This window comes from Mycobacterium sp. ML4, from assembly GCF_054515735.1.
Genome location: NZ_JBTNSY010000006.1, coordinates 54,629 through 112,299 on the forward strand (window position 1 = coordinate 54,629; position 57,671 = coordinate 112,299).

General features: G+C 64.8%; 42 protein-coding genes and 1 pseudogene (1 of these 43 cut by a window edge). 19 read left to right on the forward strand and 24 right to left on the reverse strand.

The features are described 5' to 3' along the window. Positions 1-27: 27 nt before the first annotated feature. The 3 genes from ACX9NE_RS08090 to ACX9NE_RS08100 form a co-directional block, all read right to left on the reverse strand. Positions 28-444, reverse strand: coding sequence for a pyridoxamine 5'-phosphate oxidase family protein (locus tag ACX9NE_RS08090; RefSeq protein ID WP_459361169.1), 417 nt, complete (start codon positions 442-444; stop codon positions 28-30). A gap of 21 nt (positions 445-465) precedes the next feature. Continuing rightward, entirely contained in the window at positions 466-1,956 is a 1,491-nt protein-coding gene (locus tag ACX9NE_RS08095; protein WP_459361170.1) for a PPE family protein, read from the reverse strand. An 87-nt stretch (positions 1,957-2,043) separates the two neighbouring features. Then, positions 2,044-3,768, reverse strand: a complete 1,725-nt coding sequence (locus ACX9NE_RS08100; RefSeq protein WP_459361171.1) for an N-acyl-D-amino-acid deacylase family protein — start codon at positions 3,766-3,768, stop codon at positions 2,044-2,046. A gap of 96 nt (positions 3,769-3,864) precedes the next feature. On the opposite strand from ACX9NE_RS08100, the gene ACX9NE_RS08105 reads away from it, so the two are divergent. Beyond that, positions 3,865-4,383 (forward strand): mycothiol transferase, encoded by a 519-nt coding sequence (locus ACX9NE_RS08105; protein ID WP_459361172.1) that lies wholly within the window; start codon positions 3,865-3,867, stop codon positions 4,381-4,383. 11 nt (positions 4,384-4,394) lie between these two features. Next, a complete protein-coding gene (locus ACX9NE_RS08110) occupies positions 4,395-5,264 on the forward strand; it encodes a hypothetical protein (RefSeq protein WP_459361173.1) in 870 nt (289 codons plus the stop codon). On the opposite strand, the gene ACX9NE_RS08115 is transcribed toward ACX9NE_RS08110, so the two are convergent. The 5 genes from ACX9NE_RS08115 to ACX9NE_RS08135 all read right to left on the reverse strand — a co-directional run bounded on the left by ACX9NE_RS08115 (position 5,246) and on the right by ACX9NE_RS08135 (position 11,068). Beyond that, positions 5,246-5,950: an anti-sigma factor gene (locus tag ACX9NE_RS08115; RefSeq protein ID WP_459361174.1), complete on the reverse strand. Its 705-nt coding sequence runs from the start codon at positions 5,948-5,950 to the stop codon at positions 5,246-5,248. The genes ACX9NE_RS08110 and ACX9NE_RS08115 overlap by 19 nt on opposite strands. Beyond that, a complete protein-coding gene (locus ACX9NE_RS08120; RefSeq protein ID WP_459361175.1) occupies positions 5,947-6,510 on the reverse strand; it encodes a sigma-70 family RNA polymerase sigma factor in 564 nt (187 codons plus the stop codon). The genes ACX9NE_RS08115 and ACX9NE_RS08120 overlap by 4 nt, the downstream gene beginning before the upstream one ends. Positions 6,511-6,555: 45 nt before the next feature. After that, positions 6,556-7,350, reverse strand: coding sequence for a DUF1295 domain-containing protein (locus ACX9NE_RS08125; protein ID WP_459361176.1), 795 nt, complete (start codon positions 7,348-7,350; stop codon positions 6,556-6,558). A 383-nt stretch (positions 7,351-7,733) separates the two neighbouring features. After that, positions 7,734-10,649, reverse strand: a complete 2,916-nt coding sequence (locus tag ACX9NE_RS08130; RefSeq protein ID WP_459361177.1) for an MMPL/RND family transporter — start codon at positions 10,647-10,649, stop codon at positions 7,734-7,736. Then, a complete protein-coding gene (locus ACX9NE_RS08135) occupies positions 10,646-11,068 on the reverse strand; it encodes an MmpS family transport accessory protein (RefSeq protein WP_459361178.1) in 423 nt (140 codons plus the stop codon). Before ACX9NE_RS08135 ends, ACX9NE_RS08130 begins: the two co-directional genes overlap by 4 nt. 253 nt (positions 11,069-11,321) lie before the next feature. On the opposite strand from ACX9NE_RS08135, the gene ACX9NE_RS08140 reads away from it, so the two are divergent. From ACX9NE_RS08140 to ACX9NE_RS08150, 3 genes are all read left to right on the forward strand, one after another. After that, positions 11,322-12,008 carry a TetR family transcriptional regulator gene (locus tag ACX9NE_RS08140; RefSeq protein ID WP_459361179.1) on the forward strand — a complete coding sequence of 229 codons (687 nt, stop codon included), beginning with the start codon at positions 11,322-11,324 and terminating at the stop codon, positions 12,006-12,008. A gap of 140 nt (positions 12,009-12,148) precedes the next feature. Continuing rightward, positions 12,149-12,706: an MmpS family transport accessory protein gene (locus tag ACX9NE_RS08145; RefSeq protein WP_459361180.1), complete on the forward strand. Its 558-nt coding sequence runs from the start codon at positions 12,149-12,151 to the stop codon at positions 12,704-12,706. Further along, the gene (locus tag ACX9NE_RS08150) at positions 12,703-15,642 is read left to right on the forward strand and encodes an MMPL/RND family transporter (RefSeq protein WP_459361181.1); all 2,940 of its coding nucleotides are present in this window, start codon (positions 12,703-12,705) and stop codon (positions 15,640-15,642) included. Before ACX9NE_RS08145 ends, ACX9NE_RS08150 begins: the two co-directional genes overlap by 4 nt. A gap of 5 nt (positions 15,643-15,647) precedes the next feature. Here ACX9NE_RS08150 and ACX9NE_RS08155 read toward each other — a convergent pair whose 3' ends face one another. The 12 genes and pseudogenes from ACX9NE_RS08155 to ACX9NE_RS08210 form a co-directional block, all read right to left on the reverse strand. Further along, on the reverse strand, positions 15,648-15,971 hold the full coding sequence (locus tag ACX9NE_RS08155; protein ID WP_459361182.1) for a hypothetical protein: 324 nt from the start codon (positions 15,969-15,971) through the stop codon (positions 15,648-15,650). Between the two features lie 385 nt (positions 15,972-16,356). After that, positions 16,357-16,599, reverse strand: a complete 243-nt coding sequence (locus ACX9NE_RS08160; protein ID WP_459361183.1) for a hypothetical protein — start codon at positions 16,597-16,599, stop codon at positions 16,357-16,359. A gap of 41 nt (positions 16,600-16,640) precedes the next feature. Continuing rightward, positions 16,641-17,099, reverse strand: a complete 459-nt coding sequence (locus tag ACX9NE_RS08165; RefSeq protein ID WP_459361184.1) for a DUF5078 domain-containing protein — start codon at positions 17,097-17,099, stop codon at positions 16,641-16,643. Positions 17,100-17,164: 65 nt separating this feature from the next. Then, entirely contained in the window at positions 17,165-18,091 is a 927-nt protein-coding gene (locus ACX9NE_RS08170; protein WP_459361185.1) for a crotonase/enoyl-CoA hydratase family protein, read from the reverse strand. Between the two features lie 50 nt (positions 18,092-18,141). Then, positions 18,142-22,779, reverse strand: coding sequence for an AMP-binding protein (locus ACX9NE_RS08175; RefSeq protein WP_459361186.1), 4,638 nt, complete (start codon positions 22,777-22,779; stop codon positions 18,142-18,144). Next, positions 22,779-24,020 carry a glycosyltransferase gene (locus tag ACX9NE_RS08180; protein ID WP_459361187.1) on the reverse strand — a complete coding sequence of 414 codons (1,242 nt, stop codon included), beginning with the start codon at positions 24,018-24,020 and terminating at the stop codon, positions 22,779-22,781. The genes ACX9NE_RS08175 and ACX9NE_RS08180 overlap by 1 nt, the downstream gene beginning before the upstream one ends. Positions 24,021-24,087: 67 nt before the next feature. Next, positions 24,088-29,430 carry an amino acid adenylation domain-containing protein gene (locus ACX9NE_RS08185; RefSeq protein ID WP_459361188.1) on the reverse strand — a complete coding sequence of 1,781 codons (5,343 nt, stop codon included), beginning with the start codon at positions 29,428-29,430 and terminating at the stop codon, positions 24,088-24,090. Further along, the gene (locus ACX9NE_RS08190; protein ID WP_459377718.1) at positions 29,420-32,884 is read right to left on the reverse strand and encodes a KR domain-containing protein; all 3,465 of its coding nucleotides are present in this window, start codon (positions 32,882-32,884) and stop codon (positions 29,420-29,422) included. The genes ACX9NE_RS08185 and ACX9NE_RS08190 overlap by 11 nt, the downstream gene beginning before the upstream one ends. Further along, positions 32,863-36,157, reverse strand: a pseudogene (locus tag ACX9NE_RS08195) (type I polyketide synthase); the annotation flags it as partial. The gene ACX9NE_RS08190 and the pseudogene ACX9NE_RS08195, both read right to left, overlap by 22 nt. Then, positions 36,154-37,881, reverse strand: coding sequence for an AMP-binding protein (locus ACX9NE_RS08200; RefSeq protein ID WP_459361190.1), 1,728 nt, complete (start codon positions 37,879-37,881; stop codon positions 36,154-36,156). The gene ACX9NE_RS08200 and the pseudogene ACX9NE_RS08195, both read right to left, overlap by 4 nt. Before the next feature lie 791 nt (positions 37,882-38,672). Then, positions 38,673-39,335 (reverse strand): DedA family protein, encoded by a 663-nt coding sequence (locus tag ACX9NE_RS08205; protein ID WP_459361191.1) that lies wholly within the window; start codon positions 39,333-39,335, stop codon positions 38,673-38,675. A 22-nt stretch (positions 39,336-39,357) separates the two neighbouring features. Continuing rightward, positions 39,358-41,388, reverse strand: coding sequence for a prolyl oligopeptidase family serine peptidase (locus ACX9NE_RS08210; protein ID WP_459361192.1), 2,031 nt, complete (start codon positions 41,386-41,388; stop codon positions 39,358-39,360). Positions 41,389-41,444: 56 nt separating this feature from the next. Here ACX9NE_RS08210 and exaC point away from each other — a divergent pair, with 56 nt between their 5' ends. From exaC to ACX9NE_RS08240, 6 genes are all read left to right on the forward strand, one after another. Further along, a complete protein-coding gene (exaC, locus tag ACX9NE_RS08215) occupies positions 41,445-42,968 on the forward strand; it encodes an acetaldehyde dehydrogenase ExaC (RefSeq protein ID WP_459361193.1) in 1,524 nt (507 codons plus the stop codon). A 292-nt stretch (positions 42,969-43,260) separates the two neighbouring features. Next, positions 43,261-43,539: a putative holin gene (locus tag ACX9NE_RS08220; protein WP_459361194.1), complete on the forward strand. Its 279-nt coding sequence runs from the start codon at positions 43,261-43,263 to the stop codon at positions 43,537-43,539. 79 nt (positions 43,540-43,618) lie between these two features. Further along, entirely contained in the window at positions 43,619-44,158 is a 540-nt protein-coding gene (locus ACX9NE_RS08225; protein WP_459361353.1) for a hypothetical protein, read from the forward strand. Positions 44,159-44,180: 22 nt separating this feature from the next. Further along, on the forward strand, positions 44,181-45,584 hold the full coding sequence (gene lpdA / locus ACX9NE_RS08230; protein WP_459361195.1) for a dihydrolipoyl dehydrogenase: 1,404 nt from the start codon (positions 44,181-44,183) through the stop codon (positions 45,582-45,584). A gap of 227 nt (positions 45,585-45,811) precedes the next feature. Continuing rightward, positions 45,812-46,261 carry a hypothetical protein gene (locus tag ACX9NE_RS08235; protein ID WP_459361196.1) on the forward strand — a complete coding sequence of 150 codons (450 nt, stop codon included), beginning with the start codon at positions 45,812-45,814 and terminating at the stop codon, positions 46,259-46,261. 53 nt (positions 46,262-46,314) lie between these two features. Then, a complete protein-coding gene (locus tag ACX9NE_RS08240; RefSeq protein WP_459361354.1) occupies positions 46,315-46,608 on the forward strand; it encodes a hypothetical protein in 294 nt (97 codons plus the stop codon). A 2-nt stretch (positions 46,609-46,610) separates the two neighbouring features. Here ACX9NE_RS08240 and ACX9NE_RS08245 read toward each other — a convergent pair whose 3' ends face one another. Both ACX9NE_RS08245 and ramB read right to left on the reverse strand, forming a co-directional pair. After that, the gene (locus ACX9NE_RS08245) at positions 46,611-47,174 is read right to left on the reverse strand and encodes a carboxymuconolactone decarboxylase family protein (RefSeq protein WP_459361197.1); all 564 of its coding nucleotides are present in this window, start codon (positions 47,172-47,174) and stop codon (positions 46,611-46,613) included. After that, a complete protein-coding gene (gene ramB, locus ACX9NE_RS08250; protein WP_459361198.1) occupies positions 47,171-48,598 on the reverse strand; it encodes an acetate metabolism transcriptional regulator RamB in 1,428 nt (475 codons plus the stop codon). The genes ACX9NE_RS08245 and ramB overlap by 4 nt, the downstream gene beginning before the upstream one ends. Positions 48,599-48,751: 153 nt before the next feature. On the opposite strand from ramB, the gene ACX9NE_RS08255 reads away from it, so the two are divergent. The 3 genes from ACX9NE_RS08255 to ACX9NE_RS08265 all read left to right on the forward strand — a co-directional run bounded on the left by ACX9NE_RS08255 (position 48,752) and on the right by ACX9NE_RS08265 (position 52,081). Then, positions 48,752-49,546 (forward strand): acyl-ACP thioesterase domain-containing protein, encoded by a 795-nt coding sequence (locus ACX9NE_RS08255; RefSeq protein ID WP_459361199.1) that lies wholly within the window; start codon positions 48,752-48,754, stop codon positions 49,544-49,546. Positions 49,547-49,840: 294 nt separating this feature from the next. Continuing rightward, the gene (gene aceA, locus ACX9NE_RS08260; RefSeq protein WP_459361200.1) at positions 49,841-51,127 is read left to right on the forward strand and encodes an isocitrate lyase; all 1,287 of its coding nucleotides are present in this window, start codon (positions 49,841-49,843) and stop codon (positions 51,125-51,127) included. A gap of 99 nt (positions 51,128-51,226) precedes the next feature. Beyond that, a complete protein-coding gene (locus ACX9NE_RS08265) occupies positions 51,227-52,081 on the forward strand; it encodes a 3-hydroxybutyryl-CoA dehydrogenase (protein WP_459361201.1) in 855 nt (284 codons plus the stop codon). Between the two features lie 119 nt (positions 52,082-52,200). Here ACX9NE_RS08265 and pcaA read toward each other — a convergent pair whose 3' ends face one another. Continuing rightward, positions 52,201-53,064, reverse strand: a complete 864-nt coding sequence (gene pcaA, locus ACX9NE_RS08270; RefSeq protein ID WP_459361202.1) for a cyclopropane mycolic acid synthase PcaA — start codon at positions 53,062-53,064, stop codon at positions 52,201-52,203. A 162-nt stretch (positions 53,065-53,226) separates the two neighbouring features. Then, on the reverse strand, positions 53,227-53,940 hold the full coding sequence (locus ACX9NE_RS08275) for a TetR/AcrR family transcriptional regulator (protein ID WP_459361203.1): 714 nt from the start codon (positions 53,938-53,940) through the stop codon (positions 53,227-53,229). Between the two features lie 140 nt (positions 53,941-54,080). On the opposite strand from ACX9NE_RS08275, the gene ACX9NE_RS08280 reads away from it, so the two are divergent. The 5 genes from ACX9NE_RS08280 to ACX9NE_RS08300 all read left to right on the forward strand — a co-directional run. Continuing rightward, positions 54,081-55,439, forward strand: a complete 1,359-nt coding sequence (locus tag ACX9NE_RS08280) for a DUF445 domain-containing protein (RefSeq protein ID WP_459361204.1) — start codon at positions 54,081-54,083, stop codon at positions 55,437-55,439. An 89-nt stretch (positions 55,440-55,528) separates the two neighbouring features. Further along, entirely contained in the window at positions 55,529-55,945 is a 417-nt protein-coding gene (locus ACX9NE_RS08285) for a helix-turn-helix domain-containing protein (protein ID WP_459361205.1), read from the forward strand. A 258-nt stretch (positions 55,946-56,203) separates the two neighbouring features. Then, a complete protein-coding gene (locus ACX9NE_RS08290) occupies positions 56,204-56,878 on the forward strand; it encodes a heparin-binding hemagglutinin (RefSeq protein WP_459361206.1) in 675 nt (224 codons plus the stop codon). A 121-nt stretch (positions 56,879-56,999) separates the two neighbouring features. Beyond that, the gene (locus tag ACX9NE_RS08295; RefSeq protein WP_459361207.1) at positions 57,000-57,263 is read left to right on the forward strand and encodes a DUF2516 family protein; all 264 of its coding nucleotides are present in this window, start codon (positions 57,000-57,002) and stop codon (positions 57,261-57,263) included. A 3-nt stretch (positions 57,264-57,266) separates the two neighbouring features. Next, positions 57,267-57,671, forward strand: partial view of a DUF2599 domain-containing protein gene (locus ACX9NE_RS08300; RefSeq protein ID WP_459361208.1) — the 5' portion only. The gene runs 21 nt beyond the window's last position; only the first 405 of its 426 coding nucleotides appear in the window; the start codon lies at positions 57,267-57,269; its stop codon lies beyond the right edge, outside the window.

A 57,671-nucleotide genomic window follows, 5' to 3' on the forward strand; every position in this document is an offset into this window, starting at 1 on the left:
GCTGCGCCGTGGGTCGGCGCCTTGTAACTATGGCCCCCCGTCGCCCGGCAGTGAGAACACCACGCAGTCGTGCAGGCAGCCCTTGGCCGCCGAGGGGGCGTCGGCGTTGCGGTGCAGCAGCGCGCGAGTGGGAATCACCGCGCAGCGCACCGTGTCGGCTTCCGCGTCAGAGGTCTCGGCGCGGCCGTCGACGATCAGCGAGTAGCCTCCCGGCACGGTTGGCGGCCACACCACCGTGACGTTGCTGCGGCGTGCCAGGTTCGTGCGGGTGCCTCCGCCGATCAGCCCGACGTCGAGCACCGCCATGTCGCGCAGCACCGGCTCGACGGTTACCGTATGCGCGCGGTAGTCGTCGTCGACGGTGATCAGATAGCCGAACGGATAGCTCGGCAGGGCATCGGCCAGCCGCTGGAAGTCGACCGGTTTGCGCTTCTTCGCCGCCATGAGATCGACAATAGGCGTGCGTTACTCCGACCGGATCGGGAACTTGATGACCCGGCTCTGATCGCCGGTGTCCCGCTCGGCCGGGGGGTAGAAGCCGGACTTCGGGATGCCCGAGTTCGGCAGGGCCGGGTTGCCGATGCCCGACTCACGTCCCAGCGTGGTGCTCACTGCCGGGTCGCTGCCGCTGGGATTGACGAAGCCGGTCACGGGGGTACCGGCGGACGTCCTCAGGCCCGCGTTGGCCGCCGCGCTGCTCGTCGCGTTCGCAGAGACGGCGGCCGGGGTGCCGGCGTCGACCGCGGTGGCCGGGGCGGAGGACGGGGCGACGACAGGGGTGTTGCTCAGTCCTGAGTTCAACGCTCCCGCCAGGCCGGAGTGCAGGCCGCCGGTGTTGGCCAGCGCCGAGCTGAGCAGCCCGGAACTCAGCGCCGCCGTGCCGAGGCCGCTGGTGGCGTAGTGCGCGGAGTTGGCCAGGCCGGCGTCCAGACCGGCAGCGCCCGCGCCGGAAGACTCCAGCCCTGAGCCCAGGTATCCCATGGAGCTGCCGAAGCCGGTGGAGCCCGAATTGCCCAGTCCGGTGTTGAGCGAACCTGAATTGCCCATCCCCATGTTGCCGGTGCCGGAGTTGAACAAGCCGGAGTTCCCGGTGCCGGAGTTCCCGAAGCCGGCATTGCCGGTGCCGCTGTTGAACCCGCCGAAACCGAACTGGTGGTCACCGGTGAGGCCCATACCGAACGCATCGGTGCCGGTGTTGCCGACACCGAAGTTTTTGTTGCCGAGGTTGCCCAGGCCCAGGTTGTTGCTACCGGTGTTGCCGATGCCCATGTTGCCGCTACCGGTGTTGCCTGCGCCGACGTTACCGATGCCGCTGTTGCCGCTACCCAGGTTGTAGTTGCCTACGTTGTTGTTGCCGATGTTGCCGCTGCCGGTGTTGCCGAAGCCGAAGTTGATCTGACCGTTCGCATTGACGTCGATACCGAGGTTGCGCAGCACTTGTTGCCAGGGAGCCAGTTGAGCCGCCGCCGCCGACGCATCGAAGTGGTAGTTCGCCATCGCCGCGACGTCGATCGCCCACATTTGCTCGTAGGCGGATTCGGTGTCCATGATCGCGGGCCAGTTCATTCCGAAGAAGTTGGTGGACGCCAACATCTGCACCAGGCCGCGGTTAGCTGCGACCACGGCGGGCTGCACGGTGGCGGCCACTGCCGTCTCGAAGGCTGTCGCGGTGGCGGCGGCCTGAGCGGCCGCCAGATCGGCTTGAACCGCCGCGGCACTGAGCCAACTCATGTACTGCGTGGCGACAACCATCATGGCGGCGGCCGAGGCCCCCTGCCACGATCCGCTGGTCAATTCCTGAGTAACCGAACTGAATGACGACACCGCCGAAGCGAGATCCTCGGCCAAACTGCCCCATGCGGAGGCAGCAGCAAGTAGCGGTCCCGCACCGGGACCGGCCAACATCAATGCCGAGTTGATCTCTGGCGGCAACCACGCGAAATGCGGGCTTGTCACCACCCAAACTTACCCGGGACGCCCTACCACCGTGGGCATATCGGGGTAACCCGGTAACCCGAATTCCAGCCGCCGTACAGCAACCCGTCAGACGGGAACGGGGGCCGGCCGGCGGCCGCGGACGAGTTTGCCGGGGCGCGCGGACGTGGGCATGCCGTTCTCGGCAATCACCTCACCGGACACCACGGTGGCGACATACCCCTCGGCGGTCTGATCGAGTCGACGTCCGCCGGCGGGTAGATCGTGGGCGATGACCGGTTTGTGCAATCGCAACGCCGCGTGGTCGATGACGTTGAGATCGGCCTTGAACCCGACGGCGATGCGGCCGCGGTCGGCCAGCCCGGCGATGCGGGCCGGCACCGAGGTCAGTTCGCGGACGGCCTCGGCGACGCTGAACCGCCCCGTTGCGCGGTCGCGCGCCCAGTGCGTGAGGAAGTAGGTGGAGTAGCTGGCGTCGCAGATCATGCCGTAGTGTGCGCCGCCGTCGCCCAACCCGAGCACCACGTCGTCGCGGTGCAGGAGTTTGCCGACGGTGTCCAGCGAATTGCGTTCCAGGTTGCTGGTGGCGACCAACAGCATGGCTTTTCCGTCGTCGTCGAGGAGCCGGTCGTAAGCCTCCTCCATCGGGTTGACGCCGCGGGCCCGCGCCCGGGCGCCGATGCTGTCCGATGGGTTCGGCTCATAGTTCGGATTGTCGTCCAGCGGGAAAATCCAGTCCCACATCTGAGCGACAAACAGGATGGGGTGCCCCTGACCCGGCTTGTCTGCCAGGATGCGGGCGCGTACCTCCGGCTTGCGCATCTCGGCGACCCGCTCGGGCAGCGGAAGGTGGGCGATCTCGCGGTAGCTGGGATACAACACAAACGGATTGGCCGACAGTTGCAGGCCGATGATCAGACCGATCGGCCGCGGCAGCAGTTGCGCGGTGATATCGCCGCCCGCCGCGTTCGCCTTCTCCACCATCGTGATGGCGTCCGGCCAGGTGGGGTCGCCCGCGTTGCCCACGACGAGGGTGAATGTCACCGGCAGCCCGACGTCTTCGGCGACGTCGAACACCGTCTGCAGCACGGGCTGGTACCCACCGGCGGGGATGTCGGGCACGAACTGCAACAGCCCGCCGCCGCCGTCGACGACGCCGCGGGCGATTTCCTCGATCTCCTCGCGTGCCGCGTCGTAGCTCGGGATCGGCGCACCGCTCTCGGTCTTGTGAATGGTGAGACGCGAGGACGCGAAACCCAGCGCCCCGACCTGGATGGCCTCGGTGGCCAGCGCGCGCATCTTGGCGAGATCCTCGGCGGTGGCGGGTTCGCGGTCGGCGCCGCGCTGGCCCATCACGTACACCCGCAGCGGGGAGTGCGGCAGGTAGGCCGCCACATCGATGTCGCGTTTCCCCGATTCCAGAGCGTTCAGGTATTGGGGAAACGTTTCCCAGGTCCACGGCAGCCCATCGGTCATGACGACGCCGGGGATGTCTTCCACGCCGGCCATGACGTCGACAAGCACCTCGTGGTCCTCCTGGCGGCAGGGCGCGAAGCCCACCCCGCAGTTGCCCATCACCACGGTGGTCACACCATGCGCCGACGAAGGTGTCAGCCGTTCCGACCAGATCGCCTGGCCGTCGTAGTGGGTGTGTAGATCGACGAAGCCGGGGGTGACCAGCAACCCGGTCGCGTCGATCTCTTTCACCGCATCGCCGTCAACCTCCCCGACCGCTGCGATGACGCCGTCGGCGACCGCCACGTCGCCGACGTAGGGTTCACCTCCCAGTCCGTCGACGATGGTGCCGTTGCGGATCAGAAGGTCGTAGGCCATCTAAATAATCTACGACTGCGTCGGTGCGCCGTGCCAGCGATACGCTGGGCGACAACGTCGAAGCGGTGCGGCGCCGCGGCCCGTAGGGTCGAAACTATGGCAACCTCCGAAACCGCTGCCGTTCGAGAACTCCTGCGCGACGCCTTCACCCGGTTGATCGAGCACGTCGGCGAACTGTGCCACGGACTCACCGACGAGATCGCCGACTACCGGCCGACCGCGGACGCAAACAGCATCGCCTGGCTGCTGTGGCACAGCGCACGGGTCCAGGACCTACAGCTGGCCGACGTGGCCGGGGTGGAACAGGTGTGGACCCGAGACGACTGGGTGGGCCGGTTCAATCTGGACCTGCCGCGCAATGACACCGGCTACGGACATGGATCCGACGAGGTGGCCAAGGTGCGCGCGCCGGTCGACATGCTCCTCGGCTACTACCACGCGGTGCACCTGCTGACGCTGGAGTACGTCGACACCGTGACCGCCGATGAGCTCGCGCGCATCGTGGACACCAACTGGGATCCGCCGGTGACCGCAAGCGCGCGGCTGGTCAGCATCATCGACGACTGTGCCCAACATCTCGGGCAGGCCGCCTACGTGCGGGGGATCGCCAAGTAGGGTTCCAAGCCGTGCGGTTCCTCGCGACGGTGTTGTGCTGGCTGATCGCCACTGCCGGGTTGGCGTTGGCGGTTCCGGCGGTCTGGGCGCAGATGAACGTCGTCGACCAGGACGGCTACGCCGCGCTGGCCGATCAGGCCGCTCGCGATCCGGCGTTGCAGTCCGCGATGGCCTCCGAGCTGACCACCCGCGCGATGGCGTTGATCAACGAGAGCAGCGGACGCCGCAATCCCGTCGACAGTGCGACCGTGCACGATGTGGCTGCGGCATTCGCCGCGGGTCCGTCGTTCCCGCCGTTGTTCGTCCAGGTGAATCGAGCCGCGCACGCCTGGTTATTCAGCGCGCCACAATCGGGTGGCGGCGACCAGTGGGCTATCGACGTCGCTCCCATGCTCAAGGACACCGCGATCCAGCAGCAGCTGAACACCTACAACGTTCAGGTCCCCCAGACGCTGAAGGTGCCGCTCACGGTGTCGGTGGGCCAGTCGCTGCGGCAGGGCCAATTGCATCGCGCGGCTGTGTGGGGGCCGTCGGTCAGCGTCGGCGCGGGGGTGCTCACCAGCCTCTTCGCGCTGCTGCTGCTGGTTGTCGCGGGTAGCCGCGGGCGCGCGCTGACCGCCCTCGGCATTTCGGCGCTGCTTGTCGGTGCGGCCGGTTGGGCCGCCGTCGAGGTCGGTGGACGGTCGGTCAACGGTGCCCTCAACCGGACCACCGGGGATATCCGCCGGATGGCCGACGTGATGGTCGGCCATGCCGAGGACAGCCTGCACCGGTGGCTCAACCTGACACTGATCACCGGTGCGGGACTGGTGGCGCTCGGCGTGCTGGTAGCGGTGCTCGGTGGCCTGTTCAGCACAAAGTCTCAGCGCAGCGGCAGCTGAGCCAAGATCGCGCCCGTCGGCTGCGGAGAACCGGTTCCGGGCTCCACCGTGAACGCCAGTGCCGTCGAACCGTCCAGGTTGTCCAGCGTCGCTTTCGTCGACGGGGAAACGGCCGCCGTACTCATCGTCCCCGCCGACGTCGGCCCGTTGGCGCCCAGCAACCACATCTGGTACACGGTGCCGGGCGAGGGTGGCGGCACGTTGTTCATCACCAGCACACCCGCATTGCGGTCACGCGAGAACACCACGGTAGCGGTCCCGGCACCCAGCGGACCTGAAACGGTACGCACGTCGGGTGCGGTCAGCACCTCTTCGGCAACCGTCTGCGGCGGTGACGGCCGCAACGCCACCCCGAGGCCGAATGCTCCCAGGCCCACCGCGACGGTTGCTGCTGCCGCGAAAACAATGGTGCGCCAGCGTGATTGACGAGAACTCGGCATATTCGGCGGCGTCGTCACGGCGAGCACCGCAGGGCGCAAATGGTCCGGCGGTTCGGCGGTACTGACCGAGGCCAGAGCCGCCATCGTCTCGCGGACGGCGCGGACTTCGTCGTGAAAGGCGGTGGCTATGGACGAAGGCGCGGCCGCGACCCGCCGATCGATCTCGACGCGCTCCGCCTCGGAGACCGCATGCAGGGCGTACGGAGTCGCCAGTTCGAGTAGTTCGAAATCGGTAGGGCCGGTCATGGCACATCCAGGCAGTTGCGCAGGCCGCGCAGCGCATCGCGCATACGCGATTTGATGGTCGACAGGTTCGCGGCCAACCGTTGCGACACCTCGACATAGGTCAGTCCGCCATAGTAGGCCAATTCGATGCACTGGCGCTGTGTGTCGGTGAGCCCCTCGAGGCACCGCGCCACCCGGCGGCGCTCGTCGCCCGCTATTGCCGAATCCGCGACCACATCGGCCGCCGGTTCGACATTAGCTGTGCCATAACGTGATTCGCGCTGCGTGCCGGCTTGTTCGCTGCGCACCCGGTCGATCGCGCGCCGGTGTGTCATGGTCAGCAGCCAGGCCAGAGCGGACCCCTTGGTGGAGTCGAACTGCGAGGCCGTCCGCCACACCTCGAGATATATCTCCTGGGTGGTCTCCTCGCTGTACCCGTGATCACGCAGCACCCTGGTCACCAGCCCGTACACTCGGGTCTTCGTCTGGTCGTAGAACGCCGCGAAGGCAGCGTCGTCCCCACGCGCGACCCGGGCGAGCAAGGCGTCCAGGTCGTCGCTGGGCTGCAGCGGTGCGGTCATCGATCGGTAGCCTAGCGCCAGCAACCTCCCGGCCCGGTATGCCGGTCATGAGTGGCGCACCGATCCGGGCGGCCGCGGGAGGAAGTAGGCAGTCCGCATCTGGTAATCGGCGAAACCGGGGCGGCCCTTCATATACCTCTCGGTCAATCGTGCACCGCTCACGTCGACAAGGAGGTAGGTCATCACCAGCGGTGAGACTGCGGTGGCGAGCGGCACCCAGCCGTTGATCGTGATCAGCCAAATCCCCCACCACACGCAGGCGTCGCCGAAGTAGTTGGGGTGGCGCGTCCAGGACCACAGGCCGCGGTCCATGATGACCCCGCGGCTGGCCGGATCGGACTTGAATTTCCGCAATTGCACGTCACCCACCGCTTCGAAGACGAACCCGATAAGCCACGCCACCAGACCCAGCGTCGTGACGGCCAGCAACGGTGTGGGCGTGGGCCCGGTGACCGCCGACAGCTGCAGCGGGAACGAGATGAACAGCGTCAGGAACCCCTGCAACACAAACACCCTGAAAACCACCTGCCACACAGTCGCGCCCCGCAGCAGGTCAGCGTACCGACGGTCCTCACCCTGACCCGCGGTTTTGCGCTGGATGTGCCAGCTCAGCCGCAGCCCCCAGATCGACACCAGCGCCAGCAGCAGCCAGCGCCTGGCAGGATCCCCGTCACCCACCGCCGCCGCCACCGCCGCCACCACGACAAAGCCCAAGCCCCATGCGACGTCGACCACGCTGTAGCGGCCGATCTTGCGGCTGATCGCGAAGGTCGCCGAATGCACCACGGCGACCGCCAGCGCGCAGGCGCCGGTCACCGCCAGGATGTTTGTCTCGCTCATCGGGAACCCTTGCGATGGGAAACCCGCCGCGAAACATCCTGGGAGTCCGTCGGGGAAAGCTCTGACATTCCGTCGAACCCCTCGTCGAATCCTAAGCGCCCCAACTCATTACGACGTCGCAGCCGGAGCTTGCGCCCGCGCCCGATCCGCGACCTCGCGGCATCCTGCGGCCGCACCGGCATGCGCGACTCGGTGACATCGAGGATCGCCTCGCTGAGCGGCAAAGGTCCGCCAGGGCCAGCGAACGGCCCGACCCACCACGGCGGCCGGGTCGGCTGGCCGATGTCTATATACCGGCTGTGACTGCGGTATTCGAGCGAGTGCGCATGCACACCTGATATTCGGAGCCCCGCGACGCTCGGATGGCCCCTTCGAGCTCGGGGCTAACGTTCGGCACTCAGGGCCAGCGACCTGTCGGTGGGTCGCTCGTCGAGAGGAAGGGCGCGGCGGCGGGCCGGACGGGAACGCACTCTCAGCGGCCACCAGAACCAGCGGCCCAAGAGCGCAGCGATCGAGGGTGTCATGAACGCTCGCACGATCAGTGTGTCGAACAACAATCCCAAGCCGATGGTAGTCCCCACCTGGCCCACGATCCGCAAGTCGCTGACCACCATGGAAGCCATCGTGATTGCGAATATCAGGCCCGCGTTCGTCACGACCTTGCCCGTGCCGCCCATCGATCGGATGATCCCGGTATTCAGTCCCGCGTGGATCTCCTCCTTGAACCGCGACACCAACAGCAGGTTGTAGTCAGACCCCACCGCCAGCAACACGATCACCGACATCGCCAACACCATCCAGTGCAACCGGAAATCCAGGATGTGCTGCCAGACCAGTACGGAAAGACCGAATGAGGCGCCGAGCGAGAGTGCAACAGTACCCACGATCACCGCAGCCGCGACCAGCGCCCGGGTCATCAACAGCATGATGATGAAGATGAGGCACAGCGAGGAGACACCGGCGATCACCAGGTCCCATTTCGCGCCGTCAGAGATGTCCTTGAAGACGGCGCCGACACCGGCCAGATAAATCTTTGCGTTCTCGAGAGGAGTTCCCTTGAGGGATTCCTCAGCCGCGGTGCGTATCTTGTCCACGCTCGCGATTCCGTCAGCGCTGGCCGGGTCGCTTCGGTGCAGGATGATGAAGCGCGCCTCGTGGCCGTCCGCTGACAGGAAGTTCGACATCGCCCGCTTGAAGTCCGCGTTCTTGAACACCTCCGGAGGCAGATAGAACGAATCATCGTTCTTCGCGGCGTCGAAGGCGTGACCCATCGCGTTCGCATTGTCGCCCATCTCGTCCATCTGATCGAAGATCCCCGACATGGTGCTGTGCATGGCGAGCATCATGATTCGCATGCTCTCCATGCTGTCGATCATCGGCGGGAATGTGGCCAGCATCTGAGGCATCAGCTGATCGAGGTTCTTTATGTCTCCGACCAGCTTGCTCAGCTTCTCGTCAATCTCGTCCAGGCCGTCCAGCGCGTCGAAGATCGATCTGATCGACCAACAGATGGGAATGTCGTAGCAGTGTTTCTCCCAGTAGAAATAGCTGCGAATCGGGCGCCAGAAATCGTCGAAATCTGCGACGTGATCCCGCAATTCATCAGTGATCTGCTGCATCTCCACCGTGTCGTTGACCATCCGGTGGGTGTTGTCTGCGAGCTGTGCCATCAGGCCGTACATGCGCTTCATGACCACAATGGTTTTGGCCATCTCGTCGGCTTGCTTGAGCATGTCGTTCATCCGCGAGCGCTGATATTTCAGCATCTGGACCTGCCCGGCGTTCTGCATGCTGATTTGAAAGGGGATGGTGGTGTGGTCCATCGTGGTTCCGTCTGGCCGGGTGATCGCCTGCACCCGGGAAATGCCGGGGATGCGGAAGATGCCCTTCGCCAACTTGTCCAAGATCAGAAAGTCGGCGGGGTTCCTCATGTCGTGATCCGACTCGATCATCAGGATCTCCGGCTTCATCCGGGCCTGGGAGAAGTGTCGATCGGCTGCGGCGAATCCTTTATTGGCCGGGATGAACGCGGGCAGGTAGGCCCGGTCGTCGTAGCTGGGCTTGTATCCCGGCAGGGTGATGAGACCGATCAGGGCGATCACACAGGTGACTGCGAGGATCGGCAGCGGCCAGCGCACGACGGCGGTGCCAATCCGCCGCCAGCCGCGGACCTTCAGCAACCGCTTGGGATCGAACAAGCCGAAACGACTTCCGACCACGAGAACGGCCGGCCCGAGCGTGAGCGCGACCAGTACGGCGACGATCATGCCGACCGCGCAGGGAATGCCCAGTGTCTGGAAGTAGGGCATTCGCGCGAAACTCAGGCAGAACGTCGCTCCGGCGATTGTCATTCCAGACCCGAGAATGACGTGCGCCGTTCCCCGATACATGGTGTAGAACGCGGTTTCGCGATCCTCGCCGGCCTGCCTGGCTTCCTGATATCGGCCGATGATGAAAATCCCGTAGTCAGTCCCCGCCGCGATCGCCAGCGAGGTCAGCAGGCTGACCGCAAAAGTGGACAGCCCGATGAGCCGGGCATGCCCGAGAATTGCAACTGCCCCGCGCGCCGCCGCCATTTCGATGCCCACCGTGAGCAATAGCAGGATCACCGTGGTGGGGGACCGGTAGACGAACAGCAGCATCACCAGAATGACCACAACGGTGGTCACCGTGATCTTCACCATCGACCGGTCGCCACTGTGCTGGAGGTCCGCGCCCAGCGCAGCCACCCCCGCCACGTACACGTTCAGTCCGGCCGGCGGCGGCATACCGGCCACGATCTTGCGCACCGAGGCCACTGATTCATTGGCCAGCGGCTCTCCCTGGTTTCCGTTGAGATTGATCTGAGCGGTCACGGACTTGCCGTCGCTGCTCTGGGCTCCCGCCGCCGTCAGCGGATCACCCCAGAAGTCCTGGATACTCAGCACGTGCGCCTTGTCGGCACGGAGCTTCCGGATGAGGCCGTCGTAGTACCTGTGGGCTTCATCGCCGAGTGGCTGTCCACTCTCCAGCACGAGCATCGCCACGCTATCGGTGTTGCCTTCTTTGAAAGACTCGCCGATATGTTTCAGCGCCACATAGGAAGGTGCGTCCTTGGGACTCAGCGACACAGAACGCTCTTGTCCGACCACTTCCAGTGACGGCAGGAAGACGCTCATGACAACGACGACCGCCAACCAGAACAGGATGATCGGCACGGCCAGTGCGTGGATCGTGCGGGCGACCAGGGGCCGTTCGGGGTGGCCGGCACCGGTCGAGGTTCCGGTCGGAGGCCCCAGCGTGGTCAATCGAGTGCTCATGCCGACTTCACCAGGCAGTAGGTGAAGGCGTCGACTGAATTGGAGATCCGCTCGGCTTTGATCACGTCGTCGACCGTGATGCGACAGCCGATGCTGTTGCTATCTCCTTGCGCCGCAAGATTACCCAGCACGGTCGCCTTGTCGGTGGTGACCCGCAACGTCCACGGCAGGATCGCTCCGTCAATACGTTGCGGGTCGGCGTTGACGTCGAAATAGCTGATGTCCGCGACCGTTCCGGGAGGGCCGAACACCTCGTACACGATTCGTTTGGGGTTGAACGGTTTGGGGTTGTCGAGGTTACTGTCGGTGTAGGACGCGCGCTTTTCGGAACCGAAGTACCCGTGGACTCGGTACACGACGAATCCCGCGACCACCACCACCGCAAGGATCACTACCAAGATCCACGTCCGGGCCAGCACCTTGAAAATCTGAGGTCCCTTTCATCGTTCGCATGCGCCCCGGGCGGACGATACCCTCCCGGACAGGTACTTTCGAATTGACGCAATTTCACTGATGGCGCTGAGTAATCCGCGTCCGCGACGAACGTCAACCGTGTTGACCTAAGTAAATCACGGATGCGCCAAGGCGCCTCTGCTCCTTCCTTTAGATCAGTGCAGTTTAAGGCATGCCGCGTGCGTTACGTTTCCGATTGCCCCTCGCAAATCACGCTATGTGCGTTATCCTCTGCCCGTGGCGCAACTCAGTTTTCGGCGCGCCCGCACCGAAGAAAACAAGCGCCAGCGCGCGGCGGCACTTGTGGAGGCAGCGCGCTCACTCGCGTTGGAAAGCGGCGTCGCTTCGGTGACATTGACGGCGGTCGCCAGCCGTGCCGGCATCCATTACTCGGCTGTCCGCCGGTATTTCACCTCCCACAAGGAAGTGCTGCTGCACCTTTCCGCGGAAGGCTGGCAGCGGTGGTCGGACACCGTTTGCGCGCAACTCGGGGAGCCGGGCCTCATGTCACCGGCGCGGGTGGCCGAGACGATGGCCAACGCGTTGGCCGCCGATCCGCTGTTCTGCGACCTGCTCGCCAACCTGCACCTGCACCTCGAGCATGAGGTGGATGTCGACCGGGTCATCGAGATCAGGCGGACCATATCCGCGGCCGCCGTCGCCCTGGCCGGAGCGATCGAACGGGGTCTACCCGACCTCGGCCGCTCGGGCGCGTTCGACATGCTGATCGCCGCCTACTCTCTGGCCGCGGCATTCTGGCAGATCGCCAACCCTCCGGAGCGGATCTCGGATGTGTACCAGGAGGAGCCCGAAGTGCTACCGCCCGAATGGAACATCGATTTCCCGTCTGCGCTCACCCGGGTGCTCACCGCAACCTGTATCGGCTCGCTTGCTGGGTCCCGATGAACACGTTGGCGAACGTCTTGATGCACGGGGTCTTTGCGCACTACGCCGAGACTTCCTACTGTGTGTGCATTAGGTTAGAGAGACTAAGTTGACATATAGGCTAATTGGTTGGCGCTCTCGTCACTGGTTAGGAAGCGCCCATGACGACGACTGAGCCAAGGACCGAACCGTTGACGACCCCGGATTCTGCTGGCGGCGAAGGCAATACAACGACTCGCCAGCCAGCCAGGCGCAAAGGTCTGAGGAGCCTGGCCGCCCGGTTCTGGCTCATCCTCACCGTGCTGGCCGTCGTCGCGCTGTCAGGATTTGTCGTGCACCGACTGCACGGCGTCTTCGGCCTGCACAGCGATTCGTTCGGGGGTGGCTCATCCGGTGACGTCATCGACCAGTTCAACCCCAAGACGATCACTCTCGAGGTCTGGGGTTCGCCCGGCAGCACGGCGACGATCAGCTATCTCGATGAAAACTCCCATCCTCAGCAAGCTCTGAATGTGCCCCTACCGTGGAAGACGGAATTGAAGTCAACGAAGCCCGGTATCCCGGCCAACCTGATGGCGCAAGGAAACGGCAGCTGGATCGCCTGCCGGTTCCTCGTCAACAACAACGACGGACGCGGTGACGTCATCAAGGCTCCGAATCATTCGCCCCCGGACGAAACGGTAAACGCCTTCGTCTACTGCCTGGACAAGTCCGCATGAGTGAGACCACCGAGGCTAATTCTGCTGCGCCGCCAATCTCGCAGCCGCTGATCCCGCCGTTCCTGCCGCGGATGATCCATCGGCTGGCACTGCCCATCGTGCTGGTGTGGTTGGGCGTAGTCGTTGTGACCAATACCGTCGCGCCGCAACTCGAGGCCGTCGCCAAGGAGCATTCGGTGTCGATGAGCCCCACGGATGCGCCGTCGTTCCAGTCGATGATGCGGGTCGGAAAGACGTTCAAGGAGTTTGATTCCGACAGCTCGGCAATGATCGTGCTGGAGGGCGACAAGCCGCTGGGGGCCGAGGCGCACCGCTACTACGACGAGATTGTCAGGCGAATCGAGCAAGACAGAAAACACGTCCAGCACGTGCAGGATTTCTGGAGTGATCCACTGACCGCCGCGGGCTCCCAGAGCCACGACCAGAAGGCCGCGTACGTTCAGGTTTACCTCGCCGGCAACATGGGCGACGGCCTGTCGGCTGAGTCCGCCGACGCCGTCCGCAAGATCGTCAACTCGGTGCCCGCCCCGCCGGGGATCAAGGCGTACGTCACCGGCGCGGGTCCGTTGTTCGCCGACCAGTCCCACGCGGGTGAGAAAGGCGTCGCAATCGTCACCATGGTCACGATCCTGGTGATTTTCGTCATGCTGCTCGTCGTCTATCGCTCGCTCGTCACCGTCCTGGCCGTGTTGTTCATGGTCTTCGTCGAATTGTTGGCAGCCCGAGGCGTCGTTGCCCTGCTGGCCAACTACGAGATCATCGGACTCTCCACGTTCGCCAACAATTTGTTGGTGTTGCTGGCGATCGCCGCCGGAACGGACTACGCGATTTTCGTCGTCGGCCGCTACCACGAGGCCCGCGGTCTGGGGGAGACTCGCGAAGAGGCCTTCTACACGATGTTCCACAGCACCGCGCATGTCGTGCTCGGGTCGGGCCTGACTATCGCCGGCGCGATGTACTGCCTGAGCTTCTGCCGATTGCCGTATTTCGAGTCATTGGGCGCACCGTGCGCCGTCGGCATGTTGGTAGCGGTGATGGCGGCGCTGACTCTGGGCCCTGCGGTGCTGGTCGTGGCGTCATACTTCAAGCTCCTTGATCCGAAGCGAAAGCTGCAGACTCGTGGCTGGCGCCGGATCGGCACGGCGATCGTCCGTTGGCCCGCACCGGTTTTCGCGGTCACGATCGCGATTGCGCTGATCGGTCTGATCGCCCTGCCCGGCTATAAGACGGACTACGACACCCGTCACTTCCTACCCGCGGACACCCCCGCCAACATCGGTTACGCGGCCGCCGACCGGCACTTCAACCAGGCTCGGCTCAATCCTGAGCTGTTGATGATCGAAACCGATCACGACCTGCGTAACTCGGCCGACTTCCTGGTTCTGGACAAGGTCGCCAAGGCGGTCTTTCACATCCCCGGTATCGGTCGGGTGCAGACCATCACCCGGCCGTTGGGCACGCCGCTCGACCACAGCACCCTCGGTTTCCAGATGGGCGCCCAAGCCGCAGGGCGGATTCAGACTCAGCACTTTCAAGATGAGCAGGCCAATAATCTGCTGAACCAAGCGGACGAGTTGCGCAAGACGATGGCCACGCTGCGTGAGCAGATGCAGGTCACCCAGGACCTCAGCAACACGACGCACGAAACCACCATTCTCACCAAGGAAACCGTAAAGATCACCGAGGCGTTGCGCGACGACATCGCCACCTTCGACGACTTCTTCCGACCGATTCGTAGCGTTTTCTATTGGGATAAGCACTGTTACGACATCCCGATCTGCTGGGCGCTGCGGTCCATCTTCAATGCGCTGGACGGAATCGACCAGGTGGCGCAGAACATCCTGGCCCTCAGTCAGAACCTGGACAGGCTGGATGCGATTCAGCCCAAGCTCGTGGCATTGATACCACCGCAGATCGAGAGCCAGCAGCGCAATCTCGACACCATCATGTCGAACTATGCGACCACTATGGGTCTCAATGACCAGGCCAGAGCGCAGGCCGACAACGCCACCGCACAAGGGGACGCGTTCGACAGAGCGAAGAACGACGACACGTTCTACCTGCCGCCGGAAGCGTTCCAGAGCCCGGACTTCGCGCGGGGTCTCAAGCAGTTCATCTCGCCGGACGGCCACGCTGTCCGATTGATCATCTCGCATGAGGGCGACCCCGCCTCTCCCGAAGGCATCAACCTCATCGAACCGATCAAGCGGGCCGTGCACGAGGCGATCAAGGGCACGCCCTGGGAGGGAGCCAAGGTCTACCTCGGCGGTACCGCCGCGACGTACAAGGACATGCACGACGGCTCCAACATCGATCTGTTGATCGCCGGAATATCGGCTGCCACACTAATTTTCGTGATCATGCTGGTGATCACCCGAAGCGTCGTGGCGGCCTTCGTGATCGTCGGCACGGTGTTGCTGTCGCTGGGCGCCTCGTTCGGACTCTCCGTGCTCCTATGGCAGTACATCCTGGGCATCAAGTTGCACTGGATGGTGCTGGCGATGGCGATCATCCTGCTGCTGGCGGTCGGCTCGGATTACAACCTGTTGCTGATATCGCGGTTCAAGGAGGAAATCCGCGCCGGTCTCAAGACGGGGACGATCCGAGCGATGGCCGGTTCGGGCTCGGTGGTGACCGCCGCTGGCCTGGTGTTCGCCGCCACCATGGCCACGTTCGCGTTCAGCCCACTGCGCGTGATGGCACAGGTGGGTACGACGATCGCGCTGGGCCTGCTGTTCGACACCTTGATCGTGAGATCGTTCATGACGCCCTCGCTGGCCACCTTGCTCGGGCGCTGGTTCTGGTGGCCGCAGCACGTGCGCCCACGGCCGGCCAGCAGCATGCTGCGACCCTATGGACCCCGTCCGGCCGTGCGTGAATTGATCCGCAGCGACGTGGACGAACAACCGCCGGGCGCACTGGTGAAACGGCGCTGAGAGCGTTACAGCACCACGACGTCGCGCATGATGTCGCTCAGCTCGGACACCGGAGCTCCGCAGGTGAGGCAGTAGGCGCTCGAAGACGGCTTGAGCTGGTCGAGCTGCACCAGTATCTCGGCCTCGGCGCGCCAGAGGCAGGCGATGCAGACTATCTCGACCACGTTTCCGAACGGGTCGACGTGGTCGTGATTGCATTCATCCACCGCATGGCGGTGGACGATGTACGTCGCCCGGTTGGTACAGCCGGCGCCGAATTGGCAGGTGATGGTCTGCCAGTCCAGGGCCGCCAACGTGCCAGGGATGCCGTTGCCAGTTGTTTGGCTCATGCCATGTCCTCCAGCTTCCGGAACGCAGTCGCATCCATCGCTTTGAGATCTAGCGGATGTTTGGCTGGCCGGAGGTCCATTATGGGTTGGTTTGCCCTGCCGCGGCAAGGGGCCGAATGATGTATTTAAAGCGGTCGGGCGGTTGTCACACCTTCGCGAAACCGTACTTTGTAGTGGCAGCTATCACTATTCCCCTGGTCACCCGGTCTTATATGTCCACCAAACGGCCCCTGATGGGATGAATATCGTGTCCCCCAATCGGGGGAAAAAAACCGATGAATCTGCTATGTGTGCGAAACCCGAGAGGCGTACGGGCGGCCTCGAGCCGGCCGGTCCGACACCGTCATGCCGAAGGTGTCTGCGGGGATACAACCGGTGGACCCCGCTAGGGCCGATTCACGCAGAACGCCACGCACAATGCCGAGACGGGAATGGAGACCCATTGCAGTTGCCCGTTGGCCTGGCGTTCGCAATAGATCGGTCCGGGATTACCCCAGACCTTCGCGCCTTCCGGCGAGCACTCTTTTCCAAGGTCGCTATCGGCATGCGCGGGGCCACTTCCGAACAGTACCGTGATGAAAACGACCGCCGTCGCCAACGCCACGCCGACGAACCTCAGTGCGCCCATGTCCACACCTTCCTTGGGTGATGAACTATCCCGGAAGTGCCTTACGCCCAGCTCCAGACCGACATATCGCCTGCCGGGTACCCATTGCAGACCTCGGTGGCTTTGGCGACGACGCCTTTGTTGTTGAAGAAGATCTTCATGTGATTGACCCAGGCGAACGTCAGCGGGTCGCCGTTGTAGAAATTCTCGGAGTAGTCCCTGCGCTCCGCCGGGGAAAGCGAGAAGAACCAATGCGCCTTGTTGATCGTCGCGTCCTGAAGGTTGGCGTGGTTGTTGAAGTCGATCATGTACCGCTCGTAGTACACCGGACTCGTATCCCGCACAGCGGCCAGATATTGCTCGGCGTCGCACGTGGTCGCGATCATTCTGCGAGGAATCGGGAAATCCTCCGTCGAATCGGCTACTGCGGCCTTGGGGAAGAACCCCGCGAGGACCACGGCGGAGATCGCGAGAGCAACGAGGAAAGCGCCCCCACGCAGGGCGTTACGTAACCGAGACATATTAATTACCGTAGCACTTTCGACGTTGCGACGAACGGTTGGACGGTTTTCCCTAGCCGATCTTACTACCCGTCGCCATCAGGAACTATCACGTGTGACGGGTTCGGTCGCAGCTCCGGCGGAGCCTGGCTGTAATCGCCGAACGGGCCGTCGCGGCGTTCGACCGCGGCCCGCACCCCGTGGGCCTGTGCGGTCTGGATGAAGTTGAGCGCATCGGGGGTGTTGCGCATCAGACCGTCGAGGATCCCGCCCAGCAGCTGAGTGGACGCCAGGCCCATGTTCTCGTAAGCCTGATTGACGATGAGCTTCTGCGCGCGCAGCTGCGACAACGGGATCTGCGCCAGCTCGGCCGCGATTTCCCTGACCCGGGCCTCCAGTCGCGCGAACGGGACGGCCTCGTTGATCAGCTCGATCTCGGCGGCCTGCACACCGGTCAGCGGCCGACCGGTCAGCGAATGCCATTTGACCTTGGCCAGGCTCAAGCGGTAGAGCCACATGCCGGTCAGATACGCCCCCCACATCCTGCTGTAGGGGGTACCGATCACCGCGTCCTCGCTGGCGATCACGATGTCGGCGCACAGTGCATAGTCGCTGGCCCCGCCCACACACCAGCCGTGCACCTGAGCGATCACCGGTTTGGAGGCCCGCCAAATGGCCATGAACTTCTGTGTCGGCGCGGTCTCGCGCGCGCTGACCATCGCGAAATCCTTGCCCGGGTCCCACCGGCCGTCGGTCATCATCGCTTCACCCCAGTGCTGGAAGCCGCCGCCGAAGTCGAAACCCCCGGAGAAGGCGCGTCCGGCCCCGCGCAGCACGATCACCTTGATGTCCTGGTCGCGCTCGGCCAACCCGATGGCCGCCTCGATTTCGTCGGGCATGGGGGGGACGATCGTGTTCAGCTGTTCGGGGCGGTTCAGCGTGATCGTGGCCACCGGGCCGGCGGTGGCGTAGAGGACGGTTTCAAAGTTCGTGTCGCGCGCGGGATTCGGCATAAGGCGAAGCGAAGTCGCTGTCGGACTCAGGTGTCAAGTGCCGAACCGGATCACCCGTTGCGCTGCCCGTCTTCCTGCCCGTCGGTGGCGGTCAGGACTTGACGAAGTAATTCATCGACGTCGTCGTCGGAAACGTTCTCGACTTGGTCGAGCAGGTCCAACCAGCTTGAGCTGGAGCCGTCCTCGGCTTCCTTCAGCGCGCGGGGCGCAGCGGTGCCGGCCGCGGCGTCCATGGCGGCTGCGCCGTCCGGCCGGACACGATCGCGCTGCCACGGATACGTGGGCGCGGCCACGTAGCGGCCGATTTTCGGGTGCACCCGCTCCCAGGCAACCGGTTGCCCGTGTGCATAAAGAGTGCCCAGGGCGACCAGCATGGTGGCCCGTTCCGGGGCGTCGCGCCGCAGTGAAGGTAGGAGGGTGCAGTCCGCACCGCGACCTTCGGCGGCCTCGCGAACCGCATCCAGTAGTACGGAAGTCGGACTGATGTCGAGGAACGTGTCGAACCCGGCTTCCAACAGGCGCTGTATCGACTCAGACAAGCGCACCGGGGCGCGCAGATTGTCAACCCAGTAGTCGGCATCCAGCGCGCCTTCGGCCAGCCGGTCGCCACTGAGAGTCGAGTAGATGGGCACGGTGGCCGGGACGGACCGGATCCCGGAGAGTTCGCGGCCAAAGGCGTCCGCGTGCAGGTCGTGGGGAGCCATGTCCTTCTTGCCGGCCGCGCTGGCTCGCCGAGTCATGCTGGCGCGCCTGCACACCACCCGCGCGGCGTCGTCAAGGCTGAGGGCTCCCGCAACGTGCGCCGCTGCCACCTCACCGCTGCCGTGCCCGATTACGGCGTGAGGCGTGACACCCCAGGACCGCCACAGCGCGCAAAGCGCGACCTGGACTGCGAACAGCCCGACCTCAGCCATGACTACCTCGTCGAGCCCCGACTGGGACCCGGCGCCGCCGTCGAGGAGCTGCGTCAACGGGGATGCCGCCAAGTGCGGGCGGGCGGCGGCGTCGCATGTCGCCAGAGCCTCCCGGAATGCCGGCTCTTCGTCATATAACTGCCGGCCCATGCCGAACCACTGCGATGCCGGGCCCGAGAACATGAACACCAGGCGTGGTCGCTGATCGGCGAAACAATGTCCGGCGGACAATCCGTATTGAGGCACTCCCGCCCGGTACGCGGTCAACGACTCACACAGCTGCGCGCCGGAGTGGCCGGTCACGGCCAGTCTGTATTCGTAGTGTCCGCGGCGCACGCCGGCGGTGTAGCACAGGTCGTCCGCCGGTATCCCGGACTCGAGAGCGGTGCGGTAACGACCGGCCAACTCGGCCAGAGCCTCGGGCGAACGCGCCGACAGCGGAAGTAGCTCTGCGCGGCGTGGCTCGGTGTCATTGTCCGGCTCAGGGGTCCGAACCTGCGGAGCCTCCGTCAGCACGACATGCGCGTTGACGCCGTCGACGCCGAGCGAGCTGACGCCGGCGACTGCCCGTCCGGCGGGCCATGGGATCGACTCGTGTGCGATGCGCACCGGCAGACCGTCGAGCGAGAGGTGGTGCTCATCCTGCGCCGCGGGTGGGTTCGGCGGGATCACGCGGTGGCGCAGCGCCAACACGACTTTGACCAACCCTGCCGCGCCGGCAGCCGGCCCCAGATGCCCGATGTTGGCCGTGGCCGAACCGATCAGACACCGGCTGCGCGGCGCACGACCCTGCGCGAGGATCGTGCCGAGAACTGCCGCCCGGACGGGGTCTGCGAGCGCCGTCGCCGTATCGTCTGCCTCGACGTACTGCACCATCCCGGGCGACAGACCGGCGCGCCGGTAGGCCCCGGTCAAGATCGCTTCCGGTGACTCGCGACCGGGTGCTCTCAACCCGTTCGTACGTCCGCTGTGGTTGATGGCGCTGCCGCGGATCACCGCGTGTATGGGGTCACCGTCGGCCAGGGCTCGACTCAATGGCTTGAGGATGACGATGGCGGCGCCTTCACCGGCGACGCATCCGTCCGTGCGGGCCCCGGCGATCGGGGGGGAGGCGATGATGTTCACCCCGCCGGCCAGGGCCAGCGTGGACTCTTCGTCGTGCAGGCTGCGGCATGCCTGGTGAACGGCGACCAGGGCGGACGAGCCGCCCGCGTCGATCGCCATGCTTGGTCCGCGGAAGTCGAAGGTGCAGGACAGTCGGTCCGCGGCAGTGCGGTCCGTGCGGTTGTCGCAATTGCTCCCGGAGGTGCCGATGAAGACGCCCGTGCGACTCCCGGCGAGGCGGTCCGGCACTTGCCCCGCGTCTTCCAAAGCCTCCCACGCCACCTCCAGCAGCAGGCGTTGCTGCGGGCCCATGCGGGCCGCTTCCTGGGGTGAACAGCCGAAGAAGTCGGCGTCGAACAGGTCGACCTGCTGCAGGAAGCCGCCCCGAAGATCGGCGGCGGCATCCGCCGGTTCGGTACCGCGGCGGCCCGGCGGAATGTCGGTGACAGCGCCAACCCCGTCGCGCAGGAGTTCCCAGAACGCAAAGGGCCCGTCAGCACCGGGGAACCGGCAACCGATGCCGATAACGGCGACCGGCTCAACCGGGCCGGCGGTGCCGGCGACGATGGTCTCGACCTCCTCGGTGGCGGTCAGGTCGTCACCCCGGTGCTCGGCCAGATATCGGGATAGGAGCTCGATCGTCGGATGCTCCAAGGTGAGGGTTGGCGACAGTTCGCAGCCAAGCCAGACTCCCATCGCTGAGGTCAATCGGATGGCACGTATCGAGTCGAGGCCGAAGTGCGCGAATGGCAACGAGGGGTCGATCTGTGCCGCTGGTAGATCCAGCTCCTGAGCCAGATGCACGACGAGCCACGCTGCGATTTCGGCCGCGCTTCGCCCGGCGCTCTGAGCTGTCTGCTCGGCTGTAGAGGCGGTCTGAACAGGCATCGCGGCATGGTGTGGTGGGTGCTGCGCAGTGGGCGAGTGCCATTGGGCGAATACCTCGAACGCACCGTCGAGGAATCGCTGCCGGCACGCGTTCCGCCGGATTTTTCCGCTGGAGGTTGTCGGGATCCGCAGCGGCTCCACCAAGACGACGGCGTGCGCCGGTATCCGATGGTGCTCGGTGATGCCGGTTCTGATCGCCGTGATGACCTGCTGGGCGTCGGCACCGCGGATCCGCTCGCGGTCCACCTCCTGCACGACTACGAGGCGTTCGGTTTCAGCCGCTGGCGGCGTCACCGAGAACGCCGCTCCGCGGCCGCGTAGCAGAGCGGAATGACTGTCCTGCACCGTGGCCTCGATGTCTTCGGCGTAGTAGTTGAGGCCCCGGATGATGATGAGATCCTTGAGCCGACCCGTGACGAACAGCTCGCCGTCAAGGAGGAACCCCAGGTCTCCGGTGCGCAGAAACGGGCCACGCCCCGAGTCGGCGAGGTGCGCCGAAAACGTTTGTTCCGTTGTGCTCGGCTCGCCCCAATATCCTTGGGCGACAGCGCCTCCGGCGAGCCAGATTTCGCCAACCTCGTCGTCCCCGCAGGGCCGCAAGGTCTCCGGATCGACGATGGCCACTTCCACGCCGTACAGTGCGGGACCGCAGCCCACGAGCGTGAACGCGGACGGATGCGCCGGCTCCACGCCTACCACGCGGTGCTCGCGTAGCGCTTCAGGATTCAGGTGTCGCACCAGCGGCACGATCCAGTCGCCTTGACCGGACGCGAGCAGGGTCGCCTCTGCCAGTCCGTACGCCGGTTTGAACGCCTCGGGCTGAAATCCGCTGGGGCCGAAGGCTTCAGCGAACCGGTTCAAGGTAGCCGCACGTATGGGTTCGGCGGCACACACTGCCAACAGCCACTTGGACAGGTCGAGCGCGGCACGTTCTTGCGCGCTGCTGCGTTCGACACACAGGTCGTAGGCGAAGTTCGGTGCCGCGGTGATCGTGCCGCCGTAGCGGGAAAGCGCTTCCAGCCACCGCATCGGGCGTTCGATGAAGGCTTCGGGCGGCATCAAGAAGCAACTGCCGCCGAAGCTGATCGTACCGAGAATCATGCTGATGAGGCCCATGTCGTGATGGGGCGGCAGCCAGGACACGGCGACGTACGAGTCGACCCAACCCGTGGCCCTACGAATGGTTTCCAAGTTGCACAGCAGGTTGCGGTGGGTGACCATCACGCCCTTCGGCGTGTTGGTCGAACCCGAGGTGTACTGCAGGAAGGCCGTCGCGCTCGCGTCGACGTCCGGCGCTGTCCAATCAATGGCGGCCTCCGGGTTTACCGCGTCCACCGCATACCACTGCAGAGAACTCCCTTCCGCCAACCCGTCCACCACACTTTTGACCTTCGCCTGCACTTCCGTGGTGGTAAGCACGAAGCGCGCACGCACATTCGCGATAATCGACGACACGCGCCCGATTACCCGGTCGCGCACCGGGGGGTGCACCGGCACGGCGACGGCTCCGGCGTAGAGGCACCCGAAAAAGCCGACGAGGAAATCCAGACCGGCGGGACAGAGGACCAGCACCCGTTCGCCCACCGCTCCCTGCTCTTGCAGGACCGCTGCGGTCGCGCGAGCTTTGACGTCGAGTTCGCGGTAGGAGATCTGGCTGTGTTCCTCCCCGCCCGGTGCATACCGGCAGTAGTCGAAGGCAATCTTGTCGGCGTAACGCTCGGCGTTCCGGAGCACGACATGCAACAGACTCGGTGGCTCCGCGAACGGGGTCTGTGCGCTCATCATGAACTCCTTTGCAGAACCGCGTTTTCCACGATGTCGGCGGTAGCGGTGATGCTGTCGACAGGTTTGCTCATCGCGGTGGCGACCTCGCGGGCGCGGGCGGTGTGTTCGGGGGTGAGGATCGCGCTCAGGTCGGCGACCAGCGATCTCTGCGTTGTGCTGGAAAAGCTGTGACCAGAGCCAACTTTCAGTCGTTTGACGGCACCGGCGAAGATGGGCTGGTCGGAAGTGAACCAGAGGATCAGTGTGGGCACTCCGGCTCGTAGGCTCGCGGCCGTGGTGCCCGCCCCGCCGTGGTGCACGACGGCACGGCAGGCCGGGAAGACGGCTGCATGGTTCACCGAGCGCACGACCTTGACGTGGTCGGAACGCGGGGTTCGGGGAAAGTCATTCTCGGCGGTGCAGATCAGCGCCCGCTCGCCGAGCTGTGCGCAGGCTGTGCTGATCATGGCGATGACGTCCGCGGGCGACGTAACCGGTCTGCTGCCGAATCCGAAGTAGATCGGTGGTTTACCGGCGGCGATCCATGAAGTCACCTCGTCGTCCGCATCCGTCGGCAACTCCATGGTCAACGCACCCACGAAGGGCCACTTGCCGGCCCACTCGGCGGCCAGCCCCGGAAACAGCAAATCGTCGTAGGCCTGTATCTCCAGCGACCCCCGATCGCCGTGCCGCTTGGGCCGCGACGGCGGCGATACCGGCAAACCCAGCTCGAGGCGTTGTGCTTCCTCGGCCCGTTCCGTCATACGCCAATACATCCACCATGCCGCCGAAACGGCACTGCGGCTCACCGCAGCCGGGAGTCTCGGGAGAAGACGGCTGTTGACCTGTAGGGGAACGAAGTTGAGCACCGCCACCGGGATCTGGTGGTAATCACCGACATTGGCGGCAATCCCGGGATACATCCAACTCGACAATATGAGGTCGGTACCGCGTGCCAGAGATGTCAACGTCGAACTCATCTCGGCCCAACCCTTGGTGATGAAGTCAGCGCCCCTGCGCAGGAACGTATTCGGTGTCCGGAGCATTCGCCAGAAGTCTCTGGCGAACTCGTCGCTCTGTTGCTTACGCGAGTCCGGACCGTAGGGAACCGCCGAAATCCCGGCCGACTCGACGAATGACAGCAAGTTGGGTGGCGCCGCGAATCGGACTTCGTGCCCCCGCCTCAGCAGCTCCAGCGCGACTGCGGCGCAGGGCTCGACATCGCCTCGAGTCCCGTAGCAAACAATGGCAAACTTCATTGCGGATCGCAGCCTTTCGCCAGATAGCTGAGAATGTGGCCGGGCGGGTCCCAGACCGCAGCGTTCATCATCCGAATCGGTAAGTGGCGCAACCGACCTCGATGCCGGAACCAACACTCACGATCAATCCGATGTCGCCCGGGTTCACCTGCCCATGGCGCCGCGCGTACTCCAGTCCATATGGCAAGGACGAGGAGAACGGGTCGAACCCTGCCGCGTGGTCTACGAATCGTGAAAGCGGAATATCAAGGCGTGCAGCCAGTTCGGCGCGCTCCGGGGGAGACAGATGGGGAGGGAACACCGCAGCGATCTGCGAGCGCTCAAGCTCGTCGAGCTTCAGAAGTTCCTCGACGGCCGCTGGGATGCAATCCAGGTAGTAGGCTGTCAGGTTCGGATCACGGTCGATCTGCAACCAGCTCACACCATTTGCCTGCTGCAGGTACGTTTCCAGTGTGGCCCCGTACTCGGCGTGATGGTGGAAGACAAACCGGCCGAAACCAGAATTATCCTCGGAATTGGTCAAAATGACCGCCGATCCTGTCTCGCCGATGCCGTACAACGGCCGCTCACGGTGGACCCGGTTGTTTTCGATTTCGGCGGCGACGACCATTGCATGCTCGGCTTTTCCGGCGCCGAGCATCTGCACGCCTACCTGGCATGCGTTGAGGAAACCGACGGGGCCGTTGAGCACATCGAACGCAAAAGTCTTGGGGCCGTGGGGATTGTCAATGTCTTCGTTGGCACCCAGCTCTCGCGCGACCAGGGCGGCGATGGCCGGTTCGGCCAAGAAGTCTTCCCGGTAGACCCCGGCGTAGATGACCAGTCCGAGCTCTGCCGGGTCGAGTCCGCTGGAGCTCAGACATGACCTGGCTGCCCGCCCGGCGAGGTCGATAGCACTCCGAGGTTCGGCCTGCTCACCGGGGGTGATCGCAACGGATTGGATCTTCACCCGAGAGGTTGCCGGTGGCTGCGGGCGTCGTCGGCGGGCCGACAGGCTGCGGTCCGTTCGGCCGTTGAGCGTCCTGCGCATTCGCGCCGGCAGATCGTCGAAAGTGTAGAGAGCCGCACCGATGGTCTGTCCGGTGCCGCTGATGCCGAAGACCACCTTGTCTCCGGGTTTGATCCGGTCAGCCCGGATTTGGTCGCTCAGGGCGACGAAATGCGTTGTGCTTGCCGTATTTCCTCGTTCCGCCAGGTTGTTCACGACGTTGTGCGGATTGGCGGCAGCCGGCCCGAACACTTGGTTCATCGCAACCATCGCGTCGTTGAGCGACGTCTTTGACGTTTGGTGTATGACGAAGTGCTCGCAGTGCTCGGCGTGCCACCCGTGACGGGACATCACGGCGGCGGCGTATGGCACCAATCGCTTGACCACCGTTGCGGTCAGGTTGACCGAATCGACGGTCATGATGGCACCGCCGTGAGCGCCGCTGGTTGCCTTGGCCATGCACAGTGTGCTGTACCGGCTGAGGGTGGCCATATCGATGTCGTGGAAGCCGGCGCGGTCGTTGGGACCGCGCTCGAGGATCACCGCCGCGCCGGCATCACCGACCGTCAGGCAAGCGAGTCGGGGGTCCATGGGCCCCTCGATTTCCCGTTGAGCGGTCTGCGTGACGTGGCTGGTGTACTCGCCGCTGACGACCATTGCGGACTCTACGAGTCCGGCCTGCAGGAATGCGTCGGCGATGGCAACGCCGGTGAACATGCCGGCGCAGGCGTTGGACACATCAAAGGCGGTCGCATTGGCGAGATCGCATTGGTCACGCAACCGCGCCGCGGTGCTCGGCTCGAACATGATCTTGTGCCCGGGTCCGTCATAGCGGGAGATGTTGCAGCAGATGACCAGATCGATCTGACCGGGCGCATAGCTCGACCGGGCCAAACAATCCTGCACCGCTTTGCGGGCCAGATCGATCGAGAATTCGCCGGGCTCGACGACCCTTCTGCTCTTGATGCCGGTCAGGCGTTCCAACGGAATGCCGATCTCGTTGACGCACCCTGCCAGGACCTCGTCGGTCGAGAGCACTTTCCCCGGTAAGTACACGCCGATGCTTTCGATCACGGTGTTTCGTCGTGGCGTGCCGGTCGCGCGGACCGGCGCCGCATCGGCCGATTGGGCAGTGCGGCCCGGGTCGTTTACCGGGCCGGCGTTCCCGTGTGCCGCAGGCTCTGCGACGCCCGGCAGGTCCTGCGTCGCGGAGCCGTACTCGGCGGCCAGCTCGGCGATGGTGCCGAACGCGAACACCGATTCCGGTTGCAGCGGTAGGTTCGCTGCGTTCGCCTTCGCCGTCACCTCCAGGCTGTGGCTCGAGGAGCCGCCCAGAGCGAAGAAGTCGTCGTGCACGCCAACCGTTTCCAGATCGAGCACCTCACGCCAGATTTGCGCGAGAATCTTTTCGGCGGGTGTCCGCGGTGCGGCGAACTCCGGCCCGGTCACCGGTGCCGCCTCGCCCGCCGCCTTCAGCGCCCGGCGATCGATTTTTCCGCTCGATGTATGCGGCAGCGACTCGACGACCGAAAACACGGCCGGCACCATGGCCGCGGGAAGCTCCTCGAGGAGAAACCGGCGCAGCTCGGCCACACCCGCCGCCGCATCCTGCTCCATCACGATATGGGCGACCAACCGCTTGGTGCCGTGCGGGTCTTCGTTGGCCACGACCGCGTTCTCCCGGACCGCGGGATGCTTCTGGATTGCGGCCTCAACCTCCGCCGGCTCGATCCGCACACCGCGGATTTTCACCTGATCATCAAGGCGCCCCAAGTACTCGATATTGCCGTCGGGCAAGTACCGCGCCATGTCACCCGTCCGGTACATGAGCTGGTCGGCATCCCCGGCGAACGGGTCGGGCAGGAAGCTGGCCGCCGTTGCCGCCGGCTGATTCAGATAACCGCGCGCCACCCCGACCCCGCCGATGCACAACTCGCCGGGCACGCCGACCGGCACCGGTTGCCCATGAGTGTCGAGGATGTAAATGCCGATGTTGGCAATCGGTCGCCCGATCGGCACCGGTGAGCGAGACTCGCCGCGCTCGCAGTGAAAGTGCGTGACGTCGATCGCTGCCTCAGTCGGACCGTACAGGTTGTACAGCTCGGCGCTCAGCGTTGCCAGGAATTGCTCCTGCAGGTCATAGGGCAGGACTTCGCCGCTGCAGAAGACGCGGCGCAGCCGGGCACAGTCGGTGACACCGGGCCCGCCGAGGAAGGAGCGCAACATCGAGGGTACGAAATGCACAGTGGTGACTTCTTGATCAACGATGGTGCGGATCAGTCCGACGGCATCCTTGTGAATTTCCGGTTCGGCAATGACGAGCCGGGCGCCGACGATGAGGGGCCAGAAGATCTCCCATATCGAGGGGTCGAAACTCGCCGGAGTCTTGTGCAGCACCCGGTCATCCGGCGTGAGTTGGTACTGCGCCTGCATCCACAACAGCCGGTTGCGAATACCCCCGTGCGTGTTGAGCACACCTTTGGGCGTGCCGGTAGAGCCGGAGGTATGCACCACATAGGCAAGGTGGGTCGAGGTGGTACCCGCGTCGACGGTCACGGTGTCTGCTGTCGGCGGCATGGACAACGAGTCGACGGCGAGGCGTTGACCGGTGAAGCACTCCACGGTGTCCAGGTATCGCAGGTGTATCAGGCAGACGGGCGCTTCGCGCACGTTTGCCAACATTGCTGCGACGCGGTTGGTGGGATGCGCCGGATCCAGTGGCATGAAGGCGCCGCCGGCCTTCAGCACGCCCAACAGGGCCACGACCAATTCTGCCGAGCGGTCCATGAGCACCGGCACGATAGTGTCGGGACCCACCCCCAGGCCCTGCAGCTGATGCGCGAGCGCATTCGCCCGGCGGTCGAGCTCCGCGTACGTCGTTTCGTGGTCACCGAACGATACGGCGACCTGATGCGGAGTGCGCCGCGCGATTTCGGCCACCATGTCGTGCAAGCAGTCCGGGGCGTCGTAGCTCACCCGGGTGTCGTTCCAGGCGGCCTGCTGGCGGCACTCCGTCTCGGTGCGGAGCGGCAGCTGCGACAAGCGGCTGGCGGGATCGCTGATGATCCCGTCCACCAGCGTCCTGAAATGCCCCACCATTCGCTCGATCGTCGCGTCGTCGAACAGGTCGGCGTTGTAATACAGGTCGCACGTGAACTCCCCGTCGGCGTCAGCTACCTGGATCATCAAGTCGAAGGCAGCACCGCCCTGCCCGACGTGAACGGTCTCCAGTGCAAGCCCTTTCCGGCGTGGGTCGCCGTCGGCGTGCTCCTGGAACCGACGGGGCTGTTCCCACGCGAACGAGACCTGGACGATCGGTGTGTAGTTGAGCTCGCGCGACGGGCGGAGCCGCTCGACGAGCAAAGCGAACGGATAGTCCTGGTGCGCGAGCGCGCCGAGGACTGTCTGCTTGACGCGTCCCACCAGAGACAAGAAGGCCGGGTCACAGGTCAAGTCGGCGCGCAGCACCACCGGGTTTGCGACATAGCCGACCAGGCCCTCCATTTCCACCCCTTCGCGGCACGCGAAAGGTGATGCGATGAGGAGGTCGTCCTGGCCGGTGTAACGGTGCAGCAACGCGGCGTAGGCGGCGAAAAATGTCATGTAGGGTGTCGCACCGGCGCTGCGTGCCACGTCCCGCAGACCGGACGCCCGGTGACCGTCGATGCCGAACCGCGCCAAGCCGCTGCGGTGCGTGGGAGTCGCAGGTCGCGGCCGGTCGGTGTACAGGCCGAGTTTGGGCAGCTCACCGTCCAGCTGACTGCGCCAGTAACTCCAGAGGCGATCGCCCTCTGAGCCCGCCAACAGTCGCTGCTGCCGCTGCGCGTAATTGACGTATTGCTCGGGGCAAAGCGGAGGCGCGGCCGCGCCGTGCTCTGCGCCGTACAGTTTGCACAGCTCGTCCAGGATCAGGTCGATCGACCAGAAGTCGGCGGCGATGTGGTGCACGGCCAAGACGAGGATGTGCTCTTCGGGAGACACGCGAAGCAGCGTCAGCCGGATGACAGGCCCGGTCTGCAGGTCGAACGTACGACAGGATTCCTGCCGTATCCACTGGTCAACCTGCTCTGGATCCACGTCCTGGCGCGCGATGCGCACCGGCCACTGCGGGTGGACGAGTTGAACGGGCTGGCCGTCGCGCATGGCGAAGGTGGTCCGCAGGATGGCATTCCGTTCGACCAGCGCTTGCGCGGCGCGTTCCAGGGCTGCGATATCGAGGTCGCCGCGGATCCGGCCGGCGTAGGAAATGGTGTAGGCCGGGTTGTCAGGCGCAAGCTGATGGATGAACCACAGCGCCTGCTGCCCGTATGACAAGGGATGCGCGGACGCCGAAGCCGCCGCCTTCTCCATGAGCAGGCGCGACAACAGCGCGCGCTTCTCCTCGGCTGACAGACCTGTGATGTCAATGGCTCTATCCCTCATCTGTGGCTCCCTTGGCGGCTATGACCTGGCGAAGTAGTTCGTCGACGTCGTCGTCTGAGACCTCCGGCACCTGGTTCAGCAAGTCGATCCACGGCGAACCGGCGCCATCGTTGGGCTCCGGCGCAACGCCGGGGTCCGTACCGCCGGTGTCTGCCGCCGAGTCGGGCTGCGGGGGGCCAGGGTGGGAAAGCTGTTCGGCGAGCCAATCGGCGAGGCCGGCGATGCTTCCTCCATCCAGCAGCCGGACGGCCGGAACAACGACGCCCAGGTCGTGCTGAATCCGGTTGCGCACTGCCATCGCCGTGAGGGAGTCGAGCCCGAGGCGGTCGAGGGTGGACTGGGGGTCCAGGCGGGACGGGATGAGTCCAAGTTGGCCGGCGGCTTGGTCGCACAGATACGACTCGAGCAGCCGCCGGCGCTCTGGCCGATCCGCGCCGCGGATGGCGTCGGCCAGGTCGGCTTCCCGAGCGCTCACCTCGGCCAGTCCGGCGAACAGCGAAGACTCCGCCGCGGCGGGGAAGGAATGAAACCATTGACGCGCGTCGAAACCGAATATGCCGGTGTTGCCTCGGTCGGTGGCCAGCAGTAACTCCATGGCGGCCAATCCGAGACGCGGGGTGATCATCGAAAACCCGCGATCGGCGAAGAACTGTGCCTGCCCCACGTCGGCCCACGGCCCCCAGTTGATCCCGACAGCGGGCAGACCGAGAGCGCGCCGGAACGCCACGAGGCCGTCAACCCACGAGTTGGCCGCCGCGTACGCGGCCTGCCCGGGTGAGCCCAAGAGCGACGCAGCCGAGGAAAAGCTGAGCCACCAGTCCAGATCGAGATGCTCGGTGGCTTTGTGCAGCCACCAGTGCCCGGCCACCTTCGGAGCGAACACGAGTGCGGCCGCCGAGGCCGAGATGTTCGATACGAGCTCGTCGGCCAGCGCCATGGCGGCGTGCACCACGCCGGCCGGCCGCAGCCCCGCGTTCTCCACGCAGGCCACCAACCGCACCGCGGTGTCAGGTTCGGCGATGTCACCCGTCACGACGCGGATGCGGCCGGCATCGGCGTTCATCTCTGCGATTGCGGCTGAAACCTCGGAGTCGGGTGCCGAACGCCCGTTGAGCACAACCAGACCGGCGCCCTGCGCCACCAGCCAGCGCGCCACCAGGAACCCCAGGCCACCCATGCCGCCCACCACGATGTAGCCACCGTCGGCGCGGACGAGCGGACGGGCCGGCGGCGCGGCCAGTGCCGGCGCAGTGCCGGCGGCCGGCACGGAGATGACGATCTTGCCGATGTGGGTGTCCGATGCCATCGTCTCGAAGGCATCGACGGCGCGGTCGAGACCGAACTCGGTAATGGGGAACATCTGCAGCTCGCCGAGCTCCAGCCGTTGCAGAATCTCCCGCAGCAGCGCACGATAGCGGCGCGCGTGCAGGCGCAGCTGCAGATCCAGGTCAACTACCGCGAAAGACACGCCCTTGGCCAGCGCTCCGAGGCTCAGTTGTGCACCGGCGTAGACGCCGCGTCCACCCAGCTCCACAAAGCGCCCACCGGGTGCCAACATCTCGATGCCACCGTCAATCGATTCGGCACCCAGCGAATTGAGGATGACATCCACACCCTGACGCTCGGTGCCGGCACGAATCTTCGCGGCGAGCTCCGCATCGCACGGATCCCCGACGAACTCGAGTCCTAACTGCGCCAACATCTCTCGCTGTGCCCTCGAGCGGGCCGTCGCAGAGATGCGCGCGCCGATCGCCTTGGCGATCGACACCGCCGCCAGACCGACATCGCTCGCGCCGGAATGAATCAACACCCGTTCGTCGGGGGCAAGCCGCCCCACATCACTCAATGCGTGCCAGGCCGTCATGAAGGCGATCCCTACCGCCGCCGCTTCCCGGTCGGTGAACGCGTCGGGCACCGGCACCACCACGTCGGCGGACGTGGTGATGTGCGACGCCAGCGAACCGGGCCCGAAGGCGATGACTCGCTGCCCGATGTGTACCGAATCCACTCCGGGTCCGAGCTCGGTCACATAACCGGCGCACTCGTGACCGAGCGTCGGTGCATCGTCCTCCCGCGCTGAGCACCAACCCATGGCCGTGTTGACGTCGCCGGAATCAAGCCCTGCGGCCGCCACTCGAACCTCGACCTGACCCGCTGCCGGCCGCACACGCCTGACCGCATGGACCGCCAACGTGTCCAATTGCCCGGGCTCAGCGATCTGCAACCGCACCGCCCCACCACGATCGAGATCCACCGTGACCCGGCGCGGCTCAGCAGCCAAACCGCCCTTGCTCGAAACGGGTGCGCGCACAAGCCGATTCACATACCTGCGGCCACAGCGCAGGGCCACCTCATCGTGGCTGCGGTTCGCGCACAACTCGCTGATCAAAGCCTCAGCTGACCCGGTGCCCTCCCCGTCGATGTCGACGATGGTGGTCTTGAGCTCCGGGTGCTCGAACATGAGCACCCGGGCGATACCGCGAAGAGTGGTCTGTGCCAAGGTCACCGACTCGCCGTCAGCCACCCGTTGAGCACCACGGCTGACAATCCACAGCCGCGGACTGCCGGTATCACCGCGCGCGGACAACCGCTTGACAACCTCGGCGACGAACAGTGGCCGCGACTGCGCCAACTCCAGCTGCTCGCGGTCGGACAACGCCTCGTCGCACGAACGCGATGGGTGCACCACAACCACCGTGTCCCACGAAACAGCCTTATCTGACAACGCATCGACGATTTCCGGCTCACTATTCGCCAACACCAGCCGGCACCGCGATGCCCGGCGCGAGAGCCCGTCGTATATTGCGTGAAGCAACTCGTCGGCAGCAGCGTACTCACCAATGATCAAGACTGGACCGGTATCGCTGGCCTGCCCGTCCGAACCCTGCACGGCCAAACTCAGTGGCTCCCACTGCAACGCGAATGCATGACTGGCCACCTCGGCGTCGGCCGTTGTCCGAACAACGGCCATGTCGATCTCGTCGATGGACAGCAATACCTGCCCCTGGTCGCCGGTGAGCTCCACCCGGCCCGTGAAACGATCCGGACTCGAGGTCGGTTTCAACACACTGAGCGCCGAAACTCCCTCAGTCACGTCTCCGTAGACGTGCACGCCGGACAAACGCACCGGAAGCACCATCGCAGGTGCGCCGGCCTCACTCGAGAGGTCGGTCGCGATTATGGTCGCGCCAAGAGTTTGGAGAGCAACGTCGACCATCACCGGGTGTGCGATGAATCGTTGCGCGTTCTGTTCAGCGGCCACCGGAACCCGCACATCCGCCCGAGCCGCGCCGCAACCAAAAACCCGGAGCCCGAGAACGCCGCGAAATGCATCGCCGTGTTGCTGGCCGGCCGTGCGCAATCGCTGATAGAGACCGTCGACATCCACCTCCGTCACCGACGACTCATCGACCTCGATGGGTTCATAGACCGGTCGCTTGGCCCGCTCGAGCACCGCGCCGGCGTGCACCGTCCAACCTGAATCTGCGCTACCGGAACGGACTTCCACGCGTGGCCGCGATGTCGTGCCGCTCAGTGTCGTGACGACGGCCGTGCCTTCACCTATCGGCATCATCTGGTGCAGGCGCAATTCGGCGACGCCCCAGGGCATGTCTGCATCGGTGCCGAGCGCCTCGGTCACCGCCGCCAGAGCCATCTCCAGATAGGCCGCCCCGGGCAGTACACACACACCGTCGACAAGGTGGTCGCTCAGCCACAGGGAATCACGGCTCAGCCTCCGCTCCCATACTCGAATCCCGTTGGTGGGATCGGTGACTCCGGGGCCCAACAACGGATGGCCGACCGCTGGGGTGACAACCGAAGACGACGACACAGGGGAAAACCAGTGCCGATGATGCTGCCAAGGGGTGGTGGGCAAACGCGGATGCGGCTCGGGCGGGTGCGGAAGATGTGGTGGGCGAGTGGTGCGGGCGGCGTTGAGGTTGGTATGGAAGCTGACTGTGTCGTCACCGTCACGCGTCAGTGTCCCGATGCTGTGATGGTGGATGGCGGGTCCCAGGGTTTCGGTGATGGCGTGCGTCAGGATCGGGTGTGGGCTGACTTCGATGAAGATGGCGTGGTTCTGTGCGGCGGTGCCGATGGCTTGGCTCAGCCGCACCGGGTTGCGGACATTGGCCACCCAGTAGTCGGCGTCCAACGGCGGTGCGTCAGTGCCGCTGACGGTGGAGATCATCCGAACGGCGGGCGTCATCGGCCTCAAATCCGAAAGGGCCGAATGTAACTCGGGCAAGATGGGATCCATCAGCGCGGTGTGCGAGGCCACCTGCATGTTGACCCGCCAGGCAAACCGATTCCGCTCCCGCACCGCGTTCATCGCCGCAGCCACCGCGGTGGGTGGTCCCGCGATCACCGTCTGCCGCGGCGAGTAGAAACCCGCCACACTGACGTCCGGATAGCCACCGAGCAATCTGGCCGTGGCCTCGGCGTCGAGCTCTACCAGAGCTACCGCACCCTGGCCGGCCAGCCGAGCCATCATCCGCGACCGGATCGCAATTACCCGAAGACCTTGAGCAGGGGTCAACGCCCCCGCGACCACCGCGGCAGACACTTCCCCCATCGATTGACCGATCACCGCATCCGGATTCACTCCGTAGGAACGCCACAGTTGCGTCAACGCCAGCTGCAGACCCATGATCACCGGCTGTGTTGTCGCGTCACCGGTCACCGGCTCCGCCCCAGCGAGCACCCGGTGCAGCGAAAATCCAACCTGCTCAACGAATACCGGCTCCAACTCGGCTACCGCTGCCGCGAACGCCGGCTCATCGGCAAGCAGCCGGCGGCCCATCCCCAACCACTGCGAGCCTTGGCCCGAGTACACGAACACGGTGCCCGCCCCGCACGTACCCTGATGCGGGCCAGTGGTGCCCGGTGCCGGCCTGCCGTCCGCCAATGCCCGTAGCCCGGCCAGCGCCTGCGCGTGGTCGCGCGCACACACCGTGGCAAAGTGCTGGTGACGCGCCCGGTGATGGGCAAGTGTGTGGGCCACCTCCGGCAGTCTCACCGCCGCCCCCGGACCGGCCATCCACTCCGCCAGAACCTTTGCCGTCGAAGCTATCCGCTCTGTGGTTCTGCCAGAGATCACCAGCGTCGACACCGACGGATCAGGCTCGCGCGCGGCAGCAATCCGATCGGGCGCTTGCTCCAACACCACGTGCGCATTCGTTCCACCGAATCCGAACGATGACACTCCTGCGCGTCGTTTACGCCCGAGTTGTGGCCACTCCCTTTGATCCTGAACAACTTTCAACCGCAGCTTGTCAAAGGCGATGTGCGGATTGGGCTTCTCGAAGTGCAGTGTCGCCGGAATTTGACCCCGGTGCAAAGCGAGCACCGTCTTGATGAAACCCGCGATCCCCGCCGCCGCCTCCAAATGGCCCAGGTTTGTTTTGACCGCCCCGATCAGCAACGGCGAGTCCGCCTCACGTCCGCGGCCCAACACCTGGCCGAGCGCACGAGCCTCGATAGGATCGCCCAACAGCGTGCCGGTGCCGTGCGCCTCCACGTAGTCCACTTCGTGTGGGTGCACATCGGCGTTCGCATAGGCCGACCGCAGAACCGCCATCTGCGCCGCGGGATTCGGTGCCATGAGTCCGTTGGAACGGCCATCTTGATTGACCGCCGAACCGCGCACCACCGCCAGCACCCTGTCTCCGGCCCGCAGTGCATCACTGAGCCGTTTGAGCACCACCACCCCGCAGCCTTCGCCGCGCACGAACCCGTCCGCGGCCGCGTCGAACGCATGGCAGAGCCCGGTTGGCGACAAGACGCCGGCTTCATCGAATCCGTGGAATACCGCGGGGGACAGCAACAGGTTGACTCCGGCGGCGATGGCCAGGTCCGAGTCGCCCATCCGCAGGCTCTGACAGGCTAGATGAATCGCCACCAGCGAGGACGAGCAGGCCGTATCCACCGCCACCGAGGGGCCACGCAAATCGAGGAAGTAGGAGAGTCGGTTGGCGATGATGCTCAGCGCGCCGCCAGTGTTGCTCCAGGCATCGACCGCGAGTAGATCGGCCGACGCCAGGTGCCCATAGTCGCTCACGCAGGCCCCCGCGAACACTCCCGTCTGCGAGCGGCGCAAAGAAAACGCGGGAATCCCCGCGTCTTCCAAGGCTTCCCAGGCCACTTCCAGCAGCATCCGCTGCTGGGGGTCAATCTTGGCGGCTTCGCGCGCCGAGATCTCGAAGAATTCGGCGTCGAATTCGTCGATCTCGCCCAGGAAAGAGCCCCAGGGAGTTGTCCGAGCCAGAGTTTGCGCCACTGCCGGCGAACCGTCGTCGTACGGCCGCCACCGGTCGGCGGGAACTTCCCCGACCGCGCAGCGACCCTCCAAGAGGAATCGCCACAATGCGTCGGGTCCTGATATACCGCCGGGGAACCGGCAGCCCAGACCCACTACCGCGATCGGTTCATCGACCGAACGCCCGGCCGAATGCGTACCGCCTGCATCAGATTCCGGTTGCGTCGCGCTGAGAAATTCCGCGAGGGCGTTGATGGTCGGATGCTGCCAGCAGTCCACCGGCGAGACCGGCCGGTCCAGCAGCTTGGCCAGTTCGCCTGACATGGCGATGGCATCCCGGGAGCCCAGCCCGAGGTCTTTCAGCGACCGGTCGGGATCGATCTCGTCGGGGTCGCAGCCGATGTTGGTAACGAGGTAGTCATTCAACCATGTGCGCAGGTAAGCAATGTCAGGCGTGTTCGCCGTCACTGCATGACCTCGACACGTTCGAATTCGCCCCGCCGATACCGATCGGCGCAGGCGGACCGTCGAACCTTGCCGCTGGTCGTGGTCGGAAGAGAGCCGAGTTCCACGAAGACAAGATCCGCGATGCGTAGCCCGTGCACTGTCGAGATCGCAGACGTGACTTCATATTTCATGGAACGGAGCACGTCCCCCTGGTCGCCGGACCTGCTGGTGGTCTTGACCTCGGCGATGGCGACGAGCTGCTCCGTTCCGGACGCGGGAACGGATACCGCCGCGGCCCGGCCCCTGGTTATCTGCTGAATGGTTGCCTCGATGTCGTCCGGATAATGGTTGGACCCATCCACGATCAGCAGGTCCTTGATGCGGCCGATGATGAACAGCTCGCCCTCAGACATGACCCCGAGATCGCCGGTTCTCAGCCACGGGCCCACTGGTGTGCCGTTCGATGGATGGACCAGGCATGCTCGAAAGGTGTGCTCGGTCAGCTCTGAGTTTCGCCAGTAACCCATGGCCACGTTCTCGCCCCGCACCCATATCTCCCCGGTCTTGCCCGCGGGGCACTCGCTGCGGGTGTCCGGGTCGACTATCCGCACCATCGGTGTTTCCCGAGCCCCGTAACTGACCAGAGCGGTACCGCCGTCGGCACACCGCTTCGCAGCGCCGGCGGACAATTCCGAGGAGTCGAAATGGACTATCTCCGGCGTCTGAGGCGGAGTGCGGGTCGACACATACACCACGGTCTCGGCGAGCCCGTATGTCGGCCGGATCACCCGAGCGGGGAGATTGAACGGTGCGAACCGCCGCATGAAGCGGTCGAGGGTTGCCGGCTGTACTCGTTCGCCGCCGCTGCAGAAGACCACGACGTCGCCAAGATCGAGTCCCGCCATGTCCTCTTCGGTGACTTTGCGCGCCGCTAATTCGAAAGCGAAGTTCGGCCCCGATGTGAAGGCGTGCTTATGGGTCGCCAGCTGCTGGATCCACCGAGCGGGCCGTTGCACGAACGACACCGGACTCATCAGCACAGCGCTCACCCCTGCCAGCACCGGTTGGCAGATGCCCATCATCAAACCCAGGTCGTGGTAGAACGGCAGCCACGACACCATCGTCATTTCGGTCTGACCAGGAACCAAGTCGCGTGACCACTGTTGAAAATTGGCAACGACGTTCCGGTGCGAGATCATGACCCCGGTGGGCTGACGGGTCGATCCGGATGTGTACTGGAGATACGCGGGCTGGGAAGGTGCGCACGGTGCCGGTTCCACGTGGCATGGAGCCTCGAGATCCAGCGCGTCTACTTCGATGACCGCGACGGGGGAACCATCGTTGCAGCCCTCCGCGTACCCGGCGGCTTCGGCGGCGGCTGACGTTGTGGTGAGGATCGCGCAGGCGGCGCAATCGCGCAGCGCCGAGTAAACCCGCTCCTCGTGAACACCGATCTGCGGGAGCGGGAGCGGAACTGCGATGAAACCGGCATGCAGAGCCCCCAGAAAAGCCACGATGTACTCAAGTCCTTGTGGCGCGAGAATGGCTGCACGATCGCCACTGGCGCCGCACATCAGTAGCTCTTGCGCAACGACCTGTGCGCGCTGATAAACCTGTCCCCAGGTGAGGCTCTCGGAAATGCCGGTGGGGTCGGCTTCGTAGTCGATGAATGTGTAGGCGAGTCGGTCGGGATGCCGGTCGGCAAGCTGCTTGAGCAGGCCTGTCAGGGAGACGTCATCGGGCATCGAGTAACCGTCACTTTCGTCTGCCCCCAATTGGAAACGTCGCCACCCCGGGCTTAAGGTATCGTGTCGCGACGAAGTACGCGAGGGAAACTTCTTTTAACTTCTGCTGAACGCGAAGATAGGTTGCGTCGTGGTTGAGTGTGAGCGTCGGCGCTCCGACCTTTAGCGTGGTGCAGAGTCAGTAGGCAGCTGGGGGAAACCGAGGGCGGGCGTGTCTATGGTTTCGTCATCCCAATTTGCCCAGCCCGTTCAGGATGCGGATATTCCCTATTCGCGGTCAATGGCTGGGGCCGCTGCTCCTGCTGACGCCGACGTGTGCCCCGCGTGGCGCTAGACGCGCGACCGGGTTTCCGTGATTCTGATGGGCCGTTGGACAACTCGATGCGATCAGGACGGCGAATGCGCGATCGCCCGAGAAATGCCCGCCGGGGTAGCCCGGACACTTCGCACATCATCCAGGGCAAGGATTACGGTGGGAATAATTGTGTTTGTCGGCGAGCGGCAGATGGCGCGGTGTGGGGCCTGACAATGCGGTGGGAGATATTCTTCGCACCTTGTGGAACCATTCCGGACTGGTTCACGGGCCCGGCCACATTTTGAAGTTCTTGTGACGATTGAGAAATGCCTGATGGTTGCTTCGCGCGACCGGATGTGAGTGGTCGCACAGCGTGTCACTGACAATGTAGCGGTTCTCGCGAGACCTTGTACTGGAATGGGCAAGAATGAGCGTCAATGGGGACGTCGCGGGCGGTCGGCACGCAACCGAAAAGGATCGCGAAAGGGTTCGGCGCTCAGCATTCGGTGGCGGCTTGCTGGCGGCGTCGCATCACCAACCCGGCCAGTACCGCGAACCCGACCGCAGCGCAGGTCGCCAATACATACCCCCCGTAGTGTTTAAGACCGATGTAGACAGCCGCCATGTGATCGCCGGCTAGATATCCCGTGAAAACCCAGATCACCACCCACGCCGTGGAGCCCAGCGCGTTGTAGGCCAGATAGCGGCGCCAACTCATCCGGGCCAGGCCCGCGGTGATCCCGCTGGCCTGGCGCAGTCCATCGACGAAGCGCCCGACGGAGACGACGATCTGGCCGCGTCTGGCGAAGAAGCTTTCGGTTTTGCCCAACCGATCCGAGGTGAGGAATACATACCGTCCGAATCGCAGCACCAGCTCACGGCCGCCGTAACGACCGATGGCGTAACCCGCATTGTCGCCGCCCACGGCCGCGAGCACCCCCGCGGCCAACACCAATAGCAGGTTCACATGCCCGGCGTTCGCGTAGATTCCACCCGCGATCAACACGACCTGACCGGGCAGGGGTATGCCGATGCCCTCCAGTCCCACCAGGGCCACGATCGCCGCGTACCCGAACCGGTCCAGGGCAGGGGCGAACGACTGGAAGATTCCGGGCAATTGCGCGGACATGTCTTCCAGGGTGCCCGAGGCGGCTTGCACCCAGACGTTGTAAGCGTCACAGCTACGTGTCGGTTCCCAGCGTTCGCCACAGGAACGAATAGCTCAACGCGCTCTTGAATGCCAACTGTTCGTTGTCGGCCGCGCCACCGTGGCCGCCCTCGATGTTCTCGTAGTACCAGACGCGGTGGCCGGCTGCCTCGAGGGCGGCGGTCATCTTGCGGGCGTGGCCGGGATGCACCCGGTCGTCGCGGGTGGAAGTGGTCATCAGGATCGGCGGATATTTCCGGTCCGCCGAAATATTCTGGTAAGGCGAGTATTCAGAGATGAACGCCCAATCGTCCGGGTCGTCCGGGTCGCCGTATTCGGCCACCCAGGAGGCGCCGGCCAGCAACAGGTGGTATCGCTTCATGTCCAGTAGTGGCACGCTGCAGACCAGCGCGCCGAACCTCTCCGGGTATTTGGTCAACATGATGCCCATCAGCAGGCCGCCGTTGCTGCCGCCCTGGGCGCCGAGTTGCCCGACCGTGGTGATGCCGCGTCGCACCAGGTCGTCGGCGACGGCCACAAAGTCTTCGGCCACCTTGTGGCGTCCCTCGCGCATCGCCTGGGTATGCCAACCCGGTCCGTACTCGCCGCCACCACGGATGTTCGCCAGCACGTAGGTGCCGCCGCGGGCCAGCCACAACCGGCCGAGCACGCCGCTGTAACCCGGCGTGTTGGACGTCTCGAACCCCCCGTAGCCGTAGAGCAGGGTGGGGGCGGGTCCGGCACTGCCCGCCGGTCGGACCACGAAGTAGGGGATCGACGTTCCGTCTTCAGAGGCAACGAAATGTTGTGACACCGAGATGTTTTCGGCATCGAAGAACGACGGCGCGGACTTGATCGGCTCCAGTTCGCCAGAGCCGGTGCCGCGCAGCAGCCTGGAGGGCGCGGTGAATCCGCTGGAGTCCAGGAAGAACTCGTCGCCGGTGTCGTCTGCGGCCACGACCACCGTGTTCGCCGACTCCGGCACGCCCGGCACCGGTTCGCGCTGCCAGCTGCCCGGTGTGACGATCTCCACCCGGCTGGCGACGTCGGCCAGCGAGACGATCAGCAACCGGTCTTTCGTCCACGCGTAGTGATAGAGGCAGGTGTGTTCGTCCGGCTCGAACACCGCCGTCAATTCCCTTGTACCGCTGAGGAAGTCGTCGTAATCGGCGGCGAGCAACGAACCTGCGCGGTACGTCGTCTCGCCGATCGTCCAGTCGCTGCGCAGTTCGATCAGCAGCCATTCGCGGTGCACCGACATGCTGCTGGCGTCGGTGGGCACCTCGATGGGGACCAGATTTGTGCCACGCAGTTCATAGCGTTGCCGGTTCCAGAAGTCCAGCGAACGCCCGATGAACGTGCGTTCGTAGCCGGGGGTGCGGTCCTTCGAACCGCCGGCGCTGACGTCGGTGGGCTCGCCTTCGAAGACCGTCTCGGCCCGGTCCAGCGGCGTGCCGCGTCGCCAACGCTTGACGATTCGCGGATATCCCGATTCGGTCATCGAGTCGGGGCCGAAGTCGGTACCCACCAAAACGGTGTCCGGGTCGTCCCAGCCGATCTGTGACTTCGCCTCCGGTAACTCGAACCCCTCGGCAACGAATTGCCTGGTCTGCAAGTCGAATTCACGCACGACCACCGCGTCCGAGCCGCCCGGAGACAGACTGATCAGCGCACGGGTGAGCTCGGGTTCGATGACGTCGGCGCCGGCCCACACCCAGTTCGTGCCGTCGGCGCGACCCAATGCATCGACGTCGATCAGCACATCCCATTCGGGCGTATCGGTGCGGTAGCTCTCCAGCGTGGTGCGCCGCCACAGGCCGCGCGGGTTGGCGGCGTCCCGCCAGAAGTCGTAGAGATGTTCGCCGCGCCTGCGCACGTACGGTATCCGGGCGTCGGTGTCGAGAATCTCCAGCGCCTCGGCGCGCATCGTCTCGAACTGCGCGTCGCAGAACTCGGCCCTGGTCGGCTCGTTGCGGGCGCGCACCCAGTCCAGCGCCTCGTCGCCGGTGACGTCTTCCAGCCAGAGGTAGGGGTCTTCGGCAGCCTCGGATGACATGGAAGCCATTCTGGTCGCAGCGGTAGTGTGACCTGTATTACATGAACTAACGAGGAGCCGAGCAGATGCCTGTCTTTGCACGTCCCGGTACTTCCGGGGCGCTGATGTCGTATGAATCGCGATACGGAAACTTCATCGGCGGGGAGTGGGTGGCGCCCGTCGGGGGACGCTACTTCGAGGACCCGTCGCCGGTCACCGGCCAACCGTTCTGCGAGATCCCGCGATCGGACGGATCCGACATCGAAAAGGCCCTGGACGCCGCACATTCCGCGGCACCCGCGTGGGGCAAGACGTCCCCGGCCGAGCGGGCCGCGATCCTGAACAAGATTGCCGACCGAATCGACGAGAACACCGCCGCGCTGGCGGTGGCCGAAGTCTGGGACAACGGCAAACCGATCCGCGAAGCGATCGCCGCCGACATCCCGCTGGCCGCGGATCATTTCCGGTATTTCGCGGCCGCGATCCGGTCTCAGGAAGGTGCGTTGTCCCAGATCGACGACGACACCGTCGCCTACCACTTCCACGAACCGCTCGGCGTGGTCGGGCAGATCATCCCGTGGAACTTCCCGATCCTGATGGGCGCGTGGAAACTGGCCCCGGCCCTGGCGGCCGGCAATGCGGTGGTGCTCAAGCCGGCCGAGCAGACCCCGGCCTCGATCCTGTACCTGATGTCGCTCATCGGTGACCTGCTGCCGCCCGGAGTCGTCAACATCGTCAACGGCTTCGGCGCCGAAGCAGGCAAGCCGCTGGCCTCCAGCAACCGGATCGCCAAGGTCGCATTCACCGGCGAGACCACCACCGGGCGACTGATCATGCAATACGCCTCGCAGAATCTGATTCCGGTCACCCTCGAGCTCGGCGGCAAGAGTCCTAACATCTTCTTCTCCGACGTGATGGCCGCCGGCGACGACTTCCAGGACAAGGCGCTGGAAGGCTTCACCATGTTCGCTCTCAACCAGGGCGAGGTCTGCACCTGCCCGTCGCGCAGTCTGGTTCAGTCCGACATCCACGACGAATTCCTGGAACTGGCCGCGATCCGGACCAAGGCCGTCCGGCAGGGCGACCCGCTGGACTCCGAGACCATGCTGGGCTCGCAAGCCTCCAACGACCAGCTGGAGAAGATCCTGTCCTACATCGAGATCGGCAAAGGGGAAGGCGCCAAGGTCATCACCGGCGGCGAGCGCGCCGACCTGGGCGGCGACCTGTCCGGCGGCTTCTACGTGCAGCCGACGATCTTCAGCGGCAACAACAAGATGCGGATCTTCCAGGAGGAGATCTTCGGGCCGGTGGTGGCGGTGACGCCGTTCGACGACTACGACGACGCGATCAGCATCGCCAACGACACCCTGTACGGCCTGGGCGCCGGGGTGTGGAGCCGCAATGGCAACACCGCCTACCGTGCGGGCCGCGACATCAAGGCCGGACGGGTGTGGGTCAACTGCTACCACGTCTACCCGCCGCATTCCGCCTTCGGCGGCTACAAGCAGTCCGGCTTCGGACGGGAGGGCCACAAGATGGCGCTGGAGCATTACCAGCAGACCAAAAACCTGCTGGTGTCCTACTCCGAGAAGGCGCAGGGCTTCTTCTGACGATCCCGGGGGCGCTCTTCTCCGCCTCCGCCACCGACCTGCGGGACGGGTCGTCGCCGATGGGTTACCCACCCGGCCACTTCCTTGTCGGTGACCGGGGCGGGCATGCGGTTTCTCAGCCGGGGCCAGGTCTTCACCGATGCCGAAAGTGAACTGCGACAAGCCGAACCCGCGATCACCGAAGCGGCGTACGAGCGTGGCCGAGGGCCGCCGATACGAGGCCATGTTGTGACCGAAAACTCGCCGGGAACATACCCGATCCCGCCTCGGTGATTCAGTAAGGTCGTCTACCGTGATTCCCCTTCCGCGTGCCTGGCTGCTGGCGGCCGCCATGCTCGTCGGCAGCGCGGTGGGGCAGTTGTTGGCGGTGGCGTCCAGCCTGCTCATCCATGCCCGGGTTCGGCCGGACATCGCCGTCGCACTGGTCGTCGGGATACCCGCCGTCCTGGGCTTGGCGGTGATCCTGTTCTCTGGTCGCCGATGGGTGACCCTGCTGGGGGCGGCGATCCTGGCGGTGGGGCCGGGCTGGTTGGGAATGCTCGTCGCGCTGCAGGTGGTGTCCGGTGGTTGATAACAAGCCCGAGCAGGGGCACGACGCTGGTCCGGGAACCGAGCCCTTCGTGCCGGATTTCGCCTCCGGCGAAGTGCCGCTGGTGCCCAGGTACGACGGCGGCGAACCCTCGGTGCCGTTCGTGCCGGATTTCGACACCAGTTCTCAGCCATCGCTGCCGCTGGACGGTCTCAGAGAGCCGGTGCAGGAGTCCAAGCCCGCCGCGACGACGACGCCCACCGCGGTTGCGCAGCCGGATGGCGGAGGTGATGCGGCGACCGAAGCCCCGGGGCCGGTGCTCGTCCCGGGTCGCTACCTATACCTCAAATGGTGGAAATTTGTGCTGGTGCTGTTCGGGGCGTGGTTCTTCGCCGCGGTTTTCGGCCTGAGTTTGTACTACTGGTGGTACCACACCATCGACAAGACCCCGCCGGTGTTCGCGACGTTCGGGTACGTCGTGGCCTGCACCGTGGCCGGTCTGATTCTCGCGATGGTGGAGTCCAAGCCGCTGGTGGCGGCGTTGGCCATCGCCGTGATGTCGGCGCCCTTCGCCTCCGTGGTCGCCGCGGCGCCGCTGCACGGCTCCTACTACTGCGAGCACGTGACGACACCCTGCCAGCTGGGCGTAGTGCCCGAATAACCGTGCCACTAGGGTGAGTTCCGTGACCCACTATGACGTCGTCGTTCTCGGAGCAGGTCCCGGCGGATATGTCGCAGCCATACGTGCCGCACAGCTCGGGTTGAACACCGCAATCATCGAACCGAAATATTGGGGCGGCGTCTGCCTCAACGTCGGCTGCATCCCGTCAAAGGCATTGCTGCGCAACGCCGAACTCGCCCACATCTTCACCAAGGAAGCCAAAGCCTTCGGCATCAGCGGAGAAGCCACCTTCGACTTCGGGGTGGCGTTCGACCGCAGCCGCAAGGTGGCCGAAGGCCGGGTGGCCGGCGTGCATTACCTGATGAAGAAAAACAAGATCACCGAGATTCACGGGTACGGCAAATTCACCGACACCCACACCATTTCGGTGGAACTCAACGACGGCGGGACCGAGGAGGTCACGTTCGACAACGCCATCATCGCCACCGGCAGCAGCACCCGCCTGGTCCCCGGCACGTCGCTGTCGGAGAACGTGGTGACCTATGAAGAGCTGATCATGACGCGCGAGCTGCCGAAGTCGATCGTCATCGCCGGCGCCGGCGCCATCGGCATGGAGTTCGGCTACGTCATGAAGAACTACGGCGTCGACGTCACGATCGTCGAGTTCCTGCCCCGCGCGCTGCCCAACGAGGACGCCGATTCCTCCAAGGAAATCGAGAAGGCCTTCAAGAAACTCGGCGTCAAGGTCCTCAGCGGCACCAAGGTCGAGTCCATCACCGACAGCGGCTCCAGCGAAGGCGGCGTCACGATCAGCGTCAGCAGGGACGGTAAGTCCGAGGAACTCAAGGCCGAGAAGGTATTGCAGGCAATCGGTTTCGCGCCCAACGTCGAAGGCTACGGGCTGGACAAGGCCGGGGTGGCGCTCACCGATCGCAAGGCGATCGGCATCACCGACTATATGCAGACCAGCGTGCCGCACATCTACGCGATCGGCGATGTCACCGCCAAGCTGATGCTGGCCCATGTTGCCGAGGCCATGGGTGTGGTTGCGGCCGAAACAATCGCCGGGGCAGAGACTTTGGCGCTGGGGGACTACCGGATGCTGCCGCGCGCCACGTTCTGTCAGCCCAATGTGGCCAGCTTCGGTCTCACCGAGGAGCAGGCTCGCGACGAGGGCCATGACGTGGTGGTGGCCAAATTCCCGTTCACCGCCAACGCCAAGGCGCACGGTGTCGGGGACCCCAGCGGTTTCGTCAAGCTCATCGCCGACGCCAAGTACGGCGAGCTGATCGGCGGACATTTGGTGGGTCACGACGTGTCCGAGCTGTTGCCGGAACTCACGCTGGCCCAGAAGTGGGACCTGACCGCCAACGAACTGGCCCGCAACGTACATACCCACCCGACCATGTCCGAGGCGCTGCAGGAGTGCTTCCACGGCCTGATCGGTCACATGATCAACTTCTAGCCGTCGCGACGCGCGCGCGTCGGCAGCGGTCGTCCTCCCGGATGCGCGGAACCGATCACGGGGAGATTGGAACGTCCGGGTGCCACGGGTTCGTGGTCTCCTCGAGCGCAAGGCAGGCGTTGCGCGGATAACGCCCATCAGCAGCTATTACATGCACTTTCTATGAATGCGCGGGCGCTGATCCGGGGGTTATAGACGAAGTATATTTCTGGATATACAGTTCACGCATGAAACTTAAGGCTTTCCCCGCGGTGATCGGCGTCATGTTCGGACTGGGGCTGGGGCTGGGCGCGCCGGCGCCGCCGGCCGGTGCCGAGTCCGTGACGATGGACGGCGTGTACCACTACGTCGACGAAGACGGCGACACCGGGACGTGGACGATCAGAACCACCTGCAGCCCGCACTGCGTCGCCCACGTGACGACCGCGTCAGGGCGAAGTTTTCAAGCACACCTGGAAAACGGCCGTTTCACCAATTCGCGGCTCGTCCCCGACGGTCTCGAATGCCCGACGTACTGGGCAAATGACATGACTCTCGGCGGCGGAACCCATCCGATCGTCGTGACTCAGTGGTGGGACCCCGTGACGCTCACCGGCGAAGTCGACTTCTCGCACACCGCGCCGCCCTGCTCAGTCGACGATCGCCACGACAGTTTCAGCCTTACCCGAATCGGCTAGGACGAGCGCTTGGCAGCCGCGAGGACCGCGGGCGATACCATCGCCAGGTGTTCATGTCCCGCGACGAGGAGTCTCGGCACGCGCCGGTAGTGGTCGGCGCGATCAGCGGGTTGATCGTCGGCTATGCCTCTTGGCTCGCGGCGATCACCATCGGCGACGACGTCACGACGGTGAGCACGTGGAGCCTGGCGGTGCTGGTGTTGTCCGGTGCGCTGGCGGTCGGCGCCGTGATCGGTGGCCTGCTGATGCGTTGGCGGCAGCGGTACGGATGGTCGGCGTTCGCCTTCGGGCTACCCGTGCTTCCGGTGGCACTGACGCTGGCCGTGCTCGCCAATCTGTATTTCTGACGCTACTGCGGGTTGTCGAGCGGAATCCGCAGAGCGCTTATGGTGGCGGCCAGTCCGTCGTATTGCGTTGCCAGCAAGCAGAATTCGATCAACCTCGCCCGGTTGAGGTGACTTGCCAGCTGCCGCCAGGTCGGTTCGGAGACGGTGCGGTCCCTGATCAGTTCGTCGGTCGCGTTCAACAACGCCTGCTGACGGGCGCTGAGTACCTTGCGGGGCCCGTCGCCGACCGGCGCGTCGGGCCAGGCGAAAATCGTCGCCTGCGTCTGGGCATCCAGACCTGCTTTGCGCGCCATCCCGCGATGATGCTGCAGTTCGTATTCGCAGGACCGCAGATGGGCCACCCGCAGGATGACCAACTCGGTGTCGATCGTCGGTAACCGGCCCCGCAACAGCCGTCCCGAATAGATCGCCCAGGTCCAGAACAGCCCCTGCCGGGAACCGAGCGTGGTGAACAGGTGCATCTCCGGAGCCCGGACCTTGCGCGCTGCCAATTTTGCGACGACCCAGTTGACCGGGCCCAGCTGCCGCAGCCGTCCGGATGGGATGCCGACCCCATTGCCGGTCATGCTTGCTTCACCAGGTACGGCGAAACGGTACTGCGATGCTCGTCGATATCGAGCGCACGCCCCAGTGCGGGGAACGCCCGTTGCGGGCAGTTGTCGCGTTCGCAGACCCGGCAGCCGGCTCCGATCGGCGTAGCAATCAATTCCAAGTCCCCAGACAAGCTCAGCCCCTCTGAGTAGACGAGTCGGTGCGCCTGGCGAAGTTCGCAGCCGAGCCCGATCGCAAAGGTTTTTCCGGGCTGACCATACCGGGCCGCACGCCGTTCGACGGTACGGGCCACCCACATGTAGTTGCGACCGTCGGGCATTTGAGCGATCTGTACCAGAATTTTGCCGGGACTGGCGAAGGTCTCGTAGACGTTCCACAGCGGGCAGGTGCCTCCGGTGGAGGAGAAGTGAAAACCGGTGGCGGACTGCCGCTTTGACATGTTCCCAGCGCGGTCGACGCGGACGAACGACAACGGCACGCCGCGCATCGAAGGACGTTGCAACGTGGACAGGCGGTGCGCGATGGTCTCGTAGCTGACCAGGTAGAAGGCCGACAACCGCTCGACGTCATAGCGGAAGTTCTCCGCGACGTCGTGGAATTGACGGTAGGGCAGCACGGCGGCCGCGGCGAAGTAGTTGGCCAGCCCGAGCCGGGCGAGCCTACGTGACTCCTCGCTGGTGAACTTGCCGTCGGTTACCAGGCTGTCGATAAGGTCGCCGAATTCCAGGTACGCCAACTCTGCGGCCATCTTGAACACCTGTTGGCCCGGGGCGAGGTGGTTGCTCATCTCCAGCGTCTTGGTGTGGGGGTCGTAACGGTGCAGCACGGCATCGCCCAGATCGATGCGCCTGGTGATGTGCACCCCGTGTACCTCGGTGAGCCGGCGAGTCAGCTCCCGGGCGAGGTCGCCATGGTGCATCCGCATCTTGACGGTCAGCTGTTCGGCTGCGGTGTCCAGCTCGTGCAGATAGTTCTGGCGTTCGTAGAAGTAGTCGCGGACCTCCTCGTGCGGCATGGTGATCGATCCGCTGCCACTGCTGCCGTCGAAGTAGCGCTCTTCGGTGGCTGCGGCCAACTGAGCGGTGGTGATCCGGTAGCGGCGGTGCAGGTTGACCACCGCCCGCGCCAAGTTCGGGTGGGCGTTGACGACGTCGGCGATCTCTGTCGGGTCGACATCGATGCCCAGATCGCGGTCCATCGTCACCTCGCGCAGTTCGGCGACCAATCGCGTATCGTCCTGAGAGGCGAAAAAGGTCGCGTCCACCCCGAACAACTCGGTGATGCGCAGCAGCACGGCAACCGTCAACGGACGCACGTCGTGTTCGATCTGGTTGAGATAGCTCGGCGAGATATCCAGCATCTGGGCCAACGCTGCCTGGCTGAATCCGCGCTCGCTGCGGAGTTGTCGGACGCGCGCGCCGACGAACGTCTTGGACACTCTGATCAGCCTAATCGCTGTTGCGAAGGCCTGCTTTGCACGGTTGGCATGCCGGTTCAAATTGGAATTTCGCGGGAGTCGTTGGCATGATTCGCTTCGACGTTCCCAGGGTTAACCTGGTTCTCGCACGAGGAGGAAACGGGGAGCAGCGCCGTGAGCCTGGATAAAAATTTGATGCCGGTGCCCGACGGTAGCCCCGATGTTTTCGATCGCGAATGGCCGCTGCGCGTCGGTGACATCGACCCGACGGGCCGGCTGCGCTTGGACGCGGCATGCCGGCACATCCAGGACATCGGCCAGGACCAGTTGCGCGAGATGGGCTTCGAGGAGACCCATCCGCTCTGGATCGTGCGCCGAACCATGGTGGACCTGATCCGTCCCATCGAGTTCCAGGACATGCTGCGGTGCCGGCGCTGGTGTTCGGGCACCTCCAATCGGTGGTGTGAGATGCGGGTGCGCATCGACGGACGCAAGGGCGGCCTGATCGAGTCCGAGGCGTTCTGGATCCACGTCAACAAGGAAACCGAGATGCCCGCGCGCATCGCCGACGACTTCCTCGCGGGTCTGCACAAAACCACGACGGTGGAACGGCTGCGCTGGAAGGGCTACTTGAAGCCGGGCAACCGCGAAGACGCAACCGAGATCCACGATTTCCCGGTGCGGGTAACCGACATCGACCTGTTCGATCACATGAACAACTCGGTCTACTGGAGCGTCGTCGAGGATTACCTGGCGTCGCACCCCGAGGTGCTGGCCCTGCCGCTGCGCGTGACCATCGAGCACGAGGCGCCGGTGGCCCTGGGCGACAAATTGGAGATCATCTCCCATGTCCATCCGCCCGGCTCGACCGAACTGTTCGGTCCGGAGCTGGTCGACCGGACTGTTACAACGCTCACATATGCCGTCGGCGACGAGACGAAAGCCGTTGCCGCGTTGTTCACTGTCTAACCGGACAAGCGTCCCGGTAAATTGCCGATGACCTGCGGGTTTCGGTTACCGGGCGGTAGCTACTGAACCGGTTCAGTAATTCGCCAGCTTCGCAAAGTTCGCAAAATGACCACAAGTCATAGCCGAAATTCGCAAGTTAAATGGGTGGACCTGCGGGAATGCGCTGTGCCATGGTCGAGTTAGCACGTCAGTGAAGTTCGGTGAAGTTGAACCTCTAGCTTCCATTCGCGCGGCGATGGGCCCGGCTCATCGCAGGCAAATTTCAGTCAAAGAATGACCGTAAGGAGCAGCCACATGTCTGTCGTCGGCACCCCGAAGAGCGCTGAGCAGATTCAGCACGACTGGGACCACAACCCCCGCTGGAAGGGCATCGAGCGCACCTACACGCCGCAGGACGTCGTGGCGCTGCAGGGTCACGTCGTCGAGGAGCACACCCTGGCTCGCCGCGGCGCCGAGGTGCTGTGGGAGCAGTTGCACGAGATGGACTTCGTCAACGCGCTGGGTGCGCTGACCGGCAACATGGCGGTCCAGCAGGTCCGCGCCGGCCTGAAAGCCATCTACCTGTCCGGTTGGCAGGTCGCCGGCGACGCCAACCTCTCCGGCCACACCTACCCGGACCAGAGCCTCTACCCGGCCAACTCGGTGCCGCAGGTGGTGCGCCGCATCAACAACGCCCTGCTGCGTGCCGACGAGATCGCCAAGGTCGAGGGTGACCGGTCGGTGCAGAACTGGCTGGCGCCGATCGTCGCCGACGGTGAGGCCGGCTTTGGTGGGGCGCTCAACGTGTACGAGCTGCAGAAGGCGATGATCGCCGCCGGTGTTGCCGGTTCGCACTGGGAGGACCAGCTGGCCTCCGAGAAGAAGTGCGGCCACCTGGGCGGCAAGGTGCTGATCCCCACCCAGCAGCACATCCGCACCCTGACCTCGGCCCGGTTGGCCGCCGACGTTGCGGATGTGCCTACGGTTGTCATCGCCAGGACCGACGCCGAGGCCGCCACGCTGATCACCTCCGACGTCGACGAGCGGGACCGTCCGTTCATCACCGGTGAGCGCACCAACGAGGGGTTCTACCGCGTAAAGAATGGGCTGGAGCCCTGCATCGCCCGCGCCAAGGCCTACGCACCGTACTCCGACCTGATCTGGATGGAGACCGGTACTCCGGACCTGGAGCTCGCCAAGAAGTTCGCCGAGGGCGTCAAGAGCGAATTCCCCGACCAGCTGCTGGCGTACAACTGCTCGCCATCGTTCAACTGGCGCAAGCACCTCGACGACGACACGATTGCCAAGTTCCAGAAGGAGCTGGGTGCGATGGGCTTCAAGTTCCAGTTCATCACGCTGGCCGGCTTCCACGCCCTCAACTACTCGATGTTCGATCTGGCTCACGGCTACGCGCGCAAGCAGATGAGCGCGTACGTCGAGCTGCAGGAGCGCGAGTTCGCGGCCGAGGAGCGCGGCTACACCGCCACCAAGCACCAGCGCGAGGTGGGTGCCGGCTACTTCGACCGGATCGCCACCACTGTCGACCCGAACTCGTCGACGACCGCCCTGGCGGGCTCCACCGAAGAGGGCCAATTCCACTGAGTTAGGTTGAGCTAGTCTGCCGAGCAGACGCAAAATCGCACTTTTGCAGCGCAATTGATGCGATTTTGCGTCTGCTCGCGCTGATGAGAGGAGCACAGGGTGGCGATTGAGCGGGTGGGTGTCGTGGGCGCCGGACAGATGGGTTCGGGCATCGCGGAAGTTTCGGTGCGCGCCGGCGTGGCCGTGACGGTATTCGAGACCACGGATGCGCTGATCACCGCCGGCCGTAACCGCATCGTCAAGTCGCTGGAGCGGGGGGTGAGCGCCGGCAAGGTCACCGAGCGCGAGCGCGACCGCGCTCTGGGGCTACTGACGTTCACCACCGACCTCAAAGACCTCGCCGATCGTCAGCTGGTCATCGAGGCCATCGTCGAGGACGAGAAAGTCAAAGCCGACGTCTTCGCCGAGCTGGACCGGGTGATCACCGATCCCGACGCGGTGCTGGCCTCCAACACATCGAGCATTCCGATCATGAAGATCGCGGCGGCCACCAAAAGCCCGCAGCGCGTGCTTGGTCTGCATTTCTTCAACCCCGTCCCCGTGCTCCCGCTGGTGGAATTGGTCAGCACCCTGGTGACCGACCAAGGTGCCGCCCGACGGACCGAGGAGTTTGCTGCCGCAGTGCTCGGCAAGCAGGTGGTGCGCTGCGCAGACCGATCCGGTTTTGTGGTGAACGCGCTGCTGGTGCCTTACCTGCTCTCGGCGATTCGAATGGTCGAGGCGGGCTTCGCCACCGTCGAGGACGTCGACAAGGCGGTGGTCGCCGGATTGTCGCACCCGATGGGCCCCCTGAAACTCTCCGACCTCGTTGGCCTGGACACGCTGAAGCTGATCGCCGACAAGATGTACGACGAGTTCAAGGAGCCGCTCTACGGCCCGCCGCCGCTGTTGCAGCGAATGGTCGAGGCGGGTTTGCTGGGCAAGAAATCGGGCCGGGGTTTCTACACGTACTGACCCGACGCGAGCGCGGCCACACGTCGCCTCCGCGGCCTTATCTCGTTGCGGCTCAGACTGTTCCACAGCCAACGGCGGGCAGGCCTGAGCCGGCCCGCGGAAAGCCAGGTAAACCCGGGCTATTTTGCCAGAGTGAACTGGTCGACGTCGGTGTATCCCTCGCGGAACAGCTTCGCGCAGCCCGTCAGGTACTTCATGTAGCGGTCGTAGACCTTCTCCGACTGAATGGCGATCGCCAGGTCCTTCTTGGCCTCGAGCGCGGCGGCCCAGATCTCCAGGGTCCGCGCGTAGTGCGATTGCAGCGACTGGATCCGCTTCATCGTGAAGCCCGCCGCCGCGGATTGTTCCTCGACCACCGGAACGGTCGGCAGATAACCGCCCGGGAAGATCTCCGCCAGGATGAACTGGCTGAAATGCACGATCTCATGCGTCAGCGGCAGGCCCTTGGCCCTGGCTTCCTTGAAGGTGGGCCGCACGATCGTGTGCAGCAACATGATGCCGTCGCTTGGCAGCACCTGGTAGGCCATCTTGAAAAACCGTGGGTAGCGCTGACGGCCGAAGTGTTCGAACGCGCCGATCGACACGATGCGGTCGACTGGCTCGTGAAATTTCTCCCAGCCCTCCAGCAGGACCCGCCTGGTCCGTGGCGTGTCCAGTTCGTCGAACTTCTTCTGCACGTGGGCGGCCTGGTTCTCCGACAGCGTCAGCCCCACAACGTTGACGTCGTACTTCTCGATCGCGCGCCGCATGGTGGCACCCCAGCCGCAGCCGATGTCCAGCAACGTCATCCCCGGCTCGAGATTGAGCTTGCCCAAGGCAAGGTCAATCTTCGCGATCTGCGCCTCCTCCAGCGTCATGTCGTCGCGCTCGAAGTACGCACAGCTGTATGTCTTGGTGGGGTCCAGGAACAGACGGAAGAACTCATCGGACAGGTCGTAGTGCGCCTGCACGTTGCCGAAGTGCGGCGTCAGCTGCACTGCCATACGATGTCAGCCTTTCTGTCTATCGGTGCGCCCGGTCAACTAACCGACGAGTTGGACCCGCAGTGGCCCCGATGCATCTCCTGCATGCTAGCCGCTGCCGGGACATGCAGTCGCCAGCCCTGCGTCACTCCAGGGCCGGTGACGGCTTCCGGCGGTGCGCTGTCACCCCTGCGTGCGCTGCTGCCAGGCCGGCACAACCGGCGACGGATGCGGCTGTGCCCGGAACTTCTCCAGGGACCCCCCAGCCTCGACGATTCCACACAACGCGCTCCAACTCAGCATGCTCAGATAGTCGATCAACTCGTCGCTGGTCATGCGAGGGTCAGACATCCACGAGTGTGTGGCCAATTGCACACCGCCGACGATCAGATAGGCCCACGGCTCCACGCCGCCGACGTCCATGCCGACCTCGCGCATCCTGCGGCGCAGCATCACGGCGATCATGCGGGCAATGATCCGCTCGGAGTCGGCGATGACTTTGCTCTTGCTGCCCGAGCTGTTGGCCATCACGAACCCGTAGGGTTCCGGCTCGGCCGCCACGGTTTCGACGTAGACCCGGATGACTTCACGGGTCAGGTCGTAGCCGTCGAGGTCGGACGACAGCGCCGCGGCCATGTTCGGAATCAAGGTGGTCTGCGCGAAGCGCATCATCACGGCCGTGGTGAGGTCGTTCTTGTCGACGAAGTACCGGTAGAGGACGGTCTTGGACACGCCGATCTCGGCGGCGATTTCGTCCATGCTGAGGAAGCGGCTCTGCCGACGGATCGCCTCGATGGTGCCGTCGACCAACTCGTTGCGGCGGTCCACCTTGTGCTGGTGCCATCGCCGCTTGCGGCCGTCGGTCTTTGCGTTCCGAGCGGGGATGTGTTGTGCCACTGTCGCCGATTCCCATTCGCTTCCTGGACGGATCGATACTACGGCTTGCGGGGGGTCCGTTCGGCGGATCGCCCGGACTGCGTGAGGGTCCCGACCAGTGTGGGTAACACTAACCGGTGGTTGCGATAGCGGATGATGGTGTGGTGGTACACAGAGCCTTGCCGACGGGCGCAGCGTCGCCGGCACCGGGCATGGGCGGGGGCCGGCCGAACCGTACATCCTTCGCGGAGTCGATCGCCGGGGCAGACTTGGCGGCCGACGCCGAGCGGCGCGCCGCGCTGCGGCGGATGAAGGCGGTGGCGCTGGGCTTTCTGCTCGGCGCCACGGTGGTGTTCCTGGTGTGCCGGTGGGCGAATATGCACGGCGGTGCACCGGCCTGGGTCGGCTACGTCGGCGCGGCCGCGGAGGCGGGCATGGTCGGCGCGCTGGCGGACTGGTTCGCGGTGACGGCGCTGTTCAAGCATCCGCTGGGGATTCCGATCCCGCACACCGCCATCATCAAGCGAAAGAAGGACCAGCTCGGTGAGGGCTTGGGCACCTTCGTGCGGGAGAACTTCCTGTCGGCGGAGGTGGTCGAAACCAAGCTGCGTGACGCGCAGGTGCCCAGTCGGCTGGGCAAGTGGCTCGCCGAGCCCTCCCATGCGCAGCGGGTGGCGGGCGAAGTGGCGACCGTGCTGCGCGTCCTGGTGGAGCTGCTGCGCGATGAGGACGTTCAACAGGTGATCGACCGGATGATCGTGCGCCGTATCGCCGAGCCGCAGTGGGGCCCACCGGTAGGCCGGGTACTGCAGACGCTGCTGGCCGAAAACCGTCAGGAAGCCCTGATCCAGCTGCTGGCTGACCGGGCGTTCCAGTGGTCGCTGAATGCCGGTGTGGTGATTCAGCGCGTGGTCGAGCGTGACTCGCCAACCTGGTCACCACGCTTCGTCGACCATCTCGTCGGCGACCGCATTCATCGGGAGTTGATGGACTTCACCGACAAGGTGCGTCGCAACCCCGACCACGAACTGCGTCGTTCGGCGACCGGTTTCCTGTTCGAATTCGCCGATGACCTGCAGAACGATCCGGACACCATCGCCCGCGCCGACGCGGTGAAAGAGCAACTGATGGCGCGCGACGAGGTCGCCAAAGCCGCCGCGACGGCTTGGACGACACTCAAGCGGCTGGTACTCGAGGGCGTAGACGACCCGTCGAGTACGTTGCGCACCCGGATTGCCGACACGGTGACCCGGATCGGGGCGTCGCTGCGCGACGATGCCGACCTCCGCGACAAGGTGGACGGGTGGATGGTGCGGGCCGCTCAGCATCTGGTTTCGCAGTATGGGGTAGAGATCACAGCGATCATCACCGAGACGATCGAGCGCTGGGATGCCCAGGAGGCCAGCCGTCGGATCGAGCTGCATGTGGGCCGTGACCTGCAATTTATCCGTATCAACGGCACTGTGGTGGGTGCCCTGGCCGGTCTGGTCATCTACGCCGTCGCCCAGGTGCTCTTCTGAAGAGCGCTAACCGACTGCTTGCAATAGCAAGCACTGCTCCGTACCCTGGTGGGCGACAGCAAACCAGATCGGAACGCAGGGAGTGATCAATGCCGCCGGAGGACAAGCTGGGCACCAAGGTGGCCGCGGTGTCCTCGAAAGCTTCTGACATCGGCAGCTTCATCAGGTCGCAGCGCGAGACCGCGCAAGTTTCGATGCGGCAGCTTGCCGAGCGGTCGGGCGTCAGCAACCCCTACCTGAGTCAGGTCGAAAGAGGACTGCGCAAGCCGTCGGCCGACGTCCTGGCCCAGATCGCCAAGGCACTTCGGGTTTCCGCCGAAGTTCTCTATGTGCGCGCCGGGATTCTGGAACCCGGCGAGGCAAGTCAGGTGCGCGACGCCATCGTCACCGACACCGCCATCACCGAGCGTCAGAAGCAGGTGCTGTTGGATATTTACGCGTCCTTCACCCAGCAGAACGAGGCTAACCGTGAGGAGTGTCCGAACGAATCCGACAACGACGACTGACGGTGACTCATCTGACAGGACATTTGTAGATCACCGGACGTCCGGGTAACGAAACAACACGGCAGTCATCGGTCCCGGGCGCTGTCACAGCTCTGATATACGACCACATCCGACCCGATCACCAGGAGGTTTTCCGCGAGTCGCGCGCCAATGTCAATCCGCGGGTCTTGACATTTCCTACGCTTAGGAGCCGAACTTGCGCCACTTTCCGACCAATTAGGAATAACCCCGATATCGAAATTCAAGAAAGGAAACGTCATGGCTGAGAACACGAACATCGAGGAACTGAAAGCGCCGTTGCTTGCTGCGCTGGGTGCGGCGGACCTGGCTCTGGCCACGGTCAACGACCTCATCGCCACCCTGCGCGAGCGGGCCGAGGAGACCCGCACCACGCTGCGCGAGCGGGCGGAGGAGACTCGCACCACCCTGCGCGAGCGGGCCGAGGAAACCCGTACCGACACCCGCAGCCGCGTCGAGGAGAGCCGCGCGCGCCTGAGCAAGCTGCAGGAAGACCTGCCCGAGCAGCTCACCGAGCTGCGCGAGAAGTTCACCGCCGAGGAGCTGCGCAAGGCCGCCGAGGGTTACGTCGAGGCCGCCACCAGCCGCTACAACGAGTTGGTCGAGCGCGGCGAGGCCGCTCTGGAGCGGCTGCGTAGCCAGTCGGCTTTCGAGGACGCGTCCGCGCGTGCCGAGGGTTACGTCGACCAGGCCGTGGAGCTGACCCAGGAGGCGCTCGGCACCGTTGCGACCCAGACCCGCGCCGTCGGTGAGCGTGCCGCGAAGCTGGTCGGCATCGAGCTGCCGAAGAAGGCGGAGGCTCCGGCCAAGAAGGCGGAGGCTCCGGCCAAGAAAGCCGCTCCGTCCAAGAAGGCCGCGCCGGCCAAGAAGGCTCCGGCCAAGAAGGCTGCGGCCAAGAAGGTCACCCAGAAGTAAGTCCGGACACCGGATCAAGCAGTACCACTCGACTCCAAGTCGCCGAGGTATCGGCGACTTGGAGTCGACGTTTTCGCGGCGGCCCGCATAGTCTTATGGCGTGCAAGCCGTAGGTACCGTCATGTTCGTTCTGTGGGTCGCTGTCGCGGTGGCAACTGTGTACGCGTTTGTGCACGCCGCGCTACAGCGGTCCGACGCTTACACCGCCGCCGACAAGCAGTCAAAGCCGGTGTGGTTGGTGATCCTCGGCGGTGCGATCGCGCTGATCACCGTCCTGTACGGCATCTTCGGCGTAATGGCGGTCGCGTTGGCCGCGGTCGCGACGGGTGTGTATCTGGTCGATGTGCGGCCGAAGCTTCTCGAGGTGCAGGGCAAGTCGCGCTGACGGATGAAGGTCCTGCTGTCCGCGCCGGCGACGGCGCTGGTTTCGCTGCTGTTTGCCGTTCCCGCGGTTGCCGACCCCGCGGTCGGCCCGGCACCGCCGTACGTCGACCACACCGAATGGGTCTACTGGGGCGGGTTGTCCGGTCTACGCGTATTCCCGACTTCGTCGGGGCGCGCCGCGGCCCGGACACCGGGCACCGCCGAGGGCTCGCGCCAAGCTGCTGACGAGGCCTGGTCCGAGGTGCTCGCCCGGTCACCCGACGCCGACACCGCCGGCATGCGCGCCCAGTTCGACTGCCACTGGCAGCTCGCCGAAATCGCGCAACCGGGCAAGACCAGCTGGAACCTCGAGCCGTGGCGCCCGGTCGTCGACGACGCCGAGATGCTGGCCGAGCGGTGCAATCCCGGC

Excerpts from the sequence above, each read along its gene's own strand:
- ACX9NE_RS08210 (WP_459361192.1), bottom strand. The coding sequence starts at position 41,388 with ATGGCTTCCATGTCATCCGAGGCTGCCGAAGACCCCTACCTCTGGCTG.
- ACX9NE_RS08120 (WP_459361175.1), bottom strand. The coding sequence starts at position 6,510 with ATGACCGCACCGCTGCAGCCCAGCGACGACCTGGACGCCTTGCTCGCC.
- ACX9NE_RS08100 (WP_459361171.1), bottom strand. The coding sequence starts at position 3,768 with ATGGCCTACGACCTTCTGATCCGCAACGGCACCATCGTCGACGGACTG.
- ACX9NE_RS08125 (WP_459361176.1), bottom strand. The coding sequence starts at position 7,350 with ATGAGCGAGACAAACATCCTGGCGGTGACCGGCGCCTGCGCGCTGGCG.
- ACX9NE_RS08165 (WP_459361184.1), bottom strand. The coding sequence starts at position 17,099 with ATGTCTCGGTTACGTAACGCCCTGCGTGGGGGCGCTTTCCTCGTTGCT.
- ACX9NE_RS08130 (WP_459361177.1), bottom strand. The coding sequence starts at position 10,649 with ATGAGCACTCGATTGACCACGCTGGGGCCTCCGACCGGAACCTCGACC.
- exaC (WP_459361193.1), top strand. The coding sequence starts at position 41,445 with ATGCCTGTCTTTGCACGTCCCGGTACTTCCGGGGCGCTGATGTCGTAT.
- ACX9NE_RS08150 (WP_459361181.1), top strand. The coding sequence starts at position 12,703 with ATGAGTGAGACCACCGAGGCTAATTCTGCTGCGCCGCCAATCTCGCAG.
- ACX9NE_RS08175 (WP_459361186.1), bottom strand. The coding sequence starts at position 22,779 with ATGAGCGCACAGACCCCGTTCGCGGAGCCACCGAGTCTGTTGCATGTC.
- ACX9NE_RS08160 (WP_459361183.1), bottom strand. The coding sequence starts at position 16,599 with ATGGGCGCACTGAGGTTCGTCGGCGTGGCGTTGGCGACGGCGGTCGTT.
- ACX9NE_RS08245 (WP_459361197.1), bottom strand. The coding sequence starts at position 47,174 with ATGACCGGCAATGGGGTCGGCATCCCATCCGGACGGCTGCGGCAGCTG.
- ACX9NE_RS08285 (WP_459361205.1), top strand. The coding sequence starts at position 55,529 with ATGCCGCCGGAGGACAAGCTGGGCACCAAGGTGGCCGCGGTGTCCTCG.
- ACX9NE_RS08200 (WP_459361190.1), bottom strand. The coding sequence starts at position 37,881 with ATGCCCGATGACGTCTCCCTGACAGGCCTGCTCAAGCAGCTTGCCGAC.
- ACX9NE_RS08145 (WP_459361180.1), top strand. The coding sequence starts at position 12,149 with ATGACGACGACTGAGCCAAGGACCGAACCGTTGACGACCCCGGATTCT.
- ACX9NE_RS08090 (WP_459361169.1), bottom strand. The coding sequence starts at position 444 with ATGGCGGCGAAGAAGCGCAAACCGGTCGACTTCCAGCGGCTGGCCGAT.
- ACX9NE_RS08105 (WP_459361172.1), top strand. The coding sequence starts at position 3,865 with ATGGCAACCTCCGAAACCGCTGCCGTTCGAGAACTCCTGCGCGACGCC.
- ACX9NE_RS08185 (WP_459361188.1), bottom strand. The coding sequence starts at position 29,430 with ATGAGGGATAGAGCCATTGACATCACAGGTCTGTCAGCCGAGGAGAAG.
- ACX9NE_RS08115 (WP_459361174.1), bottom strand. The coding sequence starts at position 5,950 with ATGACCGGCCCTACCGATTTCGAACTACTCGAACTGGCGACTCCGTAC.
- ACX9NE_RS08170 (WP_459361185.1), bottom strand. The coding sequence starts at position 18,091 with ATGCCGAATCCCGCGCGCGACACGAACTTTGAAACCGTCCTCTACGCC.
- ACX9NE_RS08240 (WP_459361354.1), top strand. The coding sequence starts at position 46,315 with ATGTCCCGCGACGAGGAGTCTCGGCACGCGCCGGTAGTGGTCGGCGCG.
- ACX9NE_RS08235 (WP_459361196.1), top strand. The coding sequence starts at position 45,812 with ATGAAACTTAAGGCTTTCCCCGCGGTGATCGGCGTCATGTTCGGACTG.
- ACX9NE_RS08290 (WP_459361206.1), top strand. The coding sequence starts at position 56,204 with ATGGCTGAGAACACGAACATCGAGGAACTGAAAGCGCCGTTGCTTGCT.
- aceA (WP_459361200.1), top strand. The coding sequence starts at position 49,841 with ATGTCTGTCGTCGGCACCCCGAAGAGCGCTGAGCAGATTCAGCACGAC.
- ACX9NE_RS08155 (WP_459361182.1), bottom strand. The coding sequence starts at position 15,971 with ATGAGCCAAACAACTGGCAACGGCATCCCTGGCACGTTGGCGGCCCTG.
- pcaA (WP_459361202.1), bottom strand. The coding sequence starts at position 53,064 with ATGGCAGTGCAGCTGACGCCGCACTTCGGCAACGTGCAGGCGCACTAC.
- ACX9NE_RS08180 (WP_459361187.1), bottom strand. The coding sequence starts at position 24,020 with ATGAAGTTTGCCATTGTTTGCTACGGGACTCGAGGCGATGTCGAGCCC.
- ACX9NE_RS08295 (WP_459361207.1), top strand. The coding sequence starts at position 57,000 with ATGTTCGTTCTGTGGGTCGCTGTCGCGGTGGCAACTGTGTACGCGTTT.